Source organism: Gelidibacter sp. (genome assembly GCF_053579655.1).
Genome location: NZ_JBMDWE010000033.1, coordinates 1 through 47,118 on the forward strand (window position 1 = coordinate 1; position 47,118 = coordinate 47,118).

The 47,118-nt window shown below is 36.8% G+C and carries 39 protein-coding genes and 2 pseudogenes; 24 read left to right on the forward strand and 17 right to left on the reverse strand.

Going from position 1 to position 47,118, the window contains the following annotated elements; translation table 11 throughout:
* Positions 1 to 458: 458 nt before the first annotated feature.
* The 6 genes from ACOH2D_RS14675 (at position 459) to ACOH2D_RS14700 (ending at position 4,946) form a co-directional block, all read left to right on the forward strand.
* Complete coding sequence (locus tag ACOH2D_RS14675) at positions 459 to 623, forward strand: hypothetical protein (protein WP_449535672.1); 165 nt, start codon at positions 459 to 461, stop codon at positions 621 to 623.
* A 563-nt stretch (positions 624 to 1,186) separates the two neighbouring features.
* A complete protein-coding gene (locus ACOH2D_RS14680) occupies positions 1,187 to 1,339 on the forward strand; it encodes a hypothetical protein (protein ID WP_449535673.1) in 153 nt (50 codons plus the stop codon).
* A 78-nt stretch (positions 1,340 to 1,417) separates the two neighbouring features.
* Positions 1,418 to 3,424, forward strand: a complete 2,007-nt coding sequence (locus ACOH2D_RS14685) for a tetratricopeptide repeat-containing sensor histidine kinase (protein WP_449535674.1) — start codon at positions 1,418 to 1,420, stop codon at positions 3,422 to 3,424.
* Positions 3,405 to 4,082, forward strand: a complete 678-nt coding sequence (locus ACOH2D_RS14690; RefSeq protein WP_449535675.1) for a response regulator — start codon at positions 3,405 to 3,407, stop codon at positions 4,080 to 4,082. The genes ACOH2D_RS14685 and ACOH2D_RS14690 overlap by 20 nt, the downstream gene beginning before the upstream one ends.
* A gap of 99 nt (positions 4,083 to 4,181) precedes the next feature.
* Positions 4,182 to 4,628, forward strand: a complete 447-nt coding sequence (locus ACOH2D_RS14695) for a MauE/DoxX family redox-associated membrane protein (protein ID WP_449535676.1) — start codon at positions 4,182 to 4,184, stop codon at positions 4,626 to 4,628.
* Positions 4,629 to 4,700: 72 nt separating this feature from the next.
* Entirely contained in the window at positions 4,701 to 4,946 is a 246-nt protein-coding gene (locus ACOH2D_RS14700) for a DUF6520 family protein (RefSeq protein WP_449535677.1), read from the forward strand.
* A gap of 118 nt (positions 4,947 to 5,064) precedes the next feature.
* On the opposite strand, the gene ACOH2D_RS14705 is transcribed toward ACOH2D_RS14700, so the two are convergent.
* The 4 genes and pseudogenes from ACOH2D_RS14705 to ACOH2D_RS14720 all read right to left on the reverse strand — a co-directional run bounded on the left by ACOH2D_RS14705 (position 5,065) and on the right by ACOH2D_RS14720 (position 11,857).
* On the reverse strand, positions 5,065 to 7,368 hold the full coding sequence (locus ACOH2D_RS14705) for a zinc-dependent metalloprotease (RefSeq protein WP_449535678.1): 2,304 nt from the start codon (positions 7,366 to 7,368) through the stop codon (positions 5,065 to 5,067).
* 28 nt (positions 7,369 to 7,396) lie between these two features.
* Positions 7,397 to 8,113 (reverse strand): RagB/SusD family nutrient uptake outer membrane protein, encoded by a 717-nt coding sequence (locus ACOH2D_RS14710; RefSeq protein ID WP_449535706.1) that lies wholly within the window; start codon positions 8,111 to 8,113, stop codon positions 7,397 to 7,399.
* A gap of 3 nt (positions 8,114 to 8,116) precedes the next feature.
* Positions 8,117 to 8,836 (reverse strand): annotated as a pseudogene (locus tag ACOH2D_RS14715) (RagB/SusD family nutrient uptake outer membrane protein); the annotation flags it as partial.
* Between the two features lie 15 nt (positions 8,837 to 8,851).
* The gene (locus tag ACOH2D_RS14720) at positions 8,852 to 11,857 is read right to left on the reverse strand and encodes a SusC/RagA family TonB-linked outer membrane protein (RefSeq protein WP_449535679.1); all 3,006 of its coding nucleotides are present in this window, start codon (positions 11,855 to 11,857) and stop codon (positions 8,852 to 8,854) included.
* A 929-nt stretch (positions 11,858 to 12,786) separates the two neighbouring features.
* Between ACOH2D_RS14720 and ACOH2D_RS14725 the strand changes: the two genes are divergently transcribed.
* The 3 genes from ACOH2D_RS14725 (at position 12,787) to ACOH2D_RS14735 (ending at position 15,135) form a co-directional block, all read left to right on the forward strand.
* The gene (locus tag ACOH2D_RS14725) at positions 12,787 to 13,290 is read left to right on the forward strand and encodes a helix-turn-helix domain-containing protein (protein WP_449535680.1); all 504 of its coding nucleotides are present in this window, start codon (positions 12,787 to 12,789) and stop codon (positions 13,288 to 13,290) included.
* A gap of 281 nt (positions 13,291 to 13,571) precedes the next feature.
* A complete protein-coding gene (dinD, locus tag ACOH2D_RS14730; RefSeq protein WP_449535681.1) occupies positions 13,572 to 14,369 on the forward strand; it encodes a DNA damage-inducible protein D in 798 nt (265 codons plus the stop codon).
* A 151-nt stretch (positions 14,370 to 14,520) separates the two neighbouring features.
* Positions 14,521 to 15,135: an HNH endonuclease gene (locus ACOH2D_RS14735; RefSeq protein WP_449535682.1), complete on the forward strand. Its 615-nt coding sequence runs from the start codon at positions 14,521 to 14,523 to the stop codon at positions 15,133 to 15,135.
* An 87-nt stretch (positions 15,136 to 15,222) separates the two neighbouring features.
* On the opposite strand, the gene ACOH2D_RS14740 is transcribed toward ACOH2D_RS14735, so the two are convergent.
* Genes ACOH2D_RS14740 through ACOH2D_RS14750 form a run of 3 tightly spaced genes read right to left on the reverse strand, consistent with a single transcriptional unit; the run spans position 15,223 to position 18,926 of the window.
* Positions 15,223 to 16,713, reverse strand: coding sequence for a DUF262 domain-containing protein (locus ACOH2D_RS14740; RefSeq protein WP_449535683.1), 1,491 nt, complete (start codon positions 16,711 to 16,713; stop codon positions 15,223 to 15,225).
* Positions 16,714 to 16,720: 7 nt separating this feature from the next.
* Positions 16,721 to 17,341, reverse strand: a complete 621-nt coding sequence (locus tag ACOH2D_RS14745) for a hypothetical protein (RefSeq protein ID WP_449535684.1) — start codon at positions 17,339 to 17,341, stop codon at positions 16,721 to 16,723.
* Positions 17,331 to 18,926, reverse strand: coding sequence for a DNA cytosine methyltransferase (locus ACOH2D_RS14750; RefSeq protein ID WP_449535685.1), 1,596 nt, complete (start codon positions 18,924 to 18,926; stop codon positions 17,331 to 17,333). The genes ACOH2D_RS14745 and ACOH2D_RS14750 overlap by 11 nt, the downstream gene beginning before the upstream one ends.
* Before the next feature lie 408 nt (positions 18,927 to 19,334).
* On the opposite strand from ACOH2D_RS14750, the gene ACOH2D_RS14755 reads away from it, so the two are divergent.
* Complete coding sequence (locus ACOH2D_RS14755; RefSeq protein WP_449535686.1) at positions 19,335 to 19,808, forward strand: hypothetical protein; 474 nt, start codon at positions 19,335 to 19,337, stop codon at positions 19,806 to 19,808.
* 207 nt (positions 19,809 to 20,015) lie between these two features.
* On the opposite strand, the gene ACOH2D_RS14760 is transcribed toward ACOH2D_RS14755, so the two are convergent.
* The 4 genes from ACOH2D_RS14760 to ACOH2D_RS14775 all read right to left on the reverse strand — a co-directional run bounded on the left by ACOH2D_RS14760 (position 20,016) and on the right by ACOH2D_RS14775 (position 22,960).
* Positions 20,016 to 20,402, reverse strand: coding sequence for an STAS-like domain-containing protein (locus tag ACOH2D_RS14760; RefSeq protein ID WP_449535687.1), 387 nt, complete (start codon positions 20,400 to 20,402; stop codon positions 20,016 to 20,018).
* Positions 20,374 to 21,252 (reverse strand): hypothetical protein, encoded by an 879-nt coding sequence (locus ACOH2D_RS14765; RefSeq protein WP_449535688.1) that lies wholly within the window; start codon positions 21,250 to 21,252, stop codon positions 20,374 to 20,376. The genes ACOH2D_RS14760 and ACOH2D_RS14765 overlap by 29 nt, the downstream gene beginning before the upstream one ends.
* Positions 21,253 to 22,100: 848 nt before the next feature.
* Positions 22,101 to 22,790, reverse strand: a complete 690-nt coding sequence (locus ACOH2D_RS14770) for a hypothetical protein (RefSeq protein WP_449535689.1) — start codon at positions 22,788 to 22,790, stop codon at positions 22,101 to 22,103.
* Between the two features lie 29 nt (positions 22,791 to 22,819).
* A complete protein-coding gene (locus tag ACOH2D_RS14775) occupies positions 22,820 to 22,960 on the reverse strand; it encodes a hypothetical protein (RefSeq protein WP_449535690.1) in 141 nt (46 codons plus the stop codon).
* A 260-nt stretch (positions 22,961 to 23,220) separates the two neighbouring features.
* Between ACOH2D_RS14775 and ACOH2D_RS14780 the strand changes: the two genes are divergently transcribed.
* Genes ACOH2D_RS14780 through ACOH2D_RS14795 form a run of 4 tightly spaced genes read left to right on the forward strand, consistent with a single transcriptional unit; the run spans position 23,221 to position 30,429 of the window.
* On the forward strand, positions 23,221 to 24,735 hold the full coding sequence (locus ACOH2D_RS14780; RefSeq protein WP_449535691.1) for a class I SAM-dependent DNA methyltransferase: 1,515 nt from the start codon (positions 23,221 to 23,223) through the stop codon (positions 24,733 to 24,735).
* Positions 24,732 to 25,886 (forward strand): restriction endonuclease subunit S, encoded by a 1,155-nt coding sequence (locus ACOH2D_RS14785; RefSeq protein WP_449535692.1) that lies wholly within the window; start codon positions 24,732 to 24,734, stop codon positions 25,884 to 25,886. The genes ACOH2D_RS14780 and ACOH2D_RS14785 overlap by 4 nt, the downstream gene beginning before the upstream one ends.
* Positions 25,887 to 25,889: 3 nt before the next feature.
* Positions 25,890 to 26,897 carry a virulence RhuM family protein gene (locus ACOH2D_RS14790; protein ID WP_449535693.1) on the forward strand — a complete coding sequence of 336 codons (1,008 nt, stop codon included), beginning with the start codon at positions 25,890 to 25,892 and terminating at the stop codon, positions 26,895 to 26,897.
* Positions 26,890 to 30,429 (forward strand): HsdR family type I site-specific deoxyribonuclease, encoded by a 3,540-nt coding sequence (locus ACOH2D_RS14795; RefSeq protein ID WP_449535694.1) that lies wholly within the window; start codon positions 26,890 to 26,892, stop codon positions 30,427 to 30,429. The genes ACOH2D_RS14790 and ACOH2D_RS14795 overlap by 8 nt, the downstream gene beginning before the upstream one ends.
* A 14-nt stretch (positions 30,430 to 30,443) precedes the next feature.
* On the opposite strand, the gene ACOH2D_RS14800 is transcribed toward ACOH2D_RS14795, so the two are convergent.
* On the reverse strand, positions 30,444 to 31,052 hold the full coding sequence (locus ACOH2D_RS14800) for a hypothetical protein (RefSeq protein ID WP_449535695.1): 609 nt from the start codon (positions 31,050 to 31,052) through the stop codon (positions 30,444 to 30,446).
* A 16-nt stretch (positions 31,053 to 31,068) separates the two neighbouring features.
* Positions 31,069 to 31,617, reverse strand: coding sequence for a Fic family protein (locus tag ACOH2D_RS14805; RefSeq protein ID WP_348035812.1), 549 nt, complete (start codon positions 31,615 to 31,617; stop codon positions 31,069 to 31,071).
* Between the two features lie 834 nt (positions 31,618 to 32,451).
* On the opposite strand from ACOH2D_RS14805, the gene ACOH2D_RS14810 reads away from it, so the two are divergent.
* The 10 genes from ACOH2D_RS14810 to ACOH2D_RS14855 all read left to right on the forward strand — a co-directional run bounded on the left by ACOH2D_RS14810 (position 32,452) and on the right by ACOH2D_RS14855 (position 39,156).
* Positions 32,452 to 33,405, forward strand: coding sequence for a Fic family protein (locus ACOH2D_RS14810; RefSeq protein ID WP_449535696.1), 954 nt, complete (start codon positions 32,452 to 32,454; stop codon positions 33,403 to 33,405).
* Between the two features lie 196 nt (positions 33,406 to 33,601).
* Positions 33,602 to 33,889, forward strand: a complete 288-nt coding sequence (locus ACOH2D_RS14815; protein WP_348035805.1) for a DUF6958 family protein — start codon at positions 33,602 to 33,604, stop codon at positions 33,887 to 33,889.
* 17 nt (positions 33,890 to 33,906) lie between these two features.
* Positions 33,907 to 34,197, forward strand: a complete 291-nt coding sequence (locus ACOH2D_RS14820; protein ID WP_348035806.1) for a hypothetical protein — start codon at positions 33,907 to 33,909, stop codon at positions 34,195 to 34,197.
* Between the two features lie 240 nt (positions 34,198 to 34,437).
* Positions 34,438 to 35,652 carry a dioxygenase family protein gene (locus ACOH2D_RS14825; RefSeq protein ID WP_348035807.1) on the forward strand — a complete coding sequence of 405 codons (1,215 nt, stop codon included), beginning with the start codon at positions 34,438 to 34,440 and terminating at the stop codon, positions 35,650 to 35,652.
* A 318-nt stretch (positions 35,653 to 35,970) separates the two neighbouring features.
* Positions 35,971 to 36,735 (forward strand): CNNM domain-containing protein, encoded by a 765-nt coding sequence (locus ACOH2D_RS14830; protein WP_449535697.1) that lies wholly within the window; start codon positions 35,971 to 35,973, stop codon positions 36,733 to 36,735.
* A 50-nt stretch (positions 36,736 to 36,785) separates the two neighbouring features.
* Positions 36,786 to 36,962, forward strand: a complete 177-nt coding sequence (locus ACOH2D_RS14835; protein WP_449535698.1) for a hypothetical protein — start codon at positions 36,786 to 36,788, stop codon at positions 36,960 to 36,962.
* Between the two features lie 615 nt (positions 36,963 to 37,577).
* A complete protein-coding gene (locus tag ACOH2D_RS14840; protein ID WP_449535699.1) occupies positions 37,578 to 38,333 on the forward strand; it encodes a hypothetical protein in 756 nt (251 codons plus the stop codon).
* 2 nt (positions 38,334 to 38,335) lie between these two features.
* On the forward strand, positions 38,336 to 38,773 hold the full coding sequence (locus ACOH2D_RS14845) for a DUF5675 family protein (RefSeq protein ID WP_449535700.1): 438 nt from the start codon (positions 38,336 to 38,338) through the stop codon (positions 38,771 to 38,773).
* A gap of 22 nt (positions 38,774 to 38,795) precedes the next feature.
* The gene (locus tag ACOH2D_RS14850; protein WP_449535701.1) at positions 38,796 to 38,990 is read left to right on the forward strand and encodes a hypothetical protein; all 195 of its coding nucleotides are present in this window, start codon (positions 38,796 to 38,798) and stop codon (positions 38,988 to 38,990) included.
* Positions 38,971 to 39,156, forward strand: coding sequence for a hypothetical protein (locus ACOH2D_RS14855; protein ID WP_449535702.1), 186 nt, complete (start codon positions 38,971 to 38,973; stop codon positions 39,154 to 39,156). Before ACOH2D_RS14850 ends, ACOH2D_RS14855 begins: the two co-directional genes overlap by 20 nt.
* Before the next feature lie 1,775 nt (positions 39,157 to 40,931).
* On the opposite strand, the gene ACOH2D_RS14860 is transcribed toward ACOH2D_RS14855, so the two are convergent.
* From ACOH2D_RS14860 to ACOH2D_RS14875, 4 genes and pseudogenes are all read right to left on the reverse strand, one after another.
* Positions 40,932 to 42,872: an OmpA family protein gene (locus ACOH2D_RS14860; protein ID WP_449535703.1), complete on the reverse strand. Its 1,941-nt coding sequence runs from the start codon at positions 42,870 to 42,872 to the stop codon at positions 40,932 to 40,934.
* Positions 42,873 to 42,881: 9 nt separating this feature from the next.
* Positions 42,882 to 43,820, reverse strand: coding sequence for a PorP/SprF family type IX secretion system membrane protein (locus ACOH2D_RS14865; RefSeq protein WP_449535704.1), 939 nt, complete (start codon positions 43,818 to 43,820; stop codon positions 42,882 to 42,884).
* Between the two features lie 33 nt (positions 43,821 to 43,853).
* On the reverse strand, positions 43,854 to 46,178 hold the full coding sequence (locus tag ACOH2D_RS14870; protein ID WP_449535705.1) for a T9SS type B sorting domain-containing protein: 2,325 nt from the start codon (positions 46,176 to 46,178) through the stop codon (positions 43,854 to 43,856).
* 50 nt (positions 46,179 to 46,228) lie between these two features.
* Positions 46,229 to 47,118 (reverse strand): annotated as a pseudogene (locus ACOH2D_RS14875) (hypothetical protein); the annotation flags it as partial.

Consider the following 47,118-nt stretch of genomic DNA (forward strand, 5'->3'; position numbering starts at 1 on the left):
TTAGTAGTAATCGCCTTTGCAATGTTTGGCATGTCCTGTTCGCCCGATGCTATTGTGCATGAGCCCTCTATGCCTTGGGACAGCTATGCCACTGGGGGAGAGCACAGTGTTTATCCCGACAATGTGAGGGATTAGGTTTGTTTTATCTATAAAGAGTCAAGACCGCTTCGCTGATAGAATCAAAACCGCTTTGCTGATAGACTAAAGAACAATCCCGAAAGCTTTCGGGATGATTGTAAATGACTGATAGACAAAGCGTATAGAAAAGGAAACTATTATCCCGCTAAAAAGCGGGATTAGTTCAACTTACAATTTTGAATACATTGCTTCGCTATTTTTTCAAAATTGAGTTTCACTAAAAATCAGTGTGCTTGCAAAACAGATCTATCTTCTCTTGCTCTATAAAATAAGCCCATCATCTTTTACAATTTTTAATCGGACACTATTGATATATTAAAATGTTACACACCATGAAAATCCGTTATTTATTAGTAGTAATCGCCTTTGCAATGTTTGGCATGTCCTGTTCGCCCGATGCTATTGCCCATGACTCCCCTATGCCTTCATACAGCTATGCCACTGGGGGAGAGCACAGTGTCTATCCCGACAATGTGAGGGATTAGGTTTGTTTTATCTATAAAGAATCAAGACCGCTTCGCTGATAGAATCAAGAACAATCCCGAAAGCTTTCGGGATGATTGTAAATAACTAATAATCAGTGTGCTTGCAAAACAGATCTATTTTCTCTTGCTCTATAAAATACGCTCATCATCTTTTACAATTTTTAATCAGACACTAATGATTCATTAAAATGTTACACAGCATGAAAACTCGTTATTTATTAGTAGTGATCGCCTTTGCAATGTTTGGGATATCCTGTTCGCCCGAGGCGATTACCAATGAAGCCGGGGTCCTTCCAGACCCCTATGCCACTGGGGGAGAGCACAGTGTCTATCCCGACAATGTGAGGGATTAGGTTTGTTTTATCTATAAAGAATCAAGACCGCTTCGCTGATAGAATCAAGACCGCTTCGCTGATAGAATCAAGAACAAAGACTTGGTTGTATATCACTAATAATCAGTGTGCTTGCAAAACAGCTCTATTTTCTCTTGCTCTATAAAATAAGCTCATCATCATTTACAATTTTTAATCGGACAGTAATGATTCATTAAAATGTTACACACCATGAAAACTCGTTATTTATTAGTAGTGATCGCCTTTGCAATGTTTGGGATATCCTGTTCGCCCGATGCTATTGACCATGACTCCTCTATGCCTTCAGATAGCTATGCCACTGGGGGAGAACACAGTGTCTACCCAGACAACGTGAGAGATTAGGTTCATTTCATCTATAAGATAGCAAAAAGTCTTTGCAACAAAGGTCTTTTTGCTATCTTAATCTTCAAATTACCAGTTATGATAGCGTCTGTCATAAAGCACGTGAGTGCCTTATTTTTAGTCTTATATGGCTATACTCAAGATTTACCCCCACCAGAGGTGAATGCTTTGATTGTGCGCCTAAATGTTGAGACGACAATCCCCGACCCACCTATAATACTCCCTGCCAGCTTCCAGCATTCTTATGAAACACTTCAAGGATTACCGTTAGATTCTTTAAAAATAGCCCGAATTGCCGAATTGGCGAGAGAGGTCATCCAACTACAAGATACCTCGCTATTTTACACTTTCAACTCCCATGCTATGGGGCTAGCCAAAAAAATAAATCACCCTTATTTGATGGCAGACATCCATTGGAATTGGGGCGAATATTATCTCGCCAAGTTTAGATATCCTGAGGCCTTTATAAATTACCGCAACGCCGAGCGGCTGTTTGAAGCTTCGAATCACAGCTATTACAGGGCAAAGATGTTTTACAACATGGGCTATATCGAATCTTTGGTGGCCGATTACTCCCGTGCAGAAATGAATTTACTTATGTCCTTATCGATATTCAAGGAATTAGATAAGCGAGCTCAAATTATGAACACCTATAATTTGTTGGGATCAGTGTATGACGGGATGGAAGATTATGCCCAAGCCATTTTCTATTATCAGGCCGCATTAGACATGGCGGTTAATGGCCCTCACCAACTTTATCCCGATCTTCTGAACAATTTAGGCGTGGTGCATCAAAAGATGGGCTCTGGAACATTGGCCATAGACAACTTCAAGCGAGCTCTGGGCACTCCTGATTTACGACAAGTCCATCCGGAACTTTATGCCCGTTTATTGGACAATCTTGCTTATGCCCGGTTCGTTTTTACACCGGCAGCAGCCGTTGAGCAAGATCTTTTAACCGCTTTGCGCCTTCGGGACAGTTTACAGCACCTGCCCAGTATCATCATTAGCCATCTCCATTTATCTGATTATTACAAAGCCCATGACCAGATACCCTTATCACGCGCCCATGCCGAAAAAGCCTTAGAAATCAGTTCCAGCAAAGGGCTGCACCGAGACCAGATGGGCGCCTTAAAAAGGCTCTCGATCCTTGAGCCCCATTTAGCTACTGAACACTTGACCAGGTATATCGGATTGGCCGATGCCTTGCGAAAGAATGAGAACAAACAACGTGAAAAATTTGCACGAATTCAGTATGAAACTGATGATTATATTAAAGCGAATGCCCGATTATCTCAGCAGAAATTGCTGTGGATTGCAATAGCCATAATCTTTCTCATTCTGCTGGTATTTATATATTGGTCGATGAGCCTCCGTATTCACAACAAGCAACTCCATTTTGCGGCCCTTCAGCAAGACGCTGACGAGGCCATTTATGCCGTGCGCATTGAGCAGTGGCGTCAAGGAGAAAAGGCCCGCCAGGAAGAACGCGAACGTCTTGCCGAAGAATTGCATGACAGTGTCCTTACCCAACTGTTTGGGATGCGCCTGAACTGGGAAGTATTGGATTTGGAAAACAATACCAATGATTTTCACTCCCACTCTCAGAGTGTATTAAAAATTGAACAGCAGCTTCGGGCTCTCTCCCATAACTTAATTCAGGAACCCCCTTATAACCAAGCCCTATTGATCGAAAACCTGGAGGTGCTATTACAACAAAAAAGCCATCAAGGTAACTTTGATTATCGCATGCATTGTGAGCAATCTGCACCCTTTGAAGCCCTGAACGAACAGGTGAAGATGCACCTTTTTCGGATTGTGGAAGAAGCCTTGCATAATATCGTAAAGCATGCGGTGGCCAATAAGGTTGTCTTATCTCTACAAATTAAAGACCACTTCATAATTATCATTTCGGACAATGGGTCAGGATTTAGGGAAGGCCTGGTCAAAAAAGGTTTGGGTCTGCGCAATATGCGCGCTCGATCAGAGAAAATCAACGGCGTATTTCACTTAGTCTCTGGAAAAAAGGGAACCACCATTACCATTAAATTAAAACATCAGGACCATGGAAAGCCAAGTCATTAAAATTCTGTTTGTAGAAGACCATCCTTTAATTTCGGAGGGGTATGTCAGAGCCTTGAAGCTGTTGAAAAAGCAACGTCCAGAATTGGATTTTAAGATCTCAGAAGCCGCTTCGAGTGATGCAGCTATCCATCTATTGCACCAGCAGGCACCACCAGGTTTCGATCTGGTTATGTTGGACTTAGTCATCCCTCCATCAAGCTGTGGGCGCTGGCTCTCTGGAGAAGATATTGGACGAGAGGTACGACAGCGCCATCCCGAATCAAAGCTGCTTATCAACACAAGCTTTGACAGTGTCTATCGCATCAATAGCCTCTTTAAAACCTTGAACCCCGAAGGTTTTTTGATCAAGGTAGAAAGCAATGCGAGCACCATAATGGACGCTATTTCGAGTCTTATAGACGGGAACACCTTTTACGGTCCGAGTGTGATTCAGGTGCTACGTAAAAATTTGGCGCACGATTTTGTTGTTGACCAATGGGATCGGCAGATCCTGTACCGACTTTCATTGGGAGCCAGCACAGCCTCCTTATCAAATATTCTACCGATGAGCAAGGCCACCATTGAGCGTAGAAAGCGCCATCTGAAAGAAATTTTTGACGTATTGGGCCAGGATGACCAGAAATTACTGGCGCGGGCGCGGGAGCTTGGATTCATATAAAAGACTGAGGGCTTTGCCCCTAACTTTGACGCTAATTCCCTCATGTTTTCTGATTTGTCGCCAGTAACTTAGTTACCGTTAAACTGATCTACAGAAGCGATGTCCTATAGAAGAAAACATACGGCCCAAACCTTTATCACCAACGCTTTGGCTCTATTGTTTATCTTTCTTTTTATTTATGCTGGCTTAAGCAAGCTTATTGGCATGTCTGTATTTAAAGATCAGTTATCTCAAGTGCCACTAACGACCCAGGCTGCTCCTTTTCTTGCGTGGGCAATTCCTACGGTTGAAGTTTTAGTGGTGGTGTTGCTGCTATGGCCGTCACTCAGACGTTGGGGTTTCTTTTCGTTTTTGGGATTGATGTTGGTGTTTACCGGCTATCTCATTTACACGCTTTATTTCAGCCCCTACACCCCATGTTCTTGTGGTGGCGTTATTTCGGGCCTGAGCTGGAGAAGTCATATCTTATTTAATTTATTTTTTATTGGTTTAGCGGTACTCGCCATCTTGCTTGTGCCTTCTAAGTCATTAGAAAAACAACAATAATACTACGTAGTGACAGGGGGAAGATCGAAAACCTGAAGAATAGAGTAGATCGTTAATTTAAATATACATATTATGAAAACTAAAGTTTTAAAATTCGTTTTACCTGTCTTTGCTATTTTGCTGGCCGTTAGTTTTGCATTTGCCACGGAAACTATACCCGTGTCTCAAATAGGATATTACAATCATCCTATCTCTGGATGGCAAGAGGTAAATGTGGGCATGGAATGTCAACCTCAAGCTGGTATTAATTGCACATTTAATGACTTTCAATTGTACAAAGACAAGTCTACTTCATTTCCATTACGCAAACTCCCATAATTGTTTCTAAAATGGAAAGAGAGAAGAAAAGGTGTCATTTTAATGGCACCTTTTTTAATTGCAAAAAATTAAAGACTATTTTTTTTAAGCTACAGTTATCAGACCAGTAGGTTAACACTCAGATACTATAAATATCACTTAACTTTAATAAGCACAAATTCCAGTGTCCTAACGCCCCTTTATTCTTTGACCTTTTTATTTGCACTATTATGTCCTTTTTCAAGTTTAACAATTGCTCCATCATAATTCCTTTAGAGTAATCTGTGTAATCATACATTTTTTCATCCACCGTAATATGCAACCTGTCTTGTTTTAAGGTGCGCACCCACATATCAATGTAGGTTAATTGGATTTCTCGATTTCTTGGTTGAACGTCATCTTCATCATAAACCTCTCTGAATAACTCTGACTGTAGGTTATCCAAATACTCTATAAAAATCCCTTCAAAGCCGCTTATTTTACTACTATACTCCAATCTTTTTAATCGTTGTGAATTAAATAACTCCAAGACTAAACGCTGTTGGTACTCCAATATTTTGTCTCTATTTGCAGTATAGTGTATGCGATATGCAAATTCAGGGTTGGTAAGCCAATTTGGTGGTTGCATAACATGTTCCATTATAAAGTTAAGGGCTTCTTTTTGAGATGCCCACGGAATTGGTGTATACTTCATACCTAATTGATTAATGGATTTATAATGTATATCAACGCCCCCCACGAGAGAAACTACATGTTGCATGTGCAAGTACCATAGTTCTAATATGCCATCATACAAACGTTCCAAACGTGCATTGTCGTTATCATTCTTACATGCATTTGGCAGAAGGGCTAAGGTACGTTTAAGATTTTTCATGGCCATTTCGGTGCTGCGAACTGGATCACGATTCTCTACCACCTCATCAGTAGTTGCAGGCCCTATAAGCCCATATTCATGATTATATCTATACCATAATATCGTATCCTGTAAGCGAATAATTTCTTCCAAAGCTGCCTTTTCTTCTTGCGTAGAACTCCCAGGAGAAAATTCGGTGTAAGCCCAACTTATTTGGTAGCGATCCATTGGCCCTACTTTCTGATGCAGCAATCGGGGTGGAATACTGTCTTCAGGTTGTGCTATATTATTCTGTCTTGTATAGTTCATGACACTTGGTGTATGTCCCATGGTTTTTAGCCATTCCACATCATTCATTTTTTCAAATGGATACGCAAACTCTCCATAATGACTGTCCATAAGACCAAATGCATGACCTACCTCATGAGCTACCATACATTGATAGAGCTCCCCTAGCAGATCATCAGGATAAGGAAAGTTTTGTGCTCTCCTATCTAAAGGTGCAGCTCTAATAAAATATTTCTCAGAGTACGCTTCCCTTGAATTGCTTATAAACACATCTCCTTTAAGTATTTCCCCGGATCTTTCATCAATTACATTTGCTACAGTTCCTCCAAACCCTCCGTCTTCGGCCCCTCTTAATCTCATTTCTTTCCCCCAATAAATAATTGAGTTATGAATACTAAAGGCTTGCCATTCATTTAAACTATCTACATCCTTAACAACAATCGCGTCCTTAAACCCTATTGCTTCAAATGCTGGTAACCATTCTTCAATACCTGCCTTTACATAAGGCCTCCATTTTTGGGGGATATCTGGTGACATAATGAAGGTTATAGGCTTAATTGGCACACTTACTTCCTGGTCCTTATTTCTCTTTTCAAGACGCCGCCGACTGATATTTGCAATGCTGTTTTTTGTACCATAGATGATATCATCAATTCTTTCGTTATAGAACCCCATACGGTAGTCATAAAGTCTGCTAGCCATCGGTTTAGGCAGTGCGCAAAATGAAAAATACATTGGAATTGAAATCTTAGATTGTTCAAAAAGTATTCCTCTTTGAGTCTTAATTAATACTTCATCGACTAGGTCTTTATTATCCATGATAACACCAATTTGCGGAACAACTGTTTCTGAGAACCCTGGCGACCATTCAATATTCTGTCCTAATAAAAAGTCAGTAACATTAATACAATAAATTCCCTCAATGCCATAGTTAAGTTCTGTTGGAAATATTCCTATAATTGTTTCGTCTTGTTCAAGTTTTGGTTTAAATGGCAATACCACTCCAGCACTTGATTTGACACTGAGAGCTTTTAGCAACATTTGATTCTTATGCAATGTCCATTTAACCTGCAAATACTTTCTCTGCACATTGTGATCATAACGGACAAACAAAATAGTTTCCTCCAATAATTCTTCAGGAATGTTTAAATAGACTTGGTTGCCCTCGATGAAGGATGATAAAAAGTTGGTTTTTGTTGATTTATCTAAATCGGAGAGATGCCTCTCAGCTATTTGAAAAGATATATTAGAAATTGCCAACTTACTTGTGACCAATAAACATACTAGCAAGATATATTTCATAGTAAAGCTATTATTTTTTTAATTCGTACTAATTTGAATAACCATTGTTCTGAGGCAACAGGTTTGGATTGAATTGCAATTCAGCTTCTGGAATGGGAAACAGGACATCTGTGACCTTCCAGTTAGGCTTTAAAGCATTTAAAATAGCATTGGCATTGCCTGTGCGTTTTAAATCGAACCAGCGGTGGCCTTGTTCGGCAAACAGTTCAACACGGCGTTCTTGTAGTATTGCATCCATTAATTCACTAAGATTTGATGCTGTAGTATTTGGCAAACCTGCTCTGATTCTCAATACATTTATATCCTTTTGTGCTCCTGCGATATCTCCTCTTTGTGCCCTTGCCTCAGCACGAATCAAATATTGTTCTGCCACCCTAAACTGTATAGAATATTCCAAACGTTCAGTTTCAGTCAGAATCGCCTTATATTTATGGGGAAAATACAGGGTTGAAGTATGATCTGAATTAGACAGCCTACCTACCCAATTGGTGTACCTTAAATCTCCCTTCTCAAAAGAACCTAACAAATCTTGTGTTAACGCATATTTTTGGCCCGGAATAAACCGTATGACTAATTGGTTAGCCTCTTGTGTATTTCTTGGAGCTACCCCTGATTTTAGTTGCCAAATGGTTTCGGTAGATTCTTTTAGGAACACCTCGTTCAGGTTGGGTTCCAAGCTATATAAATCAATCAAATTATGGGCCATAGCTTCTGCCAATTCCCACTGTTCTGTGTATAGATACATTCTTGCCAATAGCGCGTGGACTGCATCTGAACCAATAATAACACGTTCATCTGAAGCACCTTCTGAACCATCCAATACATCTTTTGCTGTATTAAGGTCTTTTATAATTGTTTGGTAAACTTCTTCCAATGGTAAGCGTGAGACCGTATTGTTTTCTTCATAATTAGTGGTGGTCACATACGGGATACTACCATACACATTCCCCAAGAGACTATGTACATAGGCACGGAAAAACAAGGCCTGACCGTTAAACTTGTTTTTTTCCTCTGAAGTTAGGGCATCGGACCTATCAACCCCCTTTATGATGTCGTTAGTGCAATAAATAAGATAATATGAATGGCTCCACCACGTCGAAATTAGTTGATTATTTGAAAGCACCCTATGATTGTATATTTGGGAATAATCATTATCAAAACCGTAATAATCCAATTCATCGCTATAAATACCTAGCGCTGCAGTCAGACCAAAATTTCCGGATACTACACCTTTTTCTCGCATTTGATAATATATATTGGCCAAAGCGGACTCGACGGTAGCTGGATCATTGAAAACGGTCTCAGATACTAAAATGTTTTTTGGAGGATCTTCCTCTACAAAATCCGAACAGCCCGTCAACAATTGACATATAGGAAAAAGCACTATGGCCATGAAAATAAAAACTCTTTGTGCTATAACTCGAATCATGGATTCTTTGAGGTTAGTATGTTGTTTTATAAGTGTCATAAAATTGAATATTAATTAAAATTTTAACTGTAAGCCGAGGGTAATTTGTCTTAATGGAGGTAAACTGGTATTTGAGGGCTGCTCTGGGTCCGGCCCTTTATAATTAGTAAACGTCAGTAGATTTTGTCCTTGTAGATATACATTCATATCAAGGCTATTGTAGGCAGTAGGCACGTTATAGTTGAGCATCACGTTGCGTAAGCGAATAAAAGATGCATCTGTAACCGCAGCATTACTCTCCTTTTGGAGGGCACCAATATCTTCACCCATGGCTAAGCCACTAGTGGCTTTTTGGATTGGATTAGTATCTCCGGGCTCTTGCCAACGATCCAATAGAATTATTGAACTATTACCTCTATTCCCCGGGGTTGAACGGAACGCCAATTCGTTAAATGCTTTCTGTTTTTTGAATTGTAAAAACACATCTAAGGTGAAATTTCCATACCTTAAGGTATTACCAAAGCCACCATAAAATTTTGGGGCCAGATCCTCAACACGCTGTCTATCGCCCAAATTACTGATGACGCCGTCCTTGTTGTAATCCTCAAACTGGTAGATGCCTGTTTCTGAATTTACGCCCAAAGCATGGTAGAGTTTTACAATAGACAATGGTTTTCCGATGATGAAGCGATTGGCAAATGTGGAGGTTTCCAAACCGTCAAAGGCAATCAATTTATTTTTAGGGATAGACAAATTAAAAGATGTCGTCCATTTGAACCTCTCGGTTTTAAGATTAATAGTGTTCAGATCCATTTCGAAACCCACATTTTCTACCGTAGCATCAAAATTTCCTGTCAATTCGGAGAAGCCCGTAGTGGCCGCTAAGGGTATCCCTATGAGTTGGTTGTTGGAACGGTTTTGGTACCAAGACATGTTGATCCGCAATAGGTCTTTGAACAATCCCAGTTCTAGCGCTGTTTCAAATTTTTGATTTGATTCCCATCCAAACTCAGTATTTAAAAGCCCTGTTGGTGATAAAACAGTAGTCCCATCATAATCAAATCCTGTAATGTTATAGGTACTCAAAAATTTATAATCTCCAATGTTGTCGCTACCTGTAGTACCAAAACTAGTGCGCAATTTGCCAAAGCTTAACCAAGAAGCATTCTTAAACATGGTTTCTTCTAAAAAAATCCATGCTGCACCCACCGCTCCAAAGTTGCCAAACTGCTTTCCCGAACCAAATCTTGAAGAGCCATCCCTACGCCCCGTAAGATTAAGGATGTAGGTGTCAAATAGGTTGAGATTTACACGTCCAAATATGGCGTTGTAGCTATATTTGCTGTCGGCATCACGCAGTACTTCTAATGTTTCGGCAGCAGTGAGATTAAGCAAAAGTTGATTATTAGGAAAACCTCTTCCTTTTATCACAGCTTGTTGGGTGGTTTCCTTTTGAAAGGTACTGCCTATCAACATATCTATTTTTGCATTACCCCATTGACTCTTCCAATTGAGGTGTGGTTCTACGATCCAAGATTTTCGCCTAGAATCATTAAATGTTGAAGACGAATAATTTTGAGCGGTAAAACCTAACGATGGGCTTGTTGCTGTACTTGGCAAGGTTTGGTAGGAATCCAATCGGTAACTATTAAAGCCAAAACTAGACTTCAATTCTAACTGAGGCACTATCTCGTAAGATGTTATAACATTCGCTATGAGGGTGCTTATTTTGACATTGTACTTTTCCTTCAAAGATGCCAACGGATTGATCCATGTGTTGTTTTCCCAGTTCAATTGGCCCGCTTCGGTATATAGGGTTGGTGCGTTTGGCTCAAGAGAATAGGCCAGAGATGTAAAATCTGAGCGCGGCAATGAATTATTTTCATCTGCATAACTTGTGGAGAGGTTAACAGTGAACTTTTCACTATCAGAACGATGTTTTATGTTACTGTGAACGGTAGACTTTTTGTAATTGGCATCACCTGGGAAAACAGTAGATTCCTTTTGATGGGCACCACTGATCAAAAATTGTGTTTGTTGATTGCCACCTGACACAGATAATTGTGTATTATTACGATATGCGTTACTACCAATGAGCTCCTTTTGCCAATCAGTATAGCGACTGTTATTCCAAGATTTAACATCTGGCCAGACAAAATCGAATGCGGAATCCTCCAAAAAAGCTCCAAAACCATCGTTTGTAATGGCTTCCCTGCGTATTTCCAAATACTGATCAGTGTTCATTAAATCCAAGAAATGTGATACCTGGCCAATGGTATTACTATGGTTTAGGTTTAAATGGGTTTTACCTAAGGCACCCTTTTTAGTGCTAATCAATACTACTCCGTTGGCAGCCCTAGACCCATAGATGGCTGTGGCGTCTGCATCTTTTAGTACTTCGATACTTTCAATGTCATTTGGGTTAATGGCATTTAATGGACTAATGTTGCCTCCCAAGTTTAGTCCTGACACTTCCATAGCACCTAAAGATTGCGAACCATAAGGGATACCATCTACTATAAATAGTGGATCGGAAATTCCATTTATAAAATTTCGACCACGCACCTCAATTCGGTAGCCACCACCAGGTACGCCGGTGTTTTGGACAATATTGACCCCTGACATGTAGCCTTGCATAGCACCCAACGGATTATTTACTGGTTGCTTGTCAATTTCTTTGGCAGTAATGCGCGCAATACTCCCCGTTTTCTCACGATCAGTAGTTGTGTAATAACCCGCATTGATCTGTACCTCACCTAGGGTGGTGGCATCCTCCTGTAAAGAGATGTTTATAATGGTGCGTTTTTGAATGGGAATGGTGAGCGTAGTATATCCCAAATAGGATATTTCAAGTATGTCTGTTGGTTTGGCGGTAATGCTGTAACGACCGTCAAAATCCGTTACCACTCCGTTTTTAGTGTTTTTAATAAGAATATTTGCACCAGAGATGGGTAATTGGCCATCGGTAACTTGACCAGAGACCAGCAGGTCTTGGGCAGAAAGTGACAGGGTAATACTTAAGAAGAAGAGACAGCATGGAAAAATACGCCGCCACCTTACTGATTTATGATTATTTATCATAGTTTTGTGTTCGTTAAAGTGATACAATTATTTTAACTTTTGGCCTGCTCCAATGGTCTTCGAAAACTTGGGAGTGGGCTTTTTTAGTGCCGATTTATGGTGAACGGCAACGTTGTTTTTTATGTTGTTTTTAGCTCATAGGCAATATGTGTTTTTTTAGGGAAGAGGGGCTACTGCTTGAAAACCAATTCTAACCGTGGCAATAGCCCTTTCCCAGAGACTAACATTAATTGTTTGCTATTTACACTATTCATAAAGTCTTAGGCATTTTGGTTTTAAAATGTTAGTACCGTTTTGTAAAAGCCGCTTTCGATCCCATATCTGAGGTAAAACCTAGAAACATTTGGAAAACGTTAAGATTGATGCTACTTTTAAACTGTCGAATTTTAAAATAAGCACCAGCCTTGGTTCTTCCAAAAAGGAACCTAGAGTGGTTTTGGATTTTGCAATATTTGGGATTCACATCCTAATAGTACAGCATCCCAGAGTATGATTTTTTGAAAGCCATTTTTCTTTAAAGGAATAGTAGTTGGTTCTACTGGCTAAAACAAAAAATCGTTCTCATAATTTGAAATTATGGAACGATGTTTCGGAAGTATGAAAATTTCTTGCAAAAAAAGCAAGGAGCGGTCTCACACTTTAGAGTCAAGGGCGACCAAGCCCTACTTTAAGTCTTTCGATTATAAAGTTACCTTCTAAAGTTAACGTGAGAACCGCTCGCATGCCGTATGCAAAAGTAAAAAACTTTTTGACATGGAGCGATTTCACGATTCTCTCGAAGGTTAAATTGGTCGTTTTGACTCGAGAAATCATCGTTGTAATATACCTTATAAAGGCTCAATATTAATTCACTAATACAAATATAAACAAAATTCAATCAAATGCAAATAAGTATTTAAATAAACACTAAAAAACGTTAAAAAAATAATATGAGTAATAAATCTAATGCAAATAGTATTTCTTTTTACAGGGAAAATTTAGGCTCTAAACTAAAATCTTATCGCTTGGAAAAATATCTCTCAATTGAAGATGTGATTTATATGACTGAGATTTCTAAAAGTTCAATACTAAAGATTGAAAAGGGTGAAGCTAAAAATATTGACTTATATGTTGAATATGCAAAAGCTGTCCAATACTCGCTAGAAACCTTGATAGATTTCAAAATACCACTAAAACCCAAGAAAGAATTACCGAAAGAGCGAAAGGAAGCAACCAAATTAACCGCAAAAATTAGAGAACATATATTAAACGCCAATTTTCTTAAAGTTGGTAAAACTGTTGCGGATATCAAAACCGAATTACTAAGAATAAATGCAATTGATAAAGTTATAACTTCTACCGCCATCGCTGGTGTTATGAGGAACTTAAAACAAGATGAATTAATAACGACGGGAGAAAAAATTGGAAGAAAGGAAGTTTATTTAAAAGTGTAATGCTCGACTATCGCACACGTCACGTTTGTGCGGTTTTAAATAATTAAAACGTAGCTAAAAGAATATTGGAAAAATATTTATATGAGATTTGATGGATAATATGGCTATTGAGGTTGAAACTAGAGAAAAGGAGAAAAAAGATTCCAAAAGTTAGGAGCAAAAAATTATCGATCAATGCGAGGACATCCTCGAATTGATAATATTTTAAAAAGTTTAATCGAAAAAAAATAACTTATGACCAAGAGCACATCAGCGGAAACAGTATTTGAGCAATCAAAGAAATGGACAATCTAGGTAATGAATATTGGAGCGCAAGAGATTTAGCAAAAATATTAGAGTATTCGGAATACCGACATTTTTTACCAGTAATTGAAAGAGCTAAAGAAGCATGTGTAAATAGTGGGTATGAAGTTTCAGACCATTTCGAGGATATCCTCGAAATGGTTACAATCGGATCGGGTGCAAAGCGAGAGTTAGAAACGGTAAAACTATCTCGTTATGCTTCTTATTTAATAGTTCAGAACGCCGATCCATCCAAGGAAATTGTTGCCCAAGGACAGACCTATTTTGCTGTGCAGACACGTATTCAAGAAATCAGTCAGATGGCTGAATACACCAATCTCTCAACGGAAGATGAGCGCAGACTGTTTTTAAGAAATGAATTGGCGAAGCACAATACTCAATTGGCAGCAGCAGCGAAGGAATCGGGTGTGATCAAACCAATAGATTATGCTATTTTTCAGAATCACGGATATAAAGGACTTTATGGGGGTTTAGATGCAAAAGGAATTCATAATAAAAAAGGCTTGAGAAAAAGTCAGCAGATTGTAGACCATATGGGCAGTACCGAGTTGGCAGCCAATTTATTCCGGGCAACCCAAGCGGACGAAAAATTGCGCAGAGAAAATATTCAAGGAAAACAAAATGCAAATAAAGCCCATTTTGAAGTCGGTAAGAAAGTGCGCAAAACAATAGAAGAACTAGGAGGTACAATGCCCCACATACCAGCCGTTGAAAGCGTTAAAATAATTGAAAAACAACAAAATAAAAGGTTAGATGCTTCGAAGGAAGAGGATTAAAGACAAGAACGAGTAGTATATGCAAGAAAAATTCAATGTTTGGATTAACAAACAGTTCTAAACTGGGGAAGCATACACTATAGTTACAATATCTAACCATTTTAGAAAGCAGTTAAATAAAGAAATTGATCTGTATAGCGTTACAGATTCCATGGAGCTAACAGGGCTTAAAGATCAATATTTCAGTCATAAACAGTTTTATGAAAAGAATCTGAGAGGCAATAGGATGTATAGTAGAGCTTTAGACTTGTATATAGAGTATCTTGAAGTTAATAGTGTAGAGAAAAATAGTATTGATACAACTCTAAAAACAATAATAGAGAACGAAAACTTGACAGAAACAGAAAAGCAAACCTTAATTTTAAGTAGAGTTGGACAAGGTAAATATCGAAGTTCTCTTATTGAATTGTGGAAGTCTTGTTCAATCACGCAATTTGATAATCCAAGTCTTTTAATCGCTTCACATATAAAGCCATGGAACGAATCAACGAATGAAGAACGGATCGACAAGTATAATGGCTTATTGTTATTACCAACCTACGATAAATTATTCGATCTCGGTTATATAACTTTTAGTGACTCGGGAAATATTATAATATCTAATCATTTAGAAGATTATGATAAACTCGGAGTTACTAAGTTAATGAAAATTGATGTCAAAGAAAAAAATATAAAGTACTTAGAATATCATAGGATGAAAGTGTTTAGGAGGGTAGATATTGAAAATAAACTCACTTCGATCATTTCGAGGATGCCCTCGAAGTAGATTTTTAAGATAGGTAAATTAGAAAAGTATGGGAATATTAGGGAAGCCAGAAGGGGTGTTTGATTTATTTAGGACTGTCCCTTAAATTTAGTTAGTCATTTTTGATATATTGATTATTGAAATTATATTATCCTGAAAAGTAATGGCAAGCTTGTCATCAGCGTCAGCGAAAAGTTTGAGGTCTGTAAACCAAATACGATAATCTCCTCGTCCTTTAGATCGATATAAGCTCATTTTTGTTTCTTTTGTTTTTCCTTCTTTTAATACAAAAAAAACATCTTTTAAAACTTTATGTTCCGGACCCAGTTCTTGAGTCTCGTAATTGTGAATGCCCTTTTCTTTAAAGAACTCTCTTACACTTGACGTAGCGTCCATAATGCCTTTTGTTAAACCTGTTTTTGTTGGAATAATGGTTACAAAATCGATATTCTCCTTCTCTAAATGATTTTCCTCGTTAGGGGCTTCTTTGTCAATTATTGATTGAGTTATTACATCTCTAATAACTTTCCCTCGATGTTGTCGTGATGCGAGTTCATGGCTTCCTTGACGCGCAACTTCAAAATACTTTTTCTCATCAGCAGTTAGTAGATTAATTTGATCCTCATCTCCTTCAAAATAAATATCAACTTTCTCTTCTAAATCTAATAATAGAAATTCTAATTTTTCAAAGTCAAGATCAGTGTGTTTCAAATCTTTGAATTCTATAATTAAGGTGAATAAGTTCGCTTTATTGAACCAATAACTTTCTTTTTGCAGGTTTAATCCATTAATAATAGTTATTGAGTTTATGATTTTTTCTAAAACTTCGTTATAGCTACTAAAATCAATATTGTATTTTTCTAAATAAGTGTTTATTTTAGAATTTCTACCAAAATAACTACCGTCCATTATTGTTGATGTGATGAGCATAATATATTGAGAGTCAAACATTCTTTTAATGTCGTTTTCTTTAAATACATTGTTGTTGTGAAAGAAGTCTACAACGAAATTTCGTTTCACTGGTTCAATAATTACATCAGTTATACTTTCATTTATACTTAGTTCAGAATCTACTAGTTGTTTAGCATAAATAGCAAATTCTCCATCACCATATTGAGCGTTTAAGGTTTCATTTGAATTTAAAGAATAATCGGTGCTATTTATTCGTTGAAAAATCTCTTTGATTTTATCTAAACCTATATCCTTTAAGTCCTTTACCGACACTGGATAGTTTAGAAATTCTCTTTTATTATCCAAATCTAACTCTTCGAATGGCGTTATTCTTATTTGGTCTTTAAAATCCCCCGTTCCCTTTATGTAATCAACAATAGTTGTAAGTCTTTGTTGTCCATCTACAACGATTTCAGAAGTTTTTAAAGTTTCAACATTCAATTCTGAACTTGCTATATAAATTTCAGGAAAAGGAAAGTTCATTAATATGGTCTTAATGAATTCATATTTATGTTGTTTTTTCCAAACTAATTTTCGTTGAAAGTTTGGCGAAGGACTTAATTGGCCAGAATCAACTTTATTGTATAATTCTATTATTTTTAAAGTATTAGAAGGAATACTTTCTTTTAATTTATGTTTTAAATCCATTATTTTCTTAGTTTGCTATTAAATTTAAATGAATGCTTTGTATATTCTGCATATGATAGGTTTCAAAAAAGTACCAAGATTTATAGATTTCAATATTAACTTTTCTGCCTAATTCCATCTTATATTTGCTTTGTACTTTTTGTATTTCTTGAGTTAACTTAAAGTCGAAAGGAAAATATCTTAAAGCTAGCCTGCCTTTTAAAAAGTGTTTTGCAAGTGATGGTCTTTGTCCCCAGTCTTTTACCGTTTTTTCTTCATAAAATTTAGTGTGCTCAAATAGATTTTTCATCTCTTTGTCAAATAACGAGGATGACACAACAGCTATATCCAAGTCAGATTTTTCATTAGCGTTGTCAATGTTAAAATGATGATCAAATTCTTTGTATTGATATAGTCCAGGAGATTGAAATTCTGGCTTTAAACTAAATCCCAATTTAGCGGAGCCAACTATTACGATATCTCTAACATGAACTTGGAGAATACTCGCTATATTCTTCTTAAAGTCAAATTCAGAACTTCCTTTATGTATTTCTGAGAAAAAATAAGATTCTCCTTCTATTAAATGTTTTTGAACTACTATTTCCCTAGTTTGATGCTGGCATTCTTTTTTAAATTCATCAACTGACATCTTTAATTTGCTTTTTAATAAATATTCCCAAATGATAAGCTAAAAGTGGAGGTACCGCATTTCCAACTTGAGTATATTGTGGAACTTCAAATTTTCTCAAATCTCCTCCTGTAGTAACTTTTGATTTAAATTCAAACCAATCAGGAAATGATTGTATCCTTGCCATTTCACGTACTGTTAAGGTTCGTGGCGTTTGAAAGTCATAGTGACAAATATCATCAGGTATTGTCAATTGCGCAGGAGCGGGAAAGTCCCTTTTTAAAGCTCTTTGACTACGCTTTTTTGTACCTATAATATTAGATAGCTCTTTTAATTGCTTAAAATCTCTAAGTTTCCTTTCTTCTAGATTCTTTTGATCCAAATCAGGCAAAAGATAATTATAATTTTTAACAATTTCAAATAGACTTGAAAGATCTTTGTCCGTGGTCTCTTTAATAGTCAATAGTTTAAGTAGTTTTTTTTTATATTCTAGAGGAAGGGATTCTAAATTCTGATAATATCGAAACCGTGCTTTTGTAATTATGGAATGTTTTCTTATTTCAAAATTTAATAATTTTGTTGTTTCTGTTGATGATTTAAAATAATTGTTTAGTCTTTCTTTATATAAAGATTCTTTATTTGAGTATTCTAATAAATCATCAATGGCATCCTCAACAGTAACAAAATTTTCTTCAATGTTTGTTATTTTTGGCAAAAGAGTCCCATCAAATAATTCAGGCTCATTTTCAATATCGAAATATTTAAAATCCCCAACAGTTACTTCATTCAATTTGATTTTATATTCTTTTACTTTATTAAAAAAGGATTGGGTTGTAGATAAAATCTTGCTATTTTCAGGACTTCTATACTTTTGTTTTAATTTTGAAAAAACATCTTTTCTATATGCTAATAAAATGAAACGGGGTCTGTTTTGAGGTACTCCATAATATTTTGAGTTTAACATCATACATATTGGATAATATCCTTCTAAAGCGAAAGCTTTAGATACTTCTAGCCATGCATAATGTTTTCTTCCATCATCTTCACTAAAAGGTGATGTTATTCCTTTTACATTTTCTAGCAAAATAACTTTAGGCTTTGTCAAGCCAGCAAATTTCGCAAAAGAAAGGGGTAAAGAGTTTTTCTCATTGTTTTTCTCTCTTTTACCAGCTAAGCTAAAACTTTGACAAGGTGGGCCACCTGAAAGTATATCAATATTTAAATCCCTTATTCCCTTATATTTTTTGCTTTTCTTTAAATAAGCTAAAAGTTTATCTATGTTTCCTATTAATAGTTTTCCATCCAGCGAAACTTCATTTGTTAGGTCGTTGTGTTTCTTTTTACCTTCAAACGGATTTTCTTTTAATCTTCCTTTTAGGTTTTCTTTTTCATAGTCACTATTTACCCATAAAACCTTTTCAGAAATCTTGCTTTCTAAAGAAAGTTTATCTAAATCTTCATTTAAAAAATTATAAGCAAATGTTTCTCCCGCCATAGGAGAAATCTCATTTGCAAAAAACAATTCGAAACCAGCAGTTTCGAGACCTAAGTTTAAACCTCCGCAACCTGCAAATAACTCAATGTGTTTTAATTTTTTTCGACTCATTAATTTAAGAAACTAAAATGAAAAATATTTGCAAAAATAGCTTTTAATACACAGTACAGCTATATTTAACTCAATAAAAAAGTATTGTGCATTTTAAATAATGCTCATTTTAATATTTACTCCGCTGTGGATATTTTACTTCAACATTGTAGGGCATTTTAATTCTTATTGTTATTGTGTTTAATTTTTTGGAGGGAGGGTATTTATACCACTGTTGGTGTTTATCACCAACAATTCCACATCTAAAAGTACCAGTTTTCAATTGAGAATGTTAAAACGGGAATAACTTTCATCAGCATTATCAATCAAGGAAAAGTAGTATGTTTGATGAGAACATATGACTTGTATAGGTGTGACTGGTTACACCTGTATAATTGTTGTACGAAATTATTATAAACTAAAACGAAAATGAACCCATTTAAAACAATCAAATTTTTGAACGTAGACGACTTTAGACATCTTAGAGTAGTAAGGTGTAGAGGAAAAGAATATAATGGTTACTCACTATTCCTATTTTATCTACGTGATTTTGAATATGAGAATATTGATGAATTAGACCAAGGTATTCTTGAAAGCTTAAACCAAACTCAAGAAGCTGTATTGGAACTCAACCAAAAAATACTATTAGAAGGTCAACTTGAAGAAGTTATGAGTCGATATGAGCTTGAAGAAAAAATAGACATTACTATTCAATTAAGCCCTATTGTAACAAATGAGTTGATTAGAGAAGTTGAATTGGGAAGAGAAATATTTTCATATCTAAAATATTTCAAAGCTAATTTTAGAAAAGGATATGATTTTATGCATTTAAGCAATTATTTTCTCGGCTATCTTGATGTTGAAAGATTGAATCTTCTTCAAAATACTATGAAAGCAATATAACTTCGCACAATAACTAAGAACTGGTCGGTACGCCCCAACATGAATGCGGTGTTGACTGAGATTGTGTTGGCAGGTTTGGCTACATGTTTTTTATAATGAAAAAGACATTATATTTATGGGAACATTAAACACTACCAATAACCTTGCGTATGTGTTAATATCTCTGAGGTGGTACTGGACATATGCTTTGGTTAGCCAAAAGCTGAACTAAACTGGATATAGATCACTATATTTATTTATATAATCTAACAATCTTGAAAATTGGTTTTTAGACCCTTTAAACTTTACAGTTTGTTTAAAGTTAGCTAACCCGTACTTATCCAAGAACAAGCCAATTGAAGAATTCAAGAAGGACGAAGACATTGACAGGTCAGAGTCAACATATAAAATTAAAGAATCTTTATTCAAATAGGCATTTTGTAAGGAATCAAATAAAACCATTCCTTGCTCATTAGAACTTGAATTTTTAACGATATTTTTTAATATCAAAGTTTTCATAGGAATATATTTTATACTTAAACGTTCAAATATTTTGCAAAAGTATATATAAATGTACGAAAAAAATTTAAAAATCGAAAATTTCATTTGTGTCATCCTTTTCTTCGAAAGAATTTAAATCAACTTCAATCTTAATTAATGTTCCTGAAAAATTAAAATTATTACTTCCAGCATGATACATTTCTCCAGCCTTTTTCTCCACCACCCCATCATTAGAAATAATAAACAATCTTCCATTTGAACTTTCTGTAAACTCAAGAATATTATTCAGCCCAAATCCACGGTTTCTAGGAGTGGAGTTTATTGAAAAACCCTTTTCAAGGGATTTAAGAATAGCTTTCCAGTCTTCAAAATCATGCTCAGAATCTATTCCAGCTCTTTTTATCGAATTAGGGATTCCTACACCAAAATCACAAACTGAAAATGATAGTTTATTATTTTTAGGATAATATTGAGTTATTATATAACCCGTAACTGGAGATTTTGAATGATCGAAAATATTATTAAATACTTCATCCATATTTGAGGATAATGGGATTAAATCTTTATCTCTTGCAAACCTTTCAAAATATTGACGCGCATACATTGAATACGAATAAATCATATCTCTTGAAATTTTCCATAAACATAAAGTGGTTTGATTATGAGATAATGTGAACTTACTTCGATCAAAGCCTTGTTTCCAGTATTCTTTAAATTTTATGTTATACAAATGATTATTAAAACCGTCGATTCCTCCAATAAATTCAACCTGACAGCCCTTTATATAAAAGCTTTCAATCAAACATGCCAAAACAACAAAGTCGTCCGTGTCCATAAACTTAACATCGTTAAAGTCAACAATTAAGTTATTTACATCTTCTGTGTGCTTTAAGCTTTCTCTGATGAAATCAAACCAGTCGTCAGCTCTTTGAGAAGAAGGAACAATTAAAGTATAATTTTTCATTAATTAGAGTTTAAGTAAATATAACTAAAAGCCAATAGCTAACACTCGTGCGCGTTGCACAACACCATAAATTCACAAAAATAGAACTCATTTACACCTTTTTTAAGGGCTGTTTGATTTAAAACCATTTGCCAAATAGAGAAAAAAAATCAGCAAAAGGCTTACAAAGAAAAACATAGATCATCATCTGATTTTGTTTTCAATACTTCAAATTTGCAAATATCAGGGATAAACTTTTTTGATTTATTGAAATCGAGCAAAAATTATTTATGAGTATTCCGAGAAATAATTGTTTCGTTTCAAATATTGACACAATTGAGAAAGACGTCTCTTGTTTGTCGCAACTATTTACTAAATTTGCGACAAAATTATTGCCTTAGTCAGAATTCATAAATCTACTTCTGTGATTAAGAATGAAACCCGATAAAAACACAGCAGTGTCAGAAATTAGGAGACACTATAATGCGCTCGCCTATCGTATTGGATTAGTGTTTTTGTAATTTTTTGTATTCTATTTCTTATCCTTTGGTTTTAAAGATGGCTTTGGAGAAGATGATTTTGTCGGGATAGGATAGAATTAAGCTGCAATCTACTTAAGTCTATTTTAATGCCTTTCGGTCTTTTATTGTTCATAGAAATATATTTTTATATAATGTTATAAACTTAGAGGAATAAATCTTCAAAAGCAACTCAGTTTTTTGATTGGCAAGTTTTTAGCGAATTGCATAATAGATTTTTAGTTGATAAAAAAAATGAGATGAAGGTTATATTATAAATCTATGCCCTGTTGGTGTTTTTCTCCAACAAATCCACATCCAAAAGCACCAGTTTTCAATTAAACCTGAACCTTAAGTTAATGCATTTATATTTTTTCTGAGATCATCAATTGTTGAATCAATTAAAATCGGGATTTCACCATTTTTTATATTCGAGTAATTAACTTCTTGACCATGAAAAAGGTCTACTGCAATACAGTAGTCGGGGTTGACATAAAAATCATTAGAATAGTATTTGTTTAAATAGCGATAAGTTATATCGGCAAACATTCCTAATTCAGCTTTTGTAAACCCATTTAATTTTGCAACAAACCAAACGGCACCAATTTCTGAACTACTATTTTCTGAGAATGAAAAGACATGACACGGCTTAGCTTCTATCAAAAGTCCATTTATATCAAGTATAGTATCACTTTTTGTTTGTTTCAGAAAAGTGATTTCAGCGTTCGGTTTTAAATCCAGAAAGTCATATTCTTTGAAATTCGTTAAAATATCAATATTTCGTTGGAATTGATCCTTGATTCTCTTTATTTCAGTTTGCTCAATTTTATTTTGCAAGAAACTTGTTTTTTCATCTAATAAATCCGCGTCTTCAAATTTAAATACATTTCTTAAACAACTTAAGCAGCTTATCCAATAATCACCACCTGAATCACCCTCTGAGCTGTTCTTTTCTTTTTTAAGATTGCTTACAAAGGTCAATCTAGTTCGATCATTCTTACCACGAAATTCAATAAGATTTTTTACCGTTATTTTTTTCATCTGTTGGGAAGATTTAGTACCATACGTTATTAATCCCCAGGCTTATGTTTATGTGGCTTCAATCCTGGATGTTTCGGTTTTGTTTCTGGATTAACACGCCTTCTTTCGTCAGGGGTTCCATCCTCTTTTTTAGGCTTTGGCCCCGGTTTAATTGCTTTTAATACTTCCATAGTTTAAAAAATTATAAATTATTTAAAATCAATATATTACCCCAAAATTAAACCTTTCCCTATACAGTTTTAGAAAGCCAATAATATGTTGTTAAATGGTTATCAACAATTTACACTAAAATGAAAAGTAATTTCCCTATTCCACTCCTCACTCCCTGCTCTTTATACTATTCTATATTCATATAATTTTAGCTTTACAGAGCAATACTCACTGGGTTTTGCTATTTTTAGAGCTTTAACCAATCCTACTAAACAATTTCATGGCAAAAACCAAAAACACCTTTGAACAAGATCTGTTTAAAGCAGCAGATAAATTGCGTAAAAACATCGATGCAGCAGAGTATAAACACGTGGTGTTAGGGCTCATCTTTCTAAAATACATCTCAGAATCCTTTAATGAATTATACCATAAATTGGAAGCCGACGAATGGAGCGATCCTGAAGATCGGGATGAATATATTGCAGAAAACTGCTTCTTCGTTCCTAAACTTGCGCGTTGGAGCCATATTCACGCCAACGCCAAACTACCGAGCATCGGACAAACTATTGACGAAGCGATGGAGGCTGTTGAAAAAGAAAACAAAGAACTAAAGAACGTTCTGCCGCAAGTGTATGGCAAAGCCAATTTGGACAAAACCTCTTTAGGCGAATTGATTGACTTGATTTCCAACACCGAACTGCAAGTAGAAAACGAAAACTCTAAAGATCTATTTGGGCGGGTTTATGAATATTTCTTGGGCGAATTTGCCAATGCCGAAGGTAAAAAAGGCGGACAATTCTACACCCCAAAAGCTATTGTAAAATTGATGGTTGAAATGATTGAGCCTTATAAAGGACGTGTTTATGATCCTGCCTGTGGTTCTGGTGGCATGTTTGTGATGTCGGAGAAATTCGTCACTGAACATAGCGGAAACATTAAAGACATTACCGTTTACGGACAAGAAAGCAACCAAACCACTTGGAAACTCTCACGGATGAACCTTGCCATTCGTAATATCAACTCGCAGTTTGTGTCTTGGAATACGGAAGGCTCGTTTTTAAAAGATGCGCATCCCGACCTAAAAGCCGATTACATTCTAGCCAATCCGCCATTTAACCAAAAGGAATGGGGCATAGATATTTTACAGGATGATGCGCGTTGGCAATACGGCATCCCTCCTAGCGGCAACGCCAACTTTGGGTGGATGCAACATATGCTATACCACTTGGCACCCAATGGTGTGATGGCAACAGTATTGGCTAATGGCTCGTTAAGTTCTAATACCTCAGGCGAAGGGGAAATACGCAAAGCCTTAGTAGAAAATGATTTGGTGGAATGTATTGTAGCCTTGCCAAAACAATTATTTTATAACACTGGAATTCCTGCTTGCATTTGGTTTTTACGCCGAGAGAAAAGTGACCATAGCAAAGAAGTCTTATTTATTGATGCTTCAGAAATGGGACACATGACCAGTCGTGTGCACCGCGATTTTAGTGATGAGGATATTGCCTTGATTCGCGATACCTATTACAATTGGAGAAAATCGGAGAGAATCGAACTCTACGCCGATATTAAAGGCTTTTGTAAATCTGCAACTATTGAGGAGATTCGCAAACATAATCATGTATTAACACCAGGGCGTTATGTGGGGATTGAAGATGAAGAAGACGATGGCATTCCTTTTGAAACAAAAATGGCTGATTTAACAGCTACTTTAAAGGAACAAATGGAGCAAGAAGAAGCTTTAAATGAAGAAATTAAAACACAACTGGCCAATATTGGATTTGAATTATGAGTCAAACGAAAGAGAATATTCCAGAGGGATGGGTAGAAACTACTTTGGGTGAAGTAGCTACTTTTCAAAGAGGGTTTGACTTAAGAAAAACTGACAGAGAGGAAGGCGAGTATCCAGTAATAGTTTCAAATGGAGAGGATGGTACTCATAGAGATTGTAAAGTTTTAGGCCCTGGAATTGTTACTGGACGAAGTGGTTCTTTAGGAAGTATCTTTTTAGTAAAGAAAGACTTCTGGCCTTTGAACACTACATTATGGATTAAAGATTTTCACAATAACGACGTGGAATTTCTTTATTATTTTCTAAAAACATTTCCTTTTGAAAAATATAATTCTGGATCTGGAGTGCCCACTCTCAACCGAAATCATATTCATCCATTGCCTATCATCATAACTAAAAACAATAATGAACAAAAAGCCATCGCCAAGGTCTTAACTGCTTTTGATGATAAAATAGAAAACCTACGCGCACAAAACGAAACCTTAGAGCAAACCGCAAAAACTATTTTTACAGAATGGTTTGAAAAATATCAAATTGGGGATGAATTGCCTGAAGGATGGAAGATTGGAAAGTTGGGTATGGTAACAAAAATCTGCGGGGGAACGACACCAAGTACAAAAAATCCTGATTTTTGGGACGGAGATATTCATTGGACTAGTCCAAAAGACTTAAGTAATTCAAAAGAGATGTTTTTACTTTCTACTGAAAAGAAGATTACTAAGGCGGGATTAAAGAAAATAAGTTCAGGATTACTTCCTAAGAAGACTTTACTATTATCCTCACGCGCTCCGATTGGCTATTTAAGTTTTACAAATGTAGAATTGGCAATTAATCAAGGTTATATCGCATTACTAGCTAACCAATACCTATCTAATCAATTTATGTATTTATGGTTGAATAAATTTATGAAAGTTGTAGAAAACGCAGGCAATGGATCAACTTTCTTAGAGATTAGCAAAACTTCATTTAGAAATATTGATTGTATTATTCCAGAGAAAAACATATTAAAAGATTTTGATAATTTGATAAAACCGTTGTTTGATAAAATTTTATCCAATCTCAACCAAATCAAATCCTTATCCCAAACCCGAGACACCTTATTACCAAAATTAATGAGTGGAGAACTGCGGGTAAATGAATTTAAAGTTTAGGTTATGGCAAATGACTTACAAAAAATAGACAATTTTGTTATTTTTAAAACTGAAACTGCTAAGGTCAATGTAGAGGTATTCTTTAAAGATGATACACTTTGGCTCACGCAAAAAGCCATGAGTCAGCTTTTTGATAAAGGCAGAAGTACGATTACCGAGCATATACAACGTGTTTTTGCGGAAGGTGAACTCATCGAACATTCAGTGTGTCGGGATTTCCGACATACTGCCAAAGATGGGAAGATTTACCAAACCAAGTTTTATAATCTCAAAGTTATTACAGCTGTTGGTTATCGCGTAAACTCCCCAAGAGCGACAGCATTTAGAAAATGGGCTACTGAGGTGCTTCACGACTATATCGTTAAAGGTTTTGCCATGGACGATGAACGCTTAAAGCAAAGCAAACATTTTGGGCAAGACTATTTTGATGAAATGCTTGAGCGTATTAGAGAAATTCGCTTGAGCGAAAGACGCTTTTATCAAAAAATCACAGATATTTATGCACTTTCGGCGGACTATAGCAACAACGAAAGCATTACCAAAACTTTCTTCGCAACAACACAAAACAAACTACATTGGGCGATACAGGGCAAAACTGCTGCCGAAATTATTTATTCCAAAGCAGACGCTAACAACATAGCGATGGGTCTAAAATCGTGGAAAAATGCACCCGATGGTAAAATCTTGAAATCTGATGTTACCGTCGCTAAAAACTACTTAGAAGAAGAGCATTTAAAACAATTACAACGTCTGGTGACGGCCTATTTGGATTTGGCAGAAAACAGGGCGCAAAGAGGTATTGTGATGAATATGAAAGATTGGGTGGTGTTTTTAGATAAATTTCTTGAACTATCAGATTATCCTATTTTATTGGATAATGGGAAAGTAACCGCTTTAGAAGCAAAACTAAAAGCAGAACAAGAATACGATGTTTTTAGAATAGAACAAGACCTGAATTATATTTCAGATTTTGATAAAGAAATAAAACGTTTGAAAAATAAAAATGACTAAAATTACCGAAGACAGCATCGAGCAAGCGTTTATAGCCCAACTTATTGAGCAGGGCTACACCTATCATTACGGACCCGATATTGCACCTTACAGTAAAAACCCACAACGCGAGAGTTTTGAGTCGGTTTTATTGGAGCAACAATTAAAAGCTGCTATCCAAAAGCTAAATCCAGATGTATCTGAGATTGCAAGAACTGAGGCCTTTCAAAAAGTAAAAAATTTGGGCACCTTAGATGTAATGGAAAACAACGAACGTTTTCATACCTATCTCACCAATGGCGTCACGGTAGAATATCATAAAGATGGCAGAACACGCGGTATCAATATAAGGTTAATAGACGTGGCTCAGCCACAGAACAATAGCTTTTGGGCAGTCAATCAATTGGTGGTTAAAGAAAATAATAATGAAAAGCGTTTTGATGTGGTCATCTTCGTAAATGGTTTGCCTTTAGTTTTTGCCGAACTTAAAAATGCTACCGACGAGCAAGCCACATTAATTAGAGCGCACCAACAAATTCAGAATTATAAAACAGCAACGCCCACTATTTTTTATTTCAACAGCATTTGTATTATCAGCGATGGTATTGATGCCAAAACATCCAGTCTATCTGCACCTTTTTCGAGATATTTAAGTTGGAAAGCACCCCTGCCCTCTAAATCCCTAAAGGGAGGACCGGTGCCATCCGTTCTAAATTCTGCAAATAAGGCTATCTACCCGATTCTACTAGAGCGTGCAAAAGAAATGCGATTAAAACCTACAAAAGCAGAAGCTCTTTTATGGGTAGCATTAAGAGGAAAAGGCATAGACGAAAAGTTTAGACAGCAACATATAATAGATCAGTATATAGTAGATTTTGCTTGTATAAAAAAGGGGATTATTATTGAAGTAGATGGAGAAATACACAACTCACAACAAGAAATAGACCACGAAAGAACAATAGTTTTAGAATCTTTAGGATATGACGTTCTTCGTTTTACAAATGATGAAGTCATTAATAATATTGAGAATGTAAAAGCAACAATTAAAAATCATTTAATAAAGAAACCACTCCCTTCAACGTCACCCCCTTTAGGTTTGGGGCGGACAGAATTACAAATTCTTACAGAGCACATGCTCAATAAAAAAACGCTGGTAGAACTCATTCGCTATTGTACCGTTTTTGAGCAAGAAGAAAAAAAGGATAAAAAAACAGGCTTAATCTTTCAAGTCAAGATTAAAAAAGTAGCGGCCTATCATCAATATTATGCCGTTCAAAAAGCCGTTGACCAAACCGTAAGAGCCACACACAATGAAGATGGGGATCGTAAAATTGGCGTCGTTTGGCACACACAAGGTTCAGGAAAATCACTATCCATGGTGTTCTATAGCGGGCAAATTGTGACGCATCCCGCCATGGGTAACCCAACCATCGTTATCCTTACGGATAGAAATGATTTGGACGATCAGCTTTTTTCCACTTTTGGGAACTGTAAAGAATTATTACGCCAAACCCCCGTACAAGCGCAAAACAGAGAACACATTAAAGAACTATTAAACGTGAGCGGGGGTGGCGTTATTTTTACCACCATTCAAAAGTTCTCCCCAGAAGAAGGTAATGTTTTTGACACGTTGTCCGAGCGCACCAATATTGTTGTAGTTGCCGATGAAGCACACCGTAGCCAATATGGTTTTAAAGCCCGCGAAGTTGAAACTGATGAAGGCAGCGAAATCAGATATGGCAATGCGAAGTATTTAAGAGATGCGCTACCCAACGCCTCATACATCGGTTTTACAGGAACACCCATAGAAAAAGAAGATAAGTCAACGCCAGCCGTTTTTGGCGAGTATATAGATGTTTATGATATTAAACAAGCGGTAGATGATGGCGCCACAGTACCCATTAGTTACGAATCACGATTGGTAAAAATAAAATTGGATTCGCAAACCGCTGCAACTATTGATGAAGAAATAAACGCTATTGCACACGTTTCTGAGGAACAATTAGAATATGTAAAAAAGAGAACTGCCACCATTGAAGCCGTAATCGGGCATCCTGAACGTATTATAGATATTGCTAAGGATTTAGTGGCACATTTTGAAGCACGCCAAGAAGTATTTGATGGCAAAGCGATGATTGTTGGAATGACCCGCAGAATTTGTGTATTGCTCTATAATGAAATCGTGGCATTGCGTCCTGAGTGGCATAATGACGATTTAGCTCAAGGTACTATTAAAGTGGTTATGACCAGCTCGTCTGACGACCTCCCTATCTTTCAACCCCACCATACTACAAAAAGACAACGCAAGGAATTGGCGTTGCGAATCAAAGACAAGAACGATCCTTTACAATTGGTTATTGTGCGTGATATGTGGCTCACAGGTTTTGACGCGCCAAGTTTACACACCTTGTATGTCGATAAAAAAATGCAGGGCGCTAATTTAATGCAGGCCATTGCCAGAGTAAACCGAGTTTATGGAGATAAGCCAGGCGGTTTAATTGTGGATTATATCGGCATCGGTCAAGATCTTCGAAATGCTATGGCAGTTTATTTACAAAGCGGTGGCGAAGGCAGTCCAGTGGTAGATATTAAAGAAGCCATTGCAGGAATGCTTGAAAAGTTTGAAGTGGTGGAGCAAATGTTTTCGGGTTTTGATTTTAGAAGTTATTTCACTTCGGAAGTCTCAAGACGATTACAGATTATTTTAGGAGCGCAGAACTTTATTTTAGCAACACCAAAACTGAAAGATCGTTTCTTAAAAGAAGTGACCCTATTGTCTAAGCTGTATGCGATGTCCGTACCAAGTCCACAGGCCAACGAGATTAAAGATGACATTGCATTTTTCCAAGCGATTAAAAGTAGAATCAACAAGTTTTCTGGCAATAACGTTATTTCAGATTACGAAGTTGAAACTGCCGTCAAACAGATTATTGACGACAAGTTAGGCAGTGATGGCATCATCGATATATTTCAAGCCGCGGGAATAGAAAGTCCATCGGTAAGCATTCTTTCAGATGAGTTTTTATTGGAAGTAAAAAATATGCAACAAAAGAACGTTGCTTATGAATTACTCAAAAAGTTACTGAGTGATGAAGTAAGAGTACGCAAAGTCAAGAATATAGCACAAGGGAAGCGTTTTTCAGAGATGTTAGAATCAATCGTTAAAAGATACCACAACAATCAAATAGATTCGGCACAAGTCCTTGCAGAGCTTTCTGAAATGGCTAAAGAAATGCGATTGGAAGATCAAAAGAGTGTAGACCTTAAATTGACTCCTGAAGAATACGCTTTTTACACCGTGCTATCTCAAAACGATTCCACAAAAATGCTAGACGATAACAAGATGCGAGAACTTATTCACACCATCGTTGATGTGGTCAGACATAACGCCACGGTAGATTGGCAAAACAGAGATGATGTTCGTGCCAAATTAAGGCTTACCGTTAAAAAGATTTTGATGCGCTACGGCTATCCACCAGATTTAGCGAAGTTGGAAGCTGATAAGGTTTTGGCGCAGAGTGAAAACTTGGCGGCGTTTTTTGCGGGGAAGTGATATTTTTGTTTGATCTAATTTATAGTTTCATTTAATGAAAAACTTTCCTTTTTTGACAAAACATAAAACAAATATTTCGTTTTATAAGGCTCATAAACATTTATTTTAAACCTCATTAAATCTGAACATTCTTCAAAAGAACGGAAAGGTTTGTCGAGAATACTTTCCCAATCATCATGTTTTGAAACGTATTTTGCCAATCCGTTTTTCACACCCCACTTTTTATCATATTCTTTTTTTTCATCAATATCAAGGTGTGCAACAATTAGAATAAACATATTACTATTTCTATCGTCATAATCTCTATTAATAAAATTCACATAATCCCTATCTTTTTTAAAATCCTTTGAGAATGAATATTTGAATTCAATTTTGTAAGCAGCAAGACCGTCATTAACATTAATAATTGACAAGTCTGTTTTGGTTCTATTTTCTCGTGGGTATTCTGCAAGAGCTCTATAGTTTAAGTTCTTATTATTGAAAACATAATTTAATTGTTCCAAAATCCTATTTCTAATGAAGGACTCTTGCTTTAAATTAAAATAGTTTTGATTTATTTTAGTGAGCTCATCTTTAAATTCTTGACTGTCTATTATTTTAATTATTTGATTCTTAATATTCATGATTCGTAAGTTTTTTTTAGACTCTAACTAATTTCAATAATGGTTCAAATGCATAGAGCGCTGGTCTTCGCCCAGAAGATTCCTCTATCGTACTCAATAAACCTTTATCTAACAGCATTCTAGTGAATCTAGCAGCAGTTGGTGTCGGTATTCCACTTTTAGAAGTAAATCTATTATTTCTAAAAATGGGGTTAGTGAAAATAAAGTCTAAGGCATTCACACTCCATTTTGATGATAAAGTATCCGAAAAAACATGCTTCATTTCTTCGTATAAGTTTTTTATGCTTTCTGCAATTTCTAAATTTCTAATTGCTTGTTTTTCAATTGCATTAAAAAAGAAAATACACCATGCTTCCCAGTCATTGTTTTCTGATACGTTTCGCATAGTATCAATATACTCGTCTTTATGCTCTTCTAAATATCCACTTACGTAGAAGTGAGGTTCTGATATCGTCCCTGATGACCACAACAGTAATGTAATTAACATACGTCCAATTCTTCCATTGCCATCTTGAAAAGGGTGAAGCGCTTCAAATTCAAGATGCATTAAAGCCGCTTTTACTATGGATTAACATCAAGATTGCTTGATAATCATATTTTTGATTATTTGATAGACAAACACGTTTGATGTATATGAATTAGCGTCAAAGTAGCTTGATGTAGATATTTATCAAAAAATGATAGTCAATGTTTTTTTTCAATGTCAGTAATTTAGTGCGCTCTTTTACAAATTCTGACAGCTCTTTCATTATATGCATTAAACATAATGAAAAACAAATACAATAAATTATATGCAGAAACCTACACTATTGTCCAGGAAAAGAATCAAGACATTTCGACAAGTTCAGTAACCGCCACTGCGTTGATAGAACCTAGAATATAGACCCGTGTCGTAAAGCATTGGGCATATAATTTACGACTCAGACTAAATTCTCATTTTTTATAAGCGTTTCTAATAAAAAATAAATGAAGCCCATCGTTGAAGAAAACTTTAAAAATCGCTATATACAAATGGTTACGCGAAATACTGCAAGTTTTAATCGGACATAAATGATTATTAATGAAAGAAAAAATGATAAAATTATGGTTACTCCAGCGCATAAGGGACTTGCACCCTCTAAATTAATATTTTACTTTGCAGTAAGGTAAAGATGCCCATACTGGGCACACACACCGTGTAAAAATAATTGCTTGGTTCTCGCCTACTTGGAAATTCCATCGGAATTCCCACAGGCTCGGACAATTTTAGTATTTTAGGTGTTTAACCTACGCACCTTTTCTTACACCAAACGTTGTGCAACATAAACTATGTGCCTTAATGAACATAAAAAATTTCGTTATAATCCAAAAATTAAGTATTTGATCGTACCTTTGATAGTATCAGATGATAGTATCAAGAATGAAACCACCATACATAATAACACCAGAAATATTAAAGTTAATCACTTCCATTTCCGAAAAAATCGGAGAGGTTAATGCCAACTTTTTAAATAGACCTTCCCCAAAATTAAGAAAACAAAATCGTATTAAAACAATTCATTCCTCTTTAAAAATCGAGGGAAACAGTTTAACCGAAGAACAGATTATAGCACTTTTGGAGCACAAAAGAGTTATCGGTCCAAAAAAAGACGTTGTTGAAGTGTTAAACGCCATAGAAATTTATGAGAACCTAGAAAAGTATAATCCAAAAAACGAAACCTCATTTCTTAAAGCTCATTTACATTTAATGGAGGGATTAATTGAAAACCCTGGAAAATACAGGAAACAAGGAGTTGGAATTGTAAAGGGTTCAAAAGTAGAACATATGGCGCCACCTTCTGACAATGTTCCATTTTTAATGAAGGACCTATTTGAATATCTAAAAAATGAAGATGAAATAGAACTAATTAAAAGTTGCGTTTTTCATTACGAAATGGAATTTATTCACCCCTTTTTAGATGGAAATGGAAGAATGGGAAGGCTATGGCAAACCCTAATATTAATGGAGAAATATCCCGTTTTTGAATTTCTACCTTTTGAAACACTAATTAGCAATGATCAAGAGAAATATTATAGAGCACTATCTGAAAGTGATAAATCTGGACAGTCAACAAAATTTATTGAATATATGCTTAGCGTTATTGACTCGTCTCTCAGTGAGCTATTAAATTTCAAAAACAGAACCTTGAAAGAGGAGGATAGATTAGAATATTTCGTTTCATTGAATACAACAGAATTTAACAGAAAAGACTACATGACAATTTTTAAATATATATCTTCAGCTACGGCAAGCCGAGATTTAAAGAAAGGCGTGGAATTAGATTTATTTGAAAAAATTGGAGAAAAGAATAAAACGATATATCGCCTAAAATAACTGGGCACAACACCGTATCCTCTAGGCTATGGCTTGGTCTGTTCCTATTTGGAAAAGCTATGGATTTCCCAAAGATAGTTTATATTTGAGAAGGTTCGTGCTAAAACACGCCACAGCTCATATCATAAACGTTGTACTCATTGAAAGTAGACACCGCTGTAACATCAAACAGATGTCCAATAATAAACAGTCATATATGGAACAAAGAATTCAACTCATACATCCTGAAGGCAAAAAAGCAGTCACAATGAACAAATCCAAATATGATGCTTTGAAAAATGCATTATTAAATCAACTAAAGAAAAATGGTGAATTAACCCATGTAGAACTATTGGATGTAATTACCCAAGATTTCAAAAAGAATAAGATTCAGTTTGAAGGTTCCATACCGTGGCACATGGAATGGGTGAAACTTGACCTTGAAGCAAATAAAATTATTCAAAGGGTGAAGGATACAGCCCCACAAAAATATACCCTAAAATAAAAACCAATAAACTGAACTTGAAAAAAGGACTAAGCATAAAACTGACAATTATTTTACTGTTGACAGGTATGTTGACTGCTTTTTTTTATGTCCATGAAACATTTCCAAAACCAATCAGAGCAGCTACTGCCTTATTGGGAACACCAACAGCAATTGCTTCTGGACTATCCTACTATTTAAATCTTGGAATACCTGTTTATGAAACTCCATGGGCAGTGGTGTTTTCAAATCTAATTGCATCAATCATAATTGTTATTTTGAGTAACACTTTTTTGGAGTGGCGTAGAAAACGAAAAGAACTATCTTAAAACCGATATGGGGAAATTATCAAAAGTAAAACGACAGAAAACGCTTCCGGCGTGGAGGATTCTATTAATGAAGTGAAAGATGAACAAAAGCGAAAAGACAGTTTTCATTTACTTAAATTAATGCCAAAAAAAAAAAAGCAGGCAAGAATCTAAGGTCAATTTTTGTTATTTTAAGTGTTTAACCCACGCAACTACACTTACAACAAGCGTTATGTGCAACCCAAAAAAATCGTAACACCAATGAAAAAAACAATAAAAATCATCATTTTGATTGCTTTGGTAAGCACGTTAACGAATTGTAACGGACAAATCAAAACTGATAGAAAACAAACGGAAGTCAAAACCGACAAGAAAAAACTTGTTGGTGGAGGATGTGACGGTTGCGAATTGATGTATGTTGGAATGCCGAAAAACATTAAGTCAATCGACACAAGTGCAGGCTGGACAGAAAAAGGTCAAAAACTTTTGATAACAGGAACAGTTTATAAACTTGGCGGCAAAATTCCTGCACCAAACGTTGTGATTTATTATTGGCAAACTGACAATAACGGATATTATTCCTCAAAAGACGGAATGGATGAACAAGCAAAAAGACACGGACATATTAGAGGTTGGGTAAAATCGGACGAAAATGGAAAATATTCAATTTATACAATTCGTCCAGCACCTTATCCAAACGATGATATGCCAGCACACATTCACACTTCTGTAAAAGAACCGAATGTTGATGACGAATATTACATTGACGAATTTGTTTTTGATGACGATATCTTATTGACAAGTAAAAAAAGAAAAGCTCTTGAAAACCGAGGCGGAAGTGGTGTTTTAAGAGTGTTGATTGATAAGGATATGCAAGTAGCTGAACACAATATCATTTTAGGACTTAATATTCCAAACTATCCCGAAAAAAATCAGGCAAAACTGAATTCGGGACTTGAAATTGGCGAAGACAATCCTTCGTTTACACCATTCCACGCGTTTGGACCAGATAAAGGAACTAAAACTTGTCCTGTTTGTAAATATGGGAGATTTCACGGAATAGTTTACTTTGTTGGCAACAATCCAAATTGGGACAATATAAAAGATTGGTTATCATTTTTAGAACTTGAAAGCGCAAGTCGCAGTAAGTATTTAAAAGTCTATTTTGTCTATGGCAACGAGAAAAATTACAACAAGGAAAAAAGACAAAAGGAGTTAGAAAATTTGGGAAATGAACTCAATATAAAAAACACAGCTTTAACCTTTGTTCCGTCATTTTCCGACAAGGAAAGCGAAGTAAACCTTAACAAAATAAATCCCGAAGTAGAAAATACATTTGTAATTTATAGAAACAGAGCGATAATTGACAAATTCGTGGACTTAAAACCGACAAAAGAAAATTTCAATCTGATTTCACAAACTTTGGACAAAACAAAAAACGAATATTTTAATCTGCCTGAACCAAAACACGATTGAGATATGGGCAGCACATAACAACGTATATAAAACATAGCTATTATGGGCTTTCCGAGAGGTTTGTGTGTATTTGCGAAGTCCGCCAAATTTTTTAATTTGGTTTTTTGAGAAAATAAGATAAAAAGAAAATTAAAAAATTCGACTTATGCATAATCCGAAAGGTCAGCGCCTATTTACACACTAAGTTTCACATACAAGACCGTTAGTGGCAATGCCCTAAAAAACGCTTTAAAAATAAATAATAAAGTAAAACATACGATGACACTATTACTAATATATCTTTTTATTGCTCTTTTCGTTTCTTTTTTGTGTTCAATAATGGAAGCCGTTTTACTATCAATACCAATTTCATTTTTGAAATCAAAATCTGAATTGGGCGACAAAAATGCAGATGCAATGATTTCGCTCAAAGAAGATATAGATAAACCGTTATCCGCAATCTTATCTTTAAACACAGTGGCGCATACGGTTGGAGCGGCTGGAGTAGGCGCACAGGCAACCGTAGTATTTGGTGAAGCTTATTTTGGTTTGGTTTCAGCGATTTTAACCATTTTAATATTAGTCTTGACCGAAATCATACCTAAAACCCTTGGAGCGAACTATAATAGGGATTTAATAGGCATCTCCTCAAAAATCATCAAAGGGATGATTTATATAATATATCCATTGGTGTGGCTATCTTCTATACTTACAAAAATGCTAGCTAGAGAAAAAGCTCAACTAACAACCAGTAGAGATGAGATTTCGGCATTGGCAAGTATAGGTACACAAGAAGGTGTTTTTGCTGATAGAGAAAACAAAATCATTCAAAACTTAATAAAGCTAAAAAGTTTAAGAATTAAAACTGTGATGACACCCCGAATTGTGGTTGTCACGGCAAATGAAAACATGACATTGCAAGAATTCTTAAAAAATAAAGAATTCCTGCATTTTTCAAGGATTCCAATATACCAAGATAATAGAGACAATGTTACGGGATATGTTTTCAGAGAATTAGTATTTGAAAAATTAGCAGAAGACCAGTTTGATTTAAAGCTAAAAAACATTAAACGTGAAATTGTAGTGTTTTCAAAAAAAACATAACCTTATTTGACGCGTGGGAAGAATTACTTCTGAAAAAGGAACAAATTTCATTGGTTATTGATGAATATGGTGGTATGGATGGGATTACAACTCTTGAAGATATTATAGAAACTCTACTTGGTTTCGAAATTATAGATGAAAAAGACCAAGTAGATGATATGCTACAATTTGCTTTGAAAAGGTGGCAAGAAAAGCAAAAGAAATATGAACTTTTAAAAAATGAATAATAGCACAGCCACTAGTCGAGTAGGCGGCTCCGCCCCTAAATAGGAACGGAGTGCGCCTATCACACCACCGTACGTACGTGAGCTACGCTCTCAACTTTCAATTAAATGATAATTAATCATTCAATTTCAGTTGCGTATACGGCGGTTCGTAAATCATCACACCAAAGCTCTTCTCACCCTTAACACTATCTTCTACTTTAAGCTTAGGCTACCATTAGTGCTCCAATGCGAATTTTGAAGAGAATTACGTTCAGTCCTTCCCCGCTTGTGAGACCTATGCAGTTTTCTGTAACTCGTTTCCCATAGGTACTATGACTTCTGCTGACTTCTCTATTTTATCAATTCGTGTTTTTGGAAACCTCCACAGCGCATATGCGTAATTTGGATTGGGAAAGCAATTGAGAAATTTGGAGTCTGTTTTCGTGGATGACACTAAACTTATCGACAACCTACTTTTCGCATTTCTTTTTAAGCTGATTTGTACAATTAAATACTGACAATCTTAACGACATTTATATCTTTTAGAAAATTAATCTTCCCCAAGGTGTTCACATGTTGTGAACAAAGGCTTTTTGTCTGTCCCATATTTGCCATTCACTTTAAAACTATTTTATTATGGCAAAACAAGCTGGAATTATCAAATTAAAAGGAACTATCGATGACATTTCCTTTTACAGAACTGCCGATGGTCATATGGCCAGGGCAAAAGGTGGCATAAGTCGCCAGAGGATTCTTAACGACCCTGCTTTTCAAAGAACCAGGGAAAACGGATCAGAATTTGGAACCGCTGGAAAGGGCGGTAAGCTTATTCGCAATGCCCTCAGAAGCATGATGCAACACGCCAAGGATCGGCTGGTGGTGGGGAGACTGACCAAAGTACTTTTGAGTATCATCAAGACTGATGCTACCAATGAGCGAGGTCTGCGCACCATTGAAAATGGCACTATGGACCTTTTAATGGGTTTTAATTTTAATGGTGCCTCACCCTTGGGAACCACTCTTTATGCCGCTTTTGATGCGTTATTTGACCGTGTGACTGGTGAGGCGACCATTGACTTGGAGGCTTATAGTCCGATGGTCCGAATTGCTGCTCCCGCAGGGACCACTCATTATCGCATCGCTTTGGGAGGCGCAGAATTAGATTTCCCGAACATGCAATTTGGTTTCTCAACAAGCAATTCAGGAATACAAGCTTATGATCCAGTGGAGCTACCTGCCTCCTCTATGACGGTTACTCTCACTCCGGCTTCTACATTACCTGTGGTACAAGTTGTGGGCATTGAGTTTTTTCAGTTGGTCAACGGCGAATATTACCCTCTTAAAAACGGTGCCAACAACGCATTAGCCATTGTAGGGGTGGATAATATCTAGCGATGGAAATCAGTCTGACCAGAGTTTATAAAAGTGGGGGTACGAACGGTACCCTCACTTTAAACGGGCATTTTCTCTGTTTTACCATCGAGCTGCCTTGGAGAGAGAACAAGAGACTTATTTCTTGCATCCCTGAAGGTGTTTACGAGCTTCAACCGCGATTTTCTGATAAGCATAAGGCACACTTGCAGGTACTGGATGTTTTTAATAGGAGTCAGATCCTGATTCATGGCGCAAATGATGCCTTTAGGGAGCTACAGGGTTGTATTGCTCCAGTTATGCAACTGACGGGAATTGGAACTGGTATTCAGTCCCAAAGAGCTTTACAGAAATTACTATCTCTATGCCATCAGGCGAGGGACAAGAAAGAACCAATTTTGTTAAACATTAATTCCAATCGTTATGAATATCTTAAACAGATACAACAAACCCACACCTAAATTTTTTCGTATCCTGCGCAACGTGGGTCTGGGTCTTGCTACCGCAGGAGGCACACTTTTGGCGGCGCCAATTGCCATGCCAATGTGGATTGTGAGTGTGGCTACTTATTTTGTGGTGGCAGGTACCGTAGCCACGGCAGTAAGTCAAGCCGTTGTGCAGGACGGTGAGAGCCTAAGCGCCAACAACAACGATCCGGATGAAGACCCTACCGACTAAAGTAGGTACGTTAGGCGGCATAGTGGCCTGCACATTTCCACATATTGGCCGCCAAGAATTATTGGCCACCTGTATTTTGGCCATACTTGGAGCGGTGATCAGTTTTCTGACCACGCTCTTGTTACGCCAAATTTTTAGATGGGCGAGTAAATTTTTCAAATTATGATCTGTAGCCGTTGGGAGCATAAAAGCTTCTAACGGCTATTTTTATACCAAGATTATAAACTAGGAACTATGACAGCATATTCTTATTATATATACATGTATTTCGAATTGTCTACCTAAGAGCAGGTTTCGATTTAACTTTAAAAGTTTAGTCAGCTCTGGTTATATCAATCTATTGTTAACCAACTATTTATTTTATCGGGATTAAAGTGGAGGTCTTTAAAATACATGAAAAGAACCAAGACACTTCGACAAGCTCAGTAACCGCCACTTTGCTGTTAGAACCAAGAACAAAGACTAAACACGTAATTAATTGAAAATAAAGACTGTGAAACTCATAATTAATATGGGTTATGATGTTTTGCAATAGTTTTCAAAAAACCTCGAAATGAAGGAGATTGAGGATCAAAAACATTGAAAGACCTTTATTTATCACTATTTTAAGTAGATCAACGCAACTTTAATCGGACATCAATGAAAGTGTTTATATGATTAACAAAAAAAAATGTAATAATAATAATAATAATAATGGACACTATCCTAAAATCTGTGCAGCAATTTCCTTTAAAGTAACCCTGTATCTACCCTCTTTATATTCTTTTATAATATAAGCAGACATTTTATGTTGAAGAAATATCGGTGTACTCCCCCATGCTCCCCTTTTTCACTAGAATCATATTCGCTTTTCGCAGCATTTTGTGGTTGGAGTATATAGTAGGTCGCCTTTTGACCAATTCACCTAACAAAAAATGGGGCACTTAGCGGCCCCATTTACTTTGGTCTATAATTAACTATAATGATCTACCTTCTAGAACAGATATCTCAAAAACAGCTCATTGGCATTCTTGGCCCTGGCCAGTTCCTTACGGCTCCAAAACACTCTATAAAACAACACGTCTCAAGAGGTTTTTCGTTTCGTCTTCGGGATTCGAAGGCCAGCGCACCAGCTCCCGACAGAGCCTGTCCTACGCGGAGTCAAAGGGCTAGAACTTATTCACCGGAAATTATTCGCCGCTACCATTCATTTACCCTACGATTGTATGCAATCTCGTATAATTCAGTGTATTTATTTAGAATTATACTTAAAAGCATATAATGGAAACATTATCCGAATTTGTGAAAACCGGAGGAAAGAGGTAAATCTACCCAATAAGAGTTTGCCGATAGTTCTTGAGTTGACTTAACCGTTATCAGAAAAATAGAACAAGGCAAGACAAACTTGAACATGAAAAAAGTGAACCTAGTATTGAGCATGTTCGGGTATACACTTGCAGCCGTACCATCAATAAAACAAATGAGGAATGATAAAGGCCAAAATATTTTATGATGCCCTGCTTGCCGGAGAACTTATGGAAGCTGACGATGGCGAATATATATTCTAGTACGAACCCGAGATATAGATAAAAATCTTTCCCATCCAAGACGATGAAAGCAAAGTATATTGATTTGGTCCAACATCACTATCAAAGGATCTATTATTTATCCTCCTTATGTATTAATGATTTGGGCATTAATAATCTAAAAATGCCCTATTCGGTGGGCATACTTTTCGCAACCTCTGGAAGCCCTTATCTAAAAGAGTATTAAACTGTAGGTTCTGTACCCTGCCCCCACTAAAATATTACCATTTAGATAAAAATAAGCCGTCTCAATAACTAAATTGAGACGGCTTCCATCCAATACCTCATATAAACTCAGTTTTATATTTACCGAAGGTATATCTGATTATAAAACCTCTTAAACCCATGGTTAAAGAAAATTCACAATGGTCGATTATCAATTGACAACTATAAACTCGGACCTTCGACTAAGCCTATACTCTACCACAGAACACTTGTACTGGGAACTACAATCGTTGATTAAATCATTTTCACCATAACCAATGGAGGAAATTCTTGATCCACTTATGCCTTGAGAGACAAGATAATCTTTGGTTTCTAAAGCTCTTTTAACTGAAAGTACCTCGTTATAACTTTTACTGCCTCTGGTATCGGTATGGGATCTAATTTCTAGTTTCAAATTTGGATATAATTTCATATAGGTAACAATTTTGTCCAAGTTTAGTTTTGCATCCTCTTTTATCGCCCATTTATCGAAATCAAAGAGAACAGGACTCAAATTTAAATAGTTGCCCAAATTCGTCCCTACTACGGCCATCGGGGCCATTTCAGGTTTCACTGAGACTTCCATTTTATGAATATTTTTATTCTTGCTCATTACAAAAGGAGCTTCATAATTTACATAACCCTCTTTATTTACCACTACTTTATAATCTCCAGGTTTATAGGTTGGTTCCAATCTGAATGTTCCGCTTTTGTCCGTTATCCCTTCAACTACTATCTCATCCTTATGGTTATACACCTTTATTTGGAAATCTGCCAGCGGTTGCCCATCTTCCAAATCCTGTAGGGCACCGTTAATAATATCGAAACATTTAATTTTCAATGGTTTTTCTTCCGTAAAGTAATAGATATCGTCACTCCCCATTCCGCCCTCGCGATTGGAGGTAAAGTAGCCATTCTTGCCCGTACCATCGAGGGCAAGGGCAAAATCGTCCGCTTTGCTATTGATCGGCGCACCAATATTGACAACGCAATTATTTTTCTCATCCTCAAGCTGGGTTGCAAAAATATCTAACCCGCCAAGACCAAGATGTCCGTCGGATGCAAAATACAGTAGATTGGAGGCCGTAACAAAAGGAAACGTTTCGCGTCCCTCTGTATTGATATTTGGACCCATATTAATAGGTTCCCCGAATGAACCGTCCGAATGTATGTTCACGTAAAAAATATCCGAACTCCCGATAGATCCTGGCATATCAGAGGCAAAATACAATCTTTTCCCGTCCGCACTAAGTGAAGGATGCGCCACGGAATAATTATCACTATTAAATGGTAGTTCCGTAACATGCTTCCATTTTCCATTTTCCAAAACAGCCCGGTATATTTTAAGCCTACTTATACCAAGGTTATCTTTAGAAAAACGCCCCTTCTTAAAATTGTTGCGCGTGAAGTACAATGTGTTTCCATCCGCGGAAAATGCGGTAGAGGATTCATGAGCCTTAGTGTCAAGTTCTTTTGAAAACCCAGAAAGCTTAGAGAACGATAAACTTTCAGCAATCGATGCACGGAAAAGCTTATGAAATGGTTTGTTGTTCCAGAGATGAAGGATCCGCGAAAAAAATCCGCTTTCCCTTGCTGAAGAAAAAACTAACTGTTCCTTATACACTGTAGGTGCAAAATCCGATTCTTTGGAATTAATTGAGAGGTTTTGTACTGTGTACCTATTTGAATACTCCTCTATTTGCACCAGATAATCCATGTTTTTTTCAAAATTTAGAGCTCGGGTATCCGCTGGCTCTTTGTCCTTGAATAGCTGCATCCATTGGTTAGATTTATCATAATCCCCGATTGATTTTAAGCACATTGCATAGCGATACAAATATTCCGATTTGGAGTCGTTATTAGGTAGCGCAAGCAATTTTTCATACCACTCTCCAGCTTCCTTGTACTCCGCATTATTGTAGTATGAATCCCCTAGTTTTTGAAGGATTTCTTTATTAGAATAACCCATCTTGACCAAATCCTCAAAAGAAGTAATAGCATCAATATATGAATAATCATCAAAACTTCGTTCTGCTCGTTTTATATTTTGGGCATTACCCAGGCTACAGATCAGAAGATAAAAACTGACCATGGTTATGATTTTTTTGTCCATTATATGATTTTAAAAGAATCTAGGTGTTAATACGCGCCCGTAATGCGATATAAGTTCAAATCTTAGAAAAACCTCTAAGGAACCATCATTGTATTGAGTACCTCCAAGCTCTGTGGTTTCACGGTCATATGCCATTCCCAACATCATTTTCTCATTTATCTGAAACCCGAATAGGGCACTTACGGCCGCATCCCAACGGTATGCTGCTCCCAATGAAAACTTTTCATTGTATAGTAGCGTAGCGGATAGATCAACTTGCAAAGGCGCACCGCTAACTGCCTTAATCAATACTGCCGGTTTTAACTTTAGATTGTAGTTAATGTCCGTGACAAAACCCGAAATGAGATAATACTCCATACTCTCTTTCATTTGATAGGAATTGCTCCCTTCTGCGGTTTCAAAATGGGTTGTCTGTAAAAAATTGGGAACTGAAAGTCCTGTATAGAATCGATCTGTATGGTAATATATCCCCGCACCAAAATTCGGGGAAAACTTCTTATCCACACCAATATCATCGGATGCATGAAGCCCCGGATTATAATTTCTCAATTTAGCCAGGTTTACATCTAACAAATGACCCCCAGCCTTCAATCCTAAGGAAAGTTTTCCAGTACTCGATGTAGGTATGGTATACGCATAATCCAAGCTGAAATAAGTGTTCTGATTCGTACCATTCCCTATTTCATTGTTTACTATGGACATTCCAATTCCAAGCCTTTTAGAAACTGGACTGTTTATGTTCAATGTCTGAGTAGTGGGCGCCCCGTCTAATCCGATCCATTGGGATCTGTAAAGGGCAGCAATACTAAACACACCCCGTGATCCTGCATAAGCGGGGTTTACCACCTGGGTATTGTACATGTATTGTGTATATTGCGCATCCTGTTGCGCAACAGCCCCAGCGAAAGAGGTCGCTATAAATACAAGTGTTATATAAAAATTTTTCATGTTGTATATTATCTTTTATAAATCGGCATCTAATTATTTGTTGAAGTAGAGATAGCCAGATTTTGATCTACTTTTCGCATCTCTTACATATTTAATTATATAAAAATAGACACCAGTTGGCAGGCCCTCTCCTTTTTGTAGTGTAGTCTTGCCGTCAGATATACCCCTAAAAACTTTTGAATAGTTGTCATACCCATCTATTCTAAAGACCATTATGCCATTCCTGTTAAATATTTCTACTGTATTATCAGGAAAACGTTCGATGTTCACAATTTCAAAAAAGCCACCTGGTTTACTTTTGGAGACAAGATCATTTTCTATAAAGAGATCGTCCTTGATGTATCTCTGTTCGGTATAATCACTAATTCCATCTCCATCGCTGTCGGCAAAATCAGCCGGGTCATTTGGATCGGTAGCAGGATTTCCGTTAATTTCAACATAATCAGGCACCCCGTCCCCATCGCTATCCAAAAAATCGCTTGGGTCATTTGGATTGGTAGCAGGTTCACCATTAATTTCAACATAATCAGGTACGCCGTCGCCATCGCTATCCAAAAAATCGCTAGGGTCATTTGGATTCGTAGCAGGATTACCATTGATTTCTACGTAATCTGGTACCCCGTCGCCATCGCTGTCCGTAAAATCTTTAGGATCGTTTGGATTAGTAGGAGGGTTACTATTAATTTCAACATAATCAGGTACCCCGTCGCCATCGCTGTCCGCAAAATCGTTTGGATCATTTGGATTGGTAGCTGGTTGTCCATTAATTTCAACATAATCAGGTACGCCGTCGCCATCGCTATCCTTAAAATCTTTAGGGTCGTTAGGATTGGTAGCAGGATTACCATTGATTTCTACGTAATCTGGTACCCCGTCGCCATCACTGTCCGTAAAATCTTTAGGATCGTTTGGATTAGTAGGAGGGTTACTATTAATTTCAACATAATCAGGTACCCCGTCGCCATCGCTGTCCGCAAAATCGTTTGGATCATTTGGATTGGTAGCTGGTTGTCCATTTATTTCTACATAATCTGGAACACCGTCACCGTCGCTGTCCGCAAAATCACTTGGATCATTTGGATCGCTTTTTGGAATTCCATTGGCCTCTACGAAATCTGGAACACCATCCCCATCACTATCGGCAAAATCGCTAGGATCATTTGGATCTGTAGCAGGATTACCAGTCAGCTCTATAAAATCTGGTACGCCATCGCCATCGGTATCCACCCCAAAGTCTTCAACATAGTCTGGAATACCATCCCCATCCCTATCAGTAAAGTCATTGATGTTATTGGGGTCGCTAGGGGGTGAGGTGTTATTCTCTACATAATCTGGAACCCCATCACCATCGGTGTCAGTATAGTCATTAGGATCTGTGGGATCCGTGGGGGGCAACGAATTGATTTCCACAAAATCTGGCACCCCGTCCCCATCTGTATCCGTTTCGTCCGTAGACACTTTTGCCAAAGTAAACACCCCATAATTTCCTAAAGGGGAGGTCGTCGTAACCGACTGATTTTCAATATTTATAACACTACCTTCCGCTACCCATGCACTTCTTACGGTATCCCACCTTACAATATGTATGTCCGAAGAGTCCCCGCTCAATAGTTCTGTTGGAGTGGTGTTGGAGTCCCATCGCAAGGTGAGACTTACGCTTCCTGTGCCCTGAGTTCTCTCTAACGTCCAGTATTCTACATCATTTATAAACCCTATGATCCCCAAATACACATTATGGGGGTAATCAACATTGCTATTTTCCAGTTTGTAACGGCTTGCAAAGACCGTATTGGAAGCATTTGTTTCAGAGATTGAAAGGTTTCTGTAGAAACCACCATCGCCTATTGGAAATGTAAAGCCAGAATCCCCTTCTTTTAGAACGGTCCCGTCCACATAACTATCCATGGAAGTACCAGTATGACTTGCCGTTGGACCAAAAAGAAAATTCCCTTGAAGATCATTATTCTTAACAATACCTTGTATAAAATCTGCATTATTAACAATCCTTATTGCGGTATTTACTTTAAAGGCCTCGGGCCCGGATGGGTTATTGAAGGCCACGTTATAGAAATTATTGGCACCATTTCCCGATAAATGCTGCATGTTTTTCCCTAAAAATCGGGCGGTCCCACCTATAGGCGCAAGAAAGGAAAAATTGCCTTCGTTGTTATAATCGCCATAAAACTGGAAATCTCCGTTATTATTTACGGTGCCAGTGTCCGTATTACTGAAGTGAGATAGGGAGACGATCTGGGTACCAGGTAGCGCGGTCATTTCCCCGGTATTGGTCACTTGGGCCTGTACGCACAGTACCCCCATGATCAGTAGCCCTCCTATGAGCTTTTTTAATTGATCCATTTTTTTGATTTTCAGTTTATAGGCATAATAGTTATTTGTGCTATCCAAGATTAATAGGTATCTACTATAGTATATAGTTGGTAGGCACGGTTTTTGGGTCTAGTCTCACTATCTCCCCCCCCGGTAATGATGTGGTTGTGATTACCAGCATACCCCGTATCTTGATTATTACTTCTTCCATCTCCATTTACAAGTACAGTATCCCCTGAGGTTGCACTGGACCCCCTGATTTCAGTGGCTGTATCGCCGTAAACTATATGTCTATGATTACCGGTGGTATCTGTAGTGAAATTTGTAGTTGGTCTAGCCGTAGCATTGTTCTGGAAGCTTCCCTCAGCAGCTGCATTACCCCCGGTATTTCTTAGGAACATACCCTCAACATCGGCCGGAAAGACAATGTTGTTGCCTGAGATAAACTCTGGGTACTGTGCCGCCCACAGGGGGTAAGTAATTTTACCATTGATTATGGTGCCAGGCTTAACCTCCAAATAACCATCGGCCCTTGACCTCCCAGATTTAGCGAATACAAACTCCCCAATTCTCTTTGAAGTTGGTGCGGTTGCCCATTCCGGTGCGGTACCGGTAGCATTCATCTTTAAAAATTGACCGGCAGATCCTTTTGGGAAATCTACCCAGTCTGTACCATTGTTATAAAGCATGGAACCTTGCGCCTCTCCTTCAATCTGTATCTTTTTTCCGTCCACTGCATTGTCGGCAATTTTTTCCGTTGTAATATTTTGATCGGCAATCTTCGTCGTTGTTATATTCTGGTCGGCTATTTTAACGGTGGTTATCCCCAAGTCCTTCACCTGTACCCCGTTGGTAGGATCTACTACAATAGTGGCACCATCAACCTTTACTTCCAAATCCATTGCGATTAAAGCGGCATCGTTGGCAACCCCTGTGATGGAACCGTTGGTGGAGGTAACATCCGCTCCTA

Excerpts from the sequence above, each read along its gene's own strand:
- ACOH2D_RS14750 (WP_449535685.1), bottom strand. The coding sequence starts at position 18,926 with ATGAGTCGAAAAAAATTAAAACACATTGAGTTATTTGCAGGTTGCGGA.
- ACOH2D_RS14760 (WP_449535687.1), bottom strand. The coding sequence starts at position 20,402 with ATGACACAAATGAAATTTTCGATTTTTAAATTTTTTTCGTACATTTAT.
- ACOH2D_RS14825 (WP_348035807.1), top strand. The coding sequence starts at position 34,438 with ATGAAAAAAACAATAAAAATCATCATTTTGATTGCTTTGGTAAGCACG.
- ACOH2D_RS14790 (WP_449535693.1), top strand. The coding sequence starts at position 25,890 with ATGGCAAATGACTTACAAAAAATAGACAATTTTGTTATTTTTAAAACT.
- ACOH2D_RS14755 (WP_449535686.1), top strand. The coding sequence starts at position 19,335 with ATGAACCCATTTAAAACAATCAAATTTTTGAACGTAGACGACTTTAGA.
- ACOH2D_RS14770 (WP_449535689.1), bottom strand. The coding sequence starts at position 22,790 with ATGAAAAAAATAACGGTAAAAAATCTTATTGAATTTCGTGGTAAGAAT.
- ACOH2D_RS14695 (WP_449535676.1), top strand. The coding sequence starts at position 4,182 with ATGTCCTATAGAAGAAAACATACGGCCCAAACCTTTATCACCAACGCT.
- ACOH2D_RS14690 (WP_449535675.1), top strand. The coding sequence starts at position 3,405 with ATGGAAAGCCAAGTCATTAAAATTCTGTTTGTAGAAGACCATCCTTTA.
- ACOH2D_RS14845 (WP_449535700.1), top strand. The coding sequence starts at position 38,336 with ATGGAAATCAGTCTGACCAGAGTTTATAAAAGTGGGGGTACGAACGGT.
- ACOH2D_RS14735 (WP_449535682.1), top strand. The coding sequence starts at position 14,521 with ATGGAGCTAACAGGGCTTAAAGATCAATATTTCAGTCATAAACAGTTT.
- ACOH2D_RS14815 (WP_348035805.1), top strand. The coding sequence starts at position 33,602 with ATGGAACAAAGAATTCAACTCATACATCCTGAAGGCAAAAAAGCAGTC.
- ACOH2D_RS14725 (WP_449535680.1), top strand. The coding sequence starts at position 12,787 with ATGAGTAATAAATCTAATGCAAATAGTATTTCTTTTTACAGGGAAAAT.
- ACOH2D_RS14740 (WP_449535683.1), bottom strand. The coding sequence starts at position 16,713 with ATGGATTTAAAACATAAATTAAAAGAAAGTATTCCTTCTAATACTTTA.
- ACOH2D_RS14865 (WP_449535704.1), bottom strand. The coding sequence starts at position 43,820 with ATGAAAAATTTTTATATAACACTTGTATTTATAGCGACCTCTTTCGCT.
- ACOH2D_RS14700 (WP_449535677.1), top strand. The coding sequence starts at position 4,701 with ATGAAAACTAAAGTTTTAAAATTCGTTTTACCTGTCTTTGCTATTTTG.
- dinD (WP_449535681.1), top strand. The coding sequence starts at position 13,572 with ATGGACAATCTAGGTAATGAATATTGGAGCGCAAGAGATTTAGCAAAA.
- ACOH2D_RS14675 (WP_449535672.1), top strand. The coding sequence starts at position 459 with ATGTTACACACCATGAAAATCCGTTATTTATTAGTAGTAATCGCCTTT.
- ACOH2D_RS14800 (WP_449535695.1), bottom strand. The coding sequence starts at position 31,052 with ATGAATATTAAGAATCAAATAATTAAAATAATAGACAGTCAAGAATTT.
- ACOH2D_RS14720 (WP_449535679.1), bottom strand. The coding sequence starts at position 11,857 with ATGATAAATAATCATAAATCAGTAAGGTGGCGGCGTATTTTTCCATGC.
- ACOH2D_RS14680 (WP_449535673.1), top strand. The coding sequence starts at position 1,187 with ATGAAAACTCGTTATTTATTAGTAGTGATCGCCTTTGCAATGTTTGGG.
- ACOH2D_RS14795 (WP_449535694.1), top strand. The coding sequence starts at position 26,890 with ATGACTAAAATTACCGAAGACAGCATCGAGCAAGCGTTTATAGCCCAA.
- ACOH2D_RS14710 (WP_449535706.1), bottom strand. The coding sequence starts at position 8,113 with ATGTATCTATACACAGAACAGTGGGAATTGGCAGAAGCTATGGCCCAT.
- ACOH2D_RS14785 (WP_449535692.1), top strand. The coding sequence starts at position 24,732 with ATGAGTCAAACGAAAGAGAATATTCCAGAGGGATGGGTAGAAACTACT.
- ACOH2D_RS14775 (WP_449535690.1), bottom strand. The coding sequence starts at position 22,960 with ATGGAAGTATTAAAAGCAATTAAACCGGGGCCAAAGCCTAAAAAAGAG.
- ACOH2D_RS14705 (WP_449535678.1), bottom strand. The coding sequence starts at position 7,368 with ATGAAATATATCTTGCTAGTATGTTTATTGGTCACAAGTAAGTTGGCA.
- ACOH2D_RS14685 (WP_449535674.1), top strand. The coding sequence starts at position 1,418 with ATGATAGCGTCTGTCATAAAGCACGTGAGTGCCTTATTTTTAGTCTTA.
- ACOH2D_RS14780 (WP_449535691.1), top strand. The coding sequence starts at position 23,221 with ATGGCAAAAACCAAAAACACCTTTGAACAAGATCTGTTTAAAGCAGCA.
- ACOH2D_RS14745 (WP_449535684.1), bottom strand. The coding sequence starts at position 17,341 with ATGTCAGTTGATGAATTTAAAAAAGAATGCCAGCATCAAACTAGGGAA.
- ACOH2D_RS14765 (WP_449535688.1), bottom strand. The coding sequence starts at position 21,252 with ATGAAAAATTATACTTTAATTGTTCCTTCTTCTCAAAGAGCTGACGAC.
- ACOH2D_RS14840 (WP_449535699.1), top strand. The coding sequence starts at position 37,578 with ATGGCAAAACAAGCTGGAATTATCAAATTAAAAGGAACTATCGATGAC.
- ACOH2D_RS14870 (WP_449535705.1), bottom strand. The coding sequence starts at position 46,178 with ATGGATCAATTAAAAAAGCTCATAGGAGGGCTACTGATCATGGGGGTA.
- ACOH2D_RS14830 (WP_449535697.1), top strand. The coding sequence starts at position 35,971 with ATGGAAGCCGTTTTACTATCAATACCAATTTCATTTTTGAAATCAAAA.
- ACOH2D_RS14855 (WP_449535702.1), top strand. The coding sequence starts at position 38,971 with ATGAAGACCCTACCGACTAAAGTAGGTACGTTAGGCGGCATAGTGGCC.
- ACOH2D_RS14810 (WP_449535696.1), top strand. The coding sequence starts at position 32,452 with ATGAAACCACCATACATAATAACACCAGAAATATTAAAGTTAATCACT.
- ACOH2D_RS14860 (WP_449535703.1), bottom strand. The coding sequence starts at position 42,872 with ATGGACAAAAAAATCATAACCATGGTCAGTTTTTATCTTCTGATCTGT.